Source organism: Bacillus sp. AK031 (genome assembly GCF_053903065.1).
On sequence record NZ_CP096424.1, the window covers coordinates 1,662,886 to 1,719,958 of the forward strand.

Consider the following 57,073-nt stretch of genomic DNA (forward strand, 5'->3'; position numbering starts at 1 on the left):
TTTTTATCAAAAAACAGGCCGGCTCTATTTAAAGCGGGCTATTGCTTCTTTATTGTCAGCTGTACTTTTAAGCCTGCTGATACCAGGCGTTCATATCCTTTTTTACTTATTTCTCGTGATTTTTGGTATAGCATATATTTGCCTATCTATTATGTATGCTGGCGAAGTTGCCCGGTCAAGGGAAGCTTTACAAAGTAATGCCGTTCCCAGTGAGCACTATCTTATCGCCGCTAAATCGGATTCTACGGCATGCTTTTTTGGTTTTGACGGAGTGATGAAACTGAGAGCATGTAAAAAAAGAGGAATATGGAGAATAGAAGGCTTAAGCGATAGTGAAAAAATAGTTTGTACAAGATGGAAAAATAAAATGGAGTTAGTCACAGGAGAAAATAGTAGGTCTTTCCTTTTCAGTAAAGCCAAAGGAATTTGCTCCTGGAAAGGCACGGATGGAATGGAGGCAGTGATAAAGAGAGAAGGAGAGGGATGGCACTTATTCCTGGATGATAGAAGAATTTGCACTATATCCCGTGGATGGCTGCCGCAGGGAAAACAGCATTTATTTGATCCATCCAGCATCCTCATTCACTTCAAGACAGACTGTTGGGCTGACAATGACTGGACCTTGATATTCGTTCTGATCTTTCTCGATAATTACTACTTGATTTGATGAATGGAATTGTGGAAAGTTTTTCTTCATTTAGGGAAAGTTATAGGAAGACCTGAATAGGAGGGAAATCAATGGATGCTGGATATAAGAACTGCATAAAATCCTGCCTCGAGTGCATGGAGGCTTGCAATGTATGCTATCATGCCTGTTTGAAAGAAGAGGAAAAAATGGCAAAGTGTATTGAGCTTGTCAGGGAATGTGCAGAAATATGCGCGTATTCTGTTGCTGTAATGCAGAGGAGCAGCAAGTTTGCCAAGCAAATTTGTGCAGTTTGTGCAGAAATTTGTGAAGCATGTGGAGTGGAGTGCAGATCATTTGATTACAGACACTGCCAGGTCTGTGCGGAGATTTGTTTTACCTGTGCAGAAGAGTGCAGAAAAATGGCTGGGTGAAGACTCTTACTCCAAGCTTTTGGCAAGGATTCCTTTTATAGCAGGTTCCTATTTGTATACCAAATAGGAACCAGTGATAGGAATAGTTGTAAAGCATTCTGTAATGCAACTCCTTTCCTATTATGGTATAGTAAAAATAATCGAATAGAATTTCCTTCGGGGCGGGGTGAAATTCCCTACCGGCGGTGATGAACAAATGTTCTTAGTCCGTGACCCGGCATTTTTTGAATGACGGTGGATTTGGTGAAACTCCAAAGCCGACAGTGACAGTCTGGATGGGAGAAGGAAAAGTCGCGTAAAAAACATACAGTTTTATACGCTTATTTAATTATGACTATCTCCCTGAGTGCTCCAACCACTCAGGGTTTTTATTTGTCTGCAATATATTTGGGAGATATGTTGTGTAAGGAAGGAGGAAAAAATCCTTGCAGGAAACAGAATATATGAAAATAGCATTGTCTTTGGCCAAAGCGGGTATGGGACAGACATCCCCGAATCCGGCAGTCGGAGCGGTAGTTGTGAAAGATGGAGTGATTCTTGGGATGGGTGCACACCTGAAAGCGGGTGAACCCCATGCAGAAGTCCATGCGATCCGCCAGGCAGGTGCAGATGCAGAAGGTGCAGATATATATGTCACCTTGGAACCATGTGCTCACACCGGCAAAACCCCTCCATGTGCCGATTTAATCGCCAACAGTAAATTGAAAAGGGTATTTATTGCAAGTACGGACCCCAATCCGTTAGTGGCAGGGAAAGGCATTGCCATTCTTAAAAATGCAGGCCTGGAAGTTATAACAGGTATTTGTGAAAAAGAGGCTCTGGCACTGAATGCTCATTTCTTTCATTTTATCCAGAACAAGATTCCATATGTGACACTTAAATCAGCTGTGACACTTGATGGGAAAACAGCCTCATTTACAGGAGACAGCAGGTGGATTACATCAGAACAATCCAGGCTGGATGTACATAAATACAGGCATAACCATGATGCCATTTTAGTTGGAGTAAATACAGTCATTAAAGACAACCCCCTTCTTACCACACGTTTGCCCCGCGGTGGAAAAAATCCCATTCGAGTAGTATTGGATTCTAATTTAAGGATTCCGATAGAAAGCAAAATTTTAGATGTGAAACAAGCAGAAACAGTCATTTTCTGTGGAAGTAAATCTCCAGTTGATAAGAAAAACCTACTGATGGAAAAAGGAGTGAAGGTGGAACAGTTAACTTCGCCTGACCTCCCTGTCAAAAGTGTTTTAGAAAGACTTGGTGAGATGAATATCACCTCCCTTTTTGTAGAGGGAGGGTCAGCCGTCCATTTTTCATTCCTTAAAGAAAAAGCTTATCAGGAGGTTGTCATCTATATGGCTCCCAAATTGGTTGGGGGTGAGAAAGCCTTCTCCAGCTTTGGCGGGGAAGGATTTTCATCCATTTCAGAAGGTGATGAACTGGAGTTTTCTTCTCTTGAAAGAATCGGCAAAGATATCAAGATTATTGCTAAGCCCATAAGGAAGGAGTGAGAGGGTGTTTACGGGAATTATTGAAGAAATAGGCACGATTGAGAGAATAAGAAAATCATCCTCTTCCATGGTTCTGTCGATTTCAGCTGGAAAAGTGCTGGAAGATGTGAAGCTCGGAGACAGTATATCTGTCAATGGTACATGTTTGACTGTAACTGCCTTTAGCACACGCTCTTTTACTGTCGATGTGATGCCGGAAACATTTGAAAATACATCGTTAAAACTTCTCGGAGCAGGAGCGTTTGTCAATCTGGAAAGAGCCATGGCAGCCAATGGCCGGTTTGGCGGGCATTTTGTTACAGGACATGTTGACGGGACTGGAATCATTAGTTCCACACAGTTCGTGGAAAATGCCCTTTACATTACTATTGATATACCGGAAGAACTCTCACGTTTTTTTATTAACAGGGGTTCAGTCTGTCTTGACGGTACTTCTTTGACCGTTTTTGAAATCGGTAAGAATACGATAACAGTTTCACTGATACCGCAAACCAGGCATGATACGATTCTCGGCAGTAAAAAGGTCGGTGATATCGTCAACCTGGAATGCGATATGATGGCAAAATATATCTATAAATTTATGAATGGCGGAAAAACAGAAGGCCAGGCAAAAGGCGAAATAGGTACGGATTTTCTCACCAAGCATGGCTTTATGGGCTAAAGAAGGATTGAAGAGGAGGGAATGAAAATGTTCAATACAATTGAAGAAGCTATAGGAGATTTAAAAGAAGGCAAAGTCATCATCGTAGTAGATGATGAAGACAGAGAAAATGAAGGCGACTTCGTTTCGCTTGCAGAGAAAGCGACGCCTGAAGTCATTAACTTCATGGCAACGGAGGGAAGAGGCTTAATCTGTACGCCGATAACGGTTGAAAAAGCTTCACAGCTTCAGCTGAACCCGATGACGGACCAAAACACTGATCCGTACGGTACTGCTTTCACAATCAGTGTCGACCATGTGAATACGACAACTGGCATCAGTGCCTTTGAGCGGTCCACCACGATCTTAGAGATGATCAAAGATGATACAAGTCCAAGTGACTTAAAACGCCCCGGGCATGTTTTCCCGCTTATCGCAAAAACAGGTGGGGTTCTTAAACGTGCAGGACACACGGAGGCTGCAGTTGACCTGGCTGCATTAAGCGGTTCAACAAAGGCGGGTGTCATTTGTGAAATCATGAATCCTGACGGCACCATGGCAAGAGTGCCTCAGCTGAAAGAAATGGCAGAGAAATTCAACCTGAAAATGATCACGATTCAGGATTTGATCGCCTATAGAAGGAAAGAAGAAAAGCTTGTTGAAAAAGAAGTGGAAATCGAGCTTCCGACCGAATTCGGTGAGTTTAAAGCAGTGGCCTATACCGAGAAGCTTACCGGACAGGAACATGTAGCATTGGTAAAAGGGGAAATCAAGCCCAATGAACCTGTGCTTGTCAGGGTGCATTCTGAATGTCTGACAGGAGATGTGTTCGGCTCTAACCGCTGTGATTGCGGTCCCCAGCTTCATGCAGCACTTTCGCAGATTGAAAAAGAAGGCAGCGGCATCCTTTTATATATGAGACAGGAAGGGCGCGGAATCGGTCTTGTCAACAAGATGAAGGCCTACAAGCTGCAGGAAGAAGGGCTGGATACAGTCGAAGCCAATCATAAACTTGGTTTTGCGGCGGATTTGCGTGACTACGGAATTGGTGCCCAGATCCTAAAGGACCTTGGAGTATCAAAAATGAGGTTATTAACCAATAACCCTCGAAAAATCACTGGAGTTAAAGGATACGGGCTGGAGGTTGAAGAAAGGGTAGCCATTCAGATGCCGTCCAAAACAGAAAATGAAAAATACCTGAAAACAAAACACAGTAAGTTAGGACACTTACTTCAATTCTAAGGAGGAATTTATAATGAAAACAATATACGAAGGTAATTTAGTAGGCTCAGGCTTAAAGGTCGCAATTGTGGTTGCACGTTTTAACGAATTCATCACCAGCAAGCTATTGGGCGGTGCAGAAGATGCACTGAAACGCCATGGAGTTGATGAAGCGGATATTACGGTTACATGGGTGCCGGGTGCATTTGAAATCCCTGTGATTGCAAAAAAATTAGCTGCTTCAAAAAAATATGATGCTGTTATCACGCTGGGAACAGTGATCAGGGGAGCGACCGCTCACTTTGAGTATGTAAGCGGAGAGGTTGCAAAAGGAGTTGCGAATGTCGGCCTGCAAGAAGAAGTGCCGGTTATCTTCGGTGTCCTGACAACTGACACAATTGAGCAGGCAATCGAACGTGCCGGAACAAAAGCAGGTAACAAAGGCTGGGAAGCGGCTGTTGGTGCAATTGAGATGGCAAACCTGATGCGCCAGATTGGTTAATATTTTTTTTAAGCGAGCGGGCATTTTGTCCGCTCGTTTTTTGAAGGTCCTGAAAACCCCTGGCTATGCCCGGGGTTCCAGATAGCGTAGAATAAAAAATTCCCCCTTAATGAAAGGATAAGCAGGTTTCCTTATCAATTCATTTCATGGTTGCATGTGCAATGCCCTGTGAAGGACACGAGTAATCCTAACTAAAATAAGCGGAAATTTTACCGCTAAGCTGTAGGATAGAATTCGATTTAGGGTAAATAAGAGGAACTTCTCCCCTTATGCACAGCAAAATTAACCATTTATGGACTTCTGTCAAGAAAATGGGCAATCTAAAAAGGTATTTTGTAACCCTTAATGGCTACCGCACTTCGTTTGGTGGGCCTGAGTAATGAGTGATTCAATTTTGAATCACTCATTACTCAGGCAAATGGTACATTTATGAGATTTTTTCTAAGGAATCCTGTTGGTATTTTCTTTCAAAGTTGTTAGGGGAACAATAGCCCAAAGTGGAATGTTTCCGCTTCTCATTATACCGGGCAGAGATATAGAAATTAATGGCCTTGGCAGCCTGTTCCCTTGTGTCAAAACGGAATCGGTAGATTAGCTCCTTCTTAATGGTGGCGTGGAAGGATTCAATACAAGCATTGTCGTATGGATCTCCTTTCCGGCTCATACTTATTTGAATGTCTCTTTCCTTTAAACAATCGATGTAGTCATTCGAACAATACTGGGATCCACGGTCGGAATGGTGAATGAGTCCTTCTTCAGGATTCCTTGAATCTAAAGCCATTTTTAAAGCATCCAGGGTTAGTTCCTTTTTCATTGTCTTTCCATGGCTCCAACCCACAATTTTTCTTGAGAATAAGTCCATGATTGATGACAGATAAAGCCAGCCTTCAAGTGTCCAGACATACGTTATATCGGCGACCCACACCTTGTTTGGTGTATCGACAGCAAATTCTCGATTCACCACGTTTGGATATAGAGGCAGAGAGTGATTGGAATCCGTCGTAACCACAAACTTCGTTTCTGGAATGGCTCTCAGTCCAAGTTCCTGCATGTAACGCGCAACTGTCTTCAAGGAAACCGTATAGTTCCACTCAACTAAATCATCATGTACTCTGGGGCTTCCATAAGTCCCCAGGCTTTCATGATAGGACTTACTAATTTTCTGAAGCAATTCCTTCTTGCGTTTTTCTCTTTCCGTCTCGCCAATGGCCTGTCTTTCCAGCCATTTATAGAAGCCGCTAGATGATACCTTCAACACTTCACACATCTTCACTACCGTATGTTCATCTCTATGGGCTTCAATAAACTCGAACTTTACTCGGTTTTTTTCGTGAAGATGTGCATGGCCTTTTTTAGGATCTCATTCTCCTCCTGTAGGGCTTTCATCTCTTTTTCATGTTGCTTTTTTAGCTTCTCAAACTCAGAAGGCGTAACATAGTCATGCTTACTGTTCTTAGCTTGTTTATACTTTTGTACCCATTTAGTCATCGTGGTGTAGGGGATCTCCAGCTCATAAGCTACCTCTGACGCTTTTCTTCCTTCCTCCACGACCATTTTACATACATACTCTTTATATTCGGATGAATAATGTTTTCCCATGTGAACACGTCCTTATAAATGATAGTTATATTCTAACTCACTACCTTTTTCTTGTGTCCACTTTTTAGACTAACTTAATTTTCGCATCTTTTTAGAAGAATAAAGGAAATTTATCCGCTTATTTTAGCTTTTTTTCGTGCTTTTTCTTAAATAAGCGGAATTTCTCCCCTAATTTCTCAAAAATTTTCAAAGGGTATTAATTCCTAGAGTAAATCATTCAGCAGGCCTTTTAGGCAGAGCCCGGCAAGAGGGGCATCCAGCCGCAGAGCAAACCACCAGTTTATATGGGTGGTTTTAATTATTTTTGTGATTATGGACTGGGCTTCGTTCCTCAACACAACACCAGCACATAAAGATCTAAGCTTTAACATATGCCGGCTTATCTATAGTCAGGCAAAAACGATAATACATATTGGCAAAGGTACGTACATCTGCTAAAATTATTTCTTGTGGCTTCCCTTTTGGGGGTTAAGCGGGTAGGGAGAGGGCTATGTCGTGAGGACATGATATTTATGAAAACAACAGGAGGTATTTTTCGTTTAGAGCAGCATGGAACAACAGTTAAGAAAGAGGTGACAGCAGGGGCAATCGGTTATTTTACGATTGTATATATCATTGCTGTCAATGCTATGATTCTTTCAGAGGCAGGTATGCCGTTTGAAGGGGCGGTAATGGCCACAATCCTTGCATCCTTTGCGGGTTGTCTGGTAATGGCATTTTGGGCGAATGCACCAATTTTACTAGTGCCCGGTATGGGGTTGAATGCGATGTTCACCTTTACTCTCGTTGAGTCTATGGGCTTGACTTGGCAGGAAGCGCTTGCCGTTGTTTTTGTCTCTGGGCTGTTATTCATGCTGGTTGCATTTACGAAGTTATCAGGTATTCTGTCAAAAGCAATTCCTAAATCTCTTAAAGAAGCAATCACGGTCGGATTAGGAATGTTCCTTATGCTAATCGGACTTGAAAAGGGCGGTATTGTAGAAAGAGGATCCAGTGCGCTTATCGGTTTAGGTGATATCAGTGACATTCGGGTCATCGCAGCGATTCTAACTTTTCTTTTGACGATCTTTTTATTCATCAGGAATGTCAAAGGCGGGTTCCTATGGAGTATCGCTTTTGGGACGCTGCTCGGTTTCATCTTTGGCATTGAACCGAATGCCGGCCAATCAGGAGGGACGGGATTATCGCAATACAGCTCGGTATTTGCTCAACTCTCGTTTTCCAATCTGATTCAGCTTCCATTTTGGATTGCTGCTTTTTCCCTTACCATGGTTTTGGTATTTGAGAATATCGGCTTGGTCCACGGTCATATGGACATGGCTGGCAATCCGGAGAAATACCCGAAGGCTTTCCAGGCTAATGCTTTTTCAGCAGCGACTTGTGGAATCTTCGGTACAAGCCCGACAGTTTCCACAGTTGAAAGTGCGGCTGCGATTGCGGCTGGCGGAAGAACCGGTTTGACAGCATTGACGACAGGTATTTTATTTCTTGCTTCTTCTTTGTTTATTCCATACCTTAAATGGATACCTGACCATGCAATAGCTCCGATTTTAATTATCATCGGCGGGCTGATGATACAGAATATCCGCCATATGGACTTGAAAGATTTGACAGAGGCTTTTCCGGCTATCTTTATTATTGCGATGATTCCATTTACCTACAGTATTGCAGATGGGATTGCGATTGGATTTATTTTGTATCCAATCTTAAAAGTGGCAAACGGCAAAGCAAGAGATGTCTCACTTCCTTTATATATTATTGCTGGACTGTTTTTGATTAACTTTTTTGTTCATTCAGTTCACTGATACAAACAGCACCTGAATGGCATTCTGCTTCAGGTGCTGTTTTCTATTCTTCCGCTATATCCCTTAAAGAGGCGGGGGACTGCTCCTCATTGCTTTAAGGCGATAAGTGCCGGTTAGAAATTAGATGGACTTCTTTATTATTTATTGGTATTCTAGTAGAGTAAATCTTCAAAAAATATCCTTTTTTCTAATAAATTTGATCTATATAGAGTTGAAGATGTATATTTTTTGCACAGGAGTGAACAAGTATGGAAGTATTTGTGGCAAGGCAGCCCATATTCAATGACAATGAGGAAGCTGTTGCATATGAATTACTGTATAGAAATAACCAGGAAAACATCTTTCCTAATATAGATGGTGATAGAGCGACAGCAGATGTTATTATTAACAGTTTTTTGAATATCGGCATCGATCGCCTATCGGGAGGCAAGCCTTGTTTCATTAACTTCACAGAGACACTGCTGAAACTCAAAGTGCCTACATACTTTCGGCCTCGTGAAATCGTCGTAGAAATCCTGGAAACGGTTGAACCTTCGCCGGAGATAATATCTATCTGCAGGGAATTAAGGAAACTCGGCTACAAAATTGCATTGGATGATTTCGTGTTCGATAAAGAAAATCCCCATTGCAGAGAGCTGATGAAGCAGGCAGATTACATCAAGGTGGATATGCTCACTACCACTCTCGAGAAAAGAGAAGAAATAGAACTGATTGCCAAGCTCCTTGATATTAAGCTGCTTGCTGAAAAAGTAGAGACACGCAAAGATTTTGAAGAGGCAAAGCAAAGGGGATATTCATTCTTTCAGGGCTTCTTTTTCAGTAAACCTATTATCCTGAGCACTTACGATGTCCCGGTTTATTTTCATTCTTATTATGACATCATCCAAAGCCTGGAGATGAATGAACCAAGTATTGAACAGATTTCACAGCTTATTGAACAGGATATCTCCCTGTCTTATAAACTTCTTAAATTGATCAATTCACCTTCCTACAGGCCAAAGCAGAAAATCAGCTCGATACGGCAGGCGATAGTACTGCTTGGTTTAATTGAAATACAAAGATGGATTTATGTTCTCGCAATAAGAGACATGACCGGCACTGCGAATCAGATGTCGGATGAAGTCATTAAACTTTGCCTTACCCGTGCAAAAATGTGTGAATTGATCTCAAATGAAGTGTTTGACGATGAAGTATCCTCCAGTTATTTTCTGACCGGAATGTTTTCGCTGATGGAAGTCATCATCGGGCTGCCGATTGAAAATGTGCTTAAAGATATGCCATTGCAAGATGAGATTTGCGATGCGCTTAAAGGAAAAGCAAACAATATGAAGATTGTCCTCGACCTGGTGATCGCCATTGAAAAGGCTGACTGGGAAAAAGCCAGTCTGGCAGGGGAAAATATTAAGTTGAATCAAAGTGAAATCAACCATTTATATGGTCAGTCATGCCAGTGGGCAGAAGGTCTCCTTCAAGCAGAATACCTTAAAGAGGAAATGCCAGAGGAATAAGGGTTTTATAAATTTTTACAAGAAAGTTCCTGGAAACGGATTTGTCTATCAATCTATTCATAGTCACCAGGCACCAAAAATCTTTTCTGAGGCTTTAGGTATCTTTTTAATTCAAAGGGTAAGAGCCGGCGTAATTCAGGGCTTTCAACTTTTTCGGCAATCATTCTCGGGACGGGAAAAATTCCTACCTCTGTTACCCTTACAAGGAAAGTATCTTCAAGGCAGATTTCTTTTCTGCCTTTTTTTACTTTTACATGGACAATGACTTCTTTTGAATCTATTTCGTCTTCCATTGGAATGACACTTTTTACCTTAAATTGAAATCGAAAATCTTCTGCCATCATCAATTCTCCTTTCTGTGACAGTATTGAAGTTTAATGATAACGTGTTATGGAATGAATTTGTACTGATAATTCTTCGCAGATAGGCTGGAGCATTTCTTTTGCTGAATAAGGTTGATTCAAGCATCTGCCTATTGCGAATTAGGCTTGGTTGTGGCAAGCTAGATGTACCAAGAATATAGATGATTAGGCAGGGTATTTATGATTGCTGTCATATGTTGTAAGCCGTCTGCCTGACTAGATACTCCGTGGAGGGTTTTTTTATGGAATTAAATCTAATCAAATGTCATGGATCAGGAAATGATTTTCTTCTGATCGATGAGATAAGTGAAACATATAATTTCTCTGAAAAGGATCGCCAAAATCTTGCCTTAGTCCTTTGCGACCGAAAAAAAGGCATAGGAGCAGACGGGATCCTGTTCGTTCTAATGAGCGATAGGTGTGACGGGAAGATGAGAGTCTTTAATGCAGATGGATCGGAGGCTTCAATGTGCGGAAACGGCTTAAGATGCGTAGGGCGTTATGTCACTGAATTGACCGGCAAGAGCAACATAACCATAGAGACGATGAAAGCTGATTTAAAGGTATCAAGAGAGCCATCCATCTTTAAAGATATTCCAACATATAAGGTTGAAATTTCTCCAGTCCTGTTCGACCTTAAACACCTGCCTATGAATATAGACAGGAAGACACTGATCGATGAAAAGGTACCGGAAATATCAGATTCATTGCGGTTTTCAGCTGTGGCAGTACCAAATCCTCACTTGATCAGTATTGTAGACAGTGAACATATTATTTCCAATGAGCAGAAGTGTATTTCAGAATCGGTGAACGGACCTAATAATCTGTTTCCAGACGGGGTGAATGTGAGCTTTGTTCAGGCATTGGGTACTGACGGGATTTATGTCAGGACTTTTGAAAGAGGCGTAGGCTTTACTAACGCTTGTGGAACTGCAATGTCTGCTTCAAGCCTTGTTACTTGTCTTTCCGGATTGAATGAGTTCGGGAAAGAAATCGATGTCTACAATAATGGAGGGCAAGTCCGTTGTATCGTTCATAAAAGCGGAGAGGCTTATTCAATGGACCTTATCGGCAATGCTACCTACGTCAGCCGCAGTAAACTTGAACTTGAGGTGAAGGAGCCAGAAAACTACCGGACCTTGGACAGTATGGAATACAAAGAAAAGGCAGCCTATTCAGAGCTTCAAGATCATGCAAAAGAAGTAGTGGAAAAACATGTTTTCTTAAATGCTTGACAAAACAGGATGCCGGTAAGGGAGGACAGACGATCGTTTCATTCGTCTGTTCTTCCTATTTATTTTGGTTGTTTTTGAGAAAGGTAAGAATCTCCTCAAAATTCTGCTGCTTCCTCGCCTCTTCATACCGCGCAAAGGGACAGCCTATGCGTTTCAATCTTTCAAGCACCGCATCAATTGTAAAAGCTTCAGGTCGTAACTCTTCAGTTACTTCATCCCAGTAAAGCGGGGCAGATACCAGTGCGTCTTCATTTGCCCTCATGGAATAAGGGCAAATAATCGTTTTTCCTTCGCCATGTTGGATATAATCGACGTATAATCGATCCCGCCTGTTTTTCTTTAGGCGCTCTGTCGTGAATTCCTCCGGATACTGGTTTGTCAGATAATTTGCTATGAACTCAGTGAATAGATGTGTGTCAGACCAGCTATAGCCTTCACGGATTGGAATGAAGATTTGCAAGCCTTTATTCCCTGAGGTTTTCACAAAGCTCACCAGATTCAGTTGATCGAACAATTTCTTCATTTCAATGGCAGCTTTTACAGCAAGTGAAAAATGGTCTCTTGATGGAGGGTCAAGATCAAAAACGATCTCATTGACAAAGGGAGACCCGGCCAGTTGAAATGGAATATGAAATTCGATTGCGAGTTGGTTGCCCAGCCAAATCAAGGTTTCTAAATTGTCACATACTATGTAGTCAATTCCCTCTTTGTTGACTGTTTTTATAAAAGAGGGAGCATATTCAGGACAGTTTTTTTGATAAAACGATTCACCGAACATACCATGTGGAAGCCTGATAACCGTTAAATATCGTTGTTTCAAAAAGAATAGCAGCCGGGACGAAGCTTTTCTTAAATATCGGATATATTGAAGTTTATTTATTGATGGTGACTTCCATAACGGTTTATCGGGATGAGTGATATCTGCCATTTCCGGCAAAGCAGCTTCATCAAGCATGAATTGTTCCCACGTGCATTCTTCCGGCTTAGTAGAGAATAGAAACTGGTGAAAATGAGGTTCTCTCATTTGCTCTTCGTACCACTCCAAGTAATTGAGCTCAACACACAGGCCAGGATTTACATAGTATTTTCCGTTATCTGTCCTGACCGCATTTTCCATGATGATTTTATTGAGTGCCTGCTTTTCTTCCGGGCTGATTCCAAAAAAGAATGAACCGACTGGCCAGACATCCTTTTCTTTATAAACCCCTACCTCATAATATCCGTTAGAACTGTCGTGAGAGAGGATGAAACAAGAAGCCCTTTTCCAGTTCTTCATTTTACGCCAGACGGGTGTCCTTTTACCTTCTTCCCAGGTGCTGTCTGACGTTTTGGCAATCAACCCTTCGCCGTCATTATCTTTTACATAGGACCATGCTTCATCACTAATCTTAAATCCAGGTATCATTTGAACCCTGGCATCAGCTCCATAGAGGGGATTAATAGGCAGACCGCTTTTTTGGAACAGTGATGTTAATTCCTTTTTTCTTTCCTTATAACGCTTGCCGGTCAAACTGTGACCTGCTGATTGCAAGAGGTCAAATGCGAAAAAACAGCAGGGATTTCGTTCTGCTGCATGCATTATGTTACTTTCATTCTTCATCCTTCCCCTGATTTGAACCCCGCCAAAATTACTTTTGTATTCGTTTTCAAGTAGAACAATTTCACCATCAAGGGTGACAGGAAGCGGCCAAGCCAATTCTGAAGCTATCCGCTCACACTCTTTTTTAATTTCGGGGAATTGAGGGAGCAGATCTTTTCCGTTCCTGCTGATAAGCCTGATTTCATTCTTAGATGCTATTGTTAAAATTCCTCTGAAGCCGTCATACTTAACTTCATATCTCCAGTTCCCATTTTTGGGCATTTCATCGAATAATACAGGGAGCATTGGCTTCAATTCAATCACCACTCAACTTTAGGTTACATATTATCATGTCCAAGTACTTTCAGATGTATTTCCAGAACTTTAATAGGATAGCAGGACTGCCTCTTAAACCAAATTAAGAGTAAAGCCAAATTTAATGGAGGAACCTAATGCACACTATTTGGAAAGGCAGTATCAGCTTCGGGCTTGTAAATATACCGATAAAGCTTCATGCAGCCACCGAAGACAAGGATATCAAATTGCGTTCTCTGCATAAAGAGTGTCATACACCGATTAAATATGAGAAAATCTGTCCTGTTTGCGAAAAGGATTTAGAGTACGAGGATATTGTGAAAGGCTATGAAATTGCAAAAGGGAAGTTTGTAGTCATTGAAGATGAGGAAATAAAAGGGTTAAGGGACAATGACGAAGAAAAAGCTGTCGAGATTGTAGACTTTATTAACATTGAGGAAATTGATCCAATCTACTACAACCGCAGCTACTTTATCTCACCCAATGAAGGCGGAAAAAAAGCCTACAGTTTGTTGAGGAAAGCACTCGTGGAATCAAACAAGGTTGGTATAGCGAAAATTGTGATGCGATCAAAAGAGCAGCTTGCTGTTGTAAGAGTGTATCAAAACACGATGGTGATGGAGACGATTCATTTTCCAGATGAGGTAAGGCTAACCGGCGACGTGCCGAATGTCCCTGCAGAAGATGAAGTCAACCAAAAGGAACTTGACACAGCAGTTATGCTGATCGATCAGTTGTCCACCGGATTCGAACCGGAGAAATATGAAGATGAATACCGAAAAAGGCTGATGGAATTAATTCAATCCAAACAAACGGGGGAAAAGTTTGTTACGCCGAAAGAGAAAGCTCCTGCAGCCAATGTAACCGATTTAATGTCTGCTCTTCAGGCATCGATTGACAAGACTAAGCCGCAAACAGAAAAGAATCAGGCTGCTAAACCACCTGCAGGTAAAATCACAAAGAAAAAACGGACGGCAAAAAAAGTACAAGCACAGTAGTGCCGTCTACAGGAGGGAGAGCGGAGAGAGTATGCACAAAAGAAAAATTGAATGGAAACAATCATTGTTTTTTTTATTAGGACTGGGATTGGTTGTATTTTTAACAGCTGGATTTATCAAAATAGTCGAAGAATGGAAGGAACAGGAGATACACGCCTTTGATTCAGCTGTTTATTCAGCAGTAAACTACTTTACAACCCCTGGTCTAACGGAGTTCATGAGAGGCATCACGTTTTTGGGAGGGGGGGAATGGATATCCATTCTTACCGCAGTAGCGGTGATTCTGTTTATGGCATTTAAGAAATATTCACTGGGACTCTATGTCTTGTGCACAGTTGCATTAGGCGGAGGAGCTAATTGGATGCTGAAAGAATATTTTAAAAGGCAGAGGCCTGATATTGAGGCACTTGTGGAACAGGAGGGGTATAGCTTTCCAAGCGGCCATTCAATGGGTTCCTTTATTTTGTATGGATCATTGGCCTTCGCTGTCTTTAGGGTTTATGATCATACCTGGTCAAAAATTCTTGGTGCCGCAGGGTTAATTCTACTTGTTTTCTTAATTGGTGTCAGCAGAGTTTACCTTGGTGTACATTATCCCAGCGATATTCTGGGAGGATTTTCAGCTGGGGGCGTATGGCTGGCATTTTCAATACTCGTCTATACATTTATCAAGGGAGCGCGGCCATGGAGGAAGATCAGCAGCAACACATAAAAACGGACCGGTTCATCCGGTCCGTTTTTCATTTACTTAAAATAGGTTAAATACATAAGTACCGATACTGGTGATATATAACATGATGTACACACCAATAAAGTAAAAAGCTCCGCCGAATGTACCCCATTCCGGGTTTCGTCCGAACTTCCAAATGGCTGCTGTGACTGCTGTCAGGCCCAATAGCAGAATCCAGCCGCTTCCAGAGAAAGTCAGGTAGGAAGGAGCACTTTGGTAGAAGTAATCATTCATTGCTTTATCCATAAATGTAAATGGCATTACAGCAAATAAGACAATTGACACGTATTCTACCCAGTTGATCTCTTCTTTTTCAAACATGTTCGGTTTTGCCATATACAATACAATCAGTAGTAAAAGAGATGGCAATACCCAATAAAACGAAACCAGGCATGTAACCAGGCTGCTTGCAAGCATAAGTACTGTATTGATGCCGCTTTCTTTCCATGAGCGAGAATTTAATTCTGTACTTGCAGCGATCACTTCCGGTGACTGTGATGCACCGTATAATTCATAAGATCCCCCATCGTAGTTCAGCCACATCAATGAACCTTTGTTTACTTCAACCGGGAAATGCGTGATACCGTCAGTTGTCGTAATGGCTTCAGAAGTAATCTCATTAGTACCGCGTAATTCACCTGTATAGAGGCTTACGGTATTAGCGTCGCCAATCTCTTGTCCTTCTGCAGTGAAGAGAAGAGTAGGAGTTTCTTCTGTATTAATGATTTGAACGTATCGGGATGTTTCAAGCTTTGCACCTGTAGCCTCATTAATAATGGTAACATTTTCAGGCTTTAGTATAGCAGTGCCCAACTGGTCTATTGTTGTTTTAGCCATATGTGTGTGATACGTGAGAACACCTTGAGATCTCATTTGGGTGTCTAGAATGAACGTTATTTCACCATCTTGAACAGTATAAGCTATATTGCCGATTTTATTGTTTTTATTATTGGTGATTTTCATGAATGAATCACCCATTAATTTGCCGTCAGCATTGACATAATATAGGTTAGCATTCATGTCATCTGATTGCTGTGAAATCACATAGCTCCCATCATTTCCGAAGTAAACATTCGAAATTTCAGTTGGAAAGCTGTGAATGTTCGTTGCTTCAAGCGAGGAGGGATTCAGTTGGAAGACTTCTCCTTGCTGCCAGTATACGATTTTTTCTGGACTCGTAGATACTCCAGTCACCTCTTCAGCAATAATTTGTTCGGAATCACCGCCGCTTAATCTCAGCACTCCCTGGCTCAGGGTGATGAATTGTGATCCATCAGTCCAGAAGGGGTAGCCGCGTGGAACAGTAAAAGAAATATCCCCTTCGTTCTTTACATGCAGTCCGTCATTCACAGAAAAGTGATGGACCTTATCTTCTTCGCTGTAATATACATCATTTCCAGTCTGGAAGACGATTGGTTTTTCATCTGTTTCCATTTCAAAAGGAATGGAGCGGCTCCAGTTTTCATTAGGAAGCTCTGTCATTCTCTGCAGTTGCTGAAAAAACAGTATGCCAATAAGCACTAAAATTATTGTGACCGGCAGTCCAAAAGCTTTTAATTTCTCCTTCATAAGTTACCCCCAATATTTTTTCTATTTATCTAATTTTGAATTTTACCACAATTTCCCGTTTTGGAGAATATTTATTTTTCTTCATCAATTTAAGAGCTGGCAGCGATGGGTATTTCAATAGTTTTTCAAAATAAAGGCATAACCTTTCAATAATCAAAAAAAGAAAGTTGTTTATTTTATTGACAGAAGGAGATAAATCACATACAATGAAATTGAAAATCATTCTCATTAATGTGACGAAGAGCCCCCCTCTTTAGAGAATGAGATGTAAGATATAAAAGAAAGAAAGCGAGAGACTCCCGCTTTCTTTTTTTGTATAAGGAATTATAATAGCTTGCTCATCCACATTTCATCTATGAACTGTCCTTGGTGTTTCATCGCCTTTTTTTCAACAGCGAACGGCATATAGCCTGCTTTTTCATAAAGATTGACTGCAGAACTGTTCGTTGTAACGACAGTAAGTTGAAGAATTTCAACTTTTGATTCCTTAGCAGATTGCTCCGCTTTATTTAATAGCATGTGACCAATTCCCTTTTTTCTAAAGGAGGGCGTAACATACATCGCTACAATGGAAGCTTTATGTTTCATTTTTTCATGACGGTTAAATAAAATGGTAACATTCCCGGCAAGCCTCACATCTGAAAATACTCCATAGGTAATACTGCCGCTTGATTCAAGGTTTGACCTTACCCCTTGAAGCGGATCCTGTCTTGCAATAGATTCTTCATATGTAGTGGCAAATGCTTCCCCATCATTTTTTAGGGCTTCCAGCCGAAGCTCCCAATAAGCCTCCGCATCTTCCGCAATCAGCGAACGAATTTCCATACAAACCCACCTCCTGTAATTTGTAGAGTATTATAACGGAAACTGAACAGGGCCGCTATAGTTTTTAATCATTATCTTTATGAAAAGGTTTTTTTCTAATAGGGATTGGAATAATGAACGGACAAGAGCGAAAACTATGATAGAAAGGAGGAGATCATATTGACCAAAAGAAACAGAAAGACAAAGTCGGGGTTGCAATCAGCGAAATCATTGACTTCTGAAGAATTTTCTAAAGAACTCTCAGCTGGCGGAGGAAATCCAAAAGCTGAAAAGACGAAGCCAAACACTTAAAACCGGGACATGAACCCGGTTTTTTTTTTGGGTAAAAAAACATGAAAGTTTGTGAGTTAGAAAATAGATGATGGTTCTGAATCAACCTCCTGCGCCCGGCGAACGTACCCGCTGGAATGGACCCAGCCCTCTCGTTACTCTCAGTAGAGCACAGCAGGGATAATAAAGTTAATGTCGAATTATCCTTGAGAGGTGAAGAAAATGAAGATAGTACAATATGATAAAGTTCAAAAATTTAACGATGCAGTTCGTCCTTTATTATTGCAGGAAGAAGCAGAAAATAACTTGCCGCTTGGATTGCTTGATCAAATAATGGAAGGGCGTTATAAAGATCCATTCTTGGCTGTAATGGAAGAAGATGGAGTTGTCCATGCAGTCTTTGTCCGTACCCCCCCTCATTACCTGATTGCCACCGTTCTTTCAGAAGACAAGACGGAAGAAGTCGCCGAGGTGCTATGGAACTACAGTAACGAAAAGGGACTTGAGCTGCCAGGTTTTATTGGCAACAAAATAACGACAGTAAAACTTGCGGAGGTTTGGAGTGAGAAGACAGAGAAGCCTTATCAGGTTCATATGAGACAAAGGATTTACCAACTTGAAGAGGTGAAGGATATTGAAATCAGCGAGGGGGAGATGTCTTTAGCAGGTGAAGATGACATAGATCTTGTTAAGGACTGGCTCCTTGGTTTCATAGAGGATACTCCTGAAAAGCCAATACCGGGGGAAGATGCCCGGAAACGAGCGGAGGAAATGATTGCAGACCAATCAGTCTTTCTCTGGAAAGTGAACAATGTACCCGTCTCCATGGCGCGGAGAGCAAGAAGGACAGATAATGGAATTACCGTGAATTTTGTGTATACACCGAAGGAAGAGCGCAGAAAAGGGTATGGCAGATCCGTGGTTGCCACGCTGAGCAAAATGCTTTTGAAAACGAATCAATTTTGTACATTGTATACGGATCTTGATAATCCGACATCTAATAAAATATATATGGAAATCGGCTACGTGCCTGTATGCGATTCCATGATGATTAATATAACCTAACCAGGACGCTCCTTATAATCATGAATGGAGGACTTTTAAGTTGTTTTGCAGAAATGCTTGCAAAAAGATTCTGACTTATCATATGATAGAAAATAATAAACATATGCGTTGACGAGAAGAGTAAATCAATGTGGAACCTTAACAGAGAGCTTCGGTTGCTGAAAAGAAGCAAGGGGAAAGTTGGTTGAATATGGTCTCCGAGCATTTCCATTCGAACCGATTGGTGTAGGGTGGAACGGGCTTTGGCATCCGTTACCCATGTCACAGTATAAGAATGATGTTATTTTTCATTCCGTACTTGATGAGGCTGGAGGCGCGAGCCCTCAGTAAACTAAGGTGGTACCGCGAGCTGAACCCCTCGTCCTTAGATGTCTATGCATCTATGGACGGGGGGTTTTTGTGTGTTTATACCATTTTAGGAGGAGATTTTTATGAGTGTTTTTATTGGAGGAGCTTGGCCATATGCCAATGGTTCATTGCATATAGGGCATCTGGCAGCACTTTTGCCGGGTGACATATTGGCGAGATACTACCGGTTGAAAGGCGAGGATGTCCTTTATATGTCAGGGAGCGATTGTAACGGCACACCGATTGAAATCAGGGCAAATAGAGATGGTATAAAAATCAAAGATATCGCTGATCGCTACCATCAGGAATTTCATGAGAGCTTTCAAAAGCTGGGTTTCACTTTTGACCATTTTGGAAGAACAGATTCGGAAATTCATCATAGGGAGGTTCAGAAAATTTTCAATAAGTTACTGGACAATGGGTACCTTTATGAAAAGAGAACCGAAGAGACATTTTGTTTAGAGTGTGACCGGTTTCTGCCAGACAGGTTTGTCGAAGGAAATTGTCCTGAATGTGGTGAAGGGGCAAGGGGAGATCAATGTGATGAATGCGGCAGTATCCTGAATCCGGCAGACTTAAGGGAAAGGAGCTGTAAACTTTGCGGAACCGCTCCAGTACTGAAGCAGACATTACATTTATATTTGAAGTTATCGGACCTGCAGGCTGAACTAGCAGAATATCTCGATGCCCATCGGGATAAATGGAGTGAAAATGCGATTCAATTAACAGAGAGATATTTAAGAGAAGGGCTGAGGGACAGGGCGGCTACAAGAGATATTGGATCAGGGGTGGATGTCCCGCTTGAAGGTTTCAGTCATAAAAAGATTTATGTATGGATCGAAGCGGTATGCGGATATTTGACAGGCAGTATGGCTAGGACTGGAATCAATGAATTACATGGGGGAAAATTCTGGGCTGGGAATGCCACTTCTTATTATGTTCATGGGAAGGACAATATCCCTTTCCATACAATAATATGGCCAGCCATCTTAAAGGGAATTGGAATAGAAAAACTTCCGGAAAGAGTTATTTCGAGCGAATATCTAACGCTGGAAAAAAGGAAAATCTCAACCAGCAGAAATTGGGCTGTCTGGCTCCCGGATATCCTGAAAAACTATCACCCAGACACCTTGCGATATTATTGCAGTGTAAACAACCCTGATAAAAAGGATACAGATTTTTCATGGAGAGAGTTTATATACAAACATAATACCGAGTTATTGGGCGGACTAGGGAACTATATCAGAAGAACAGCAGAGTTTTACCGGAAAGAATTTGGAGAAGGAGCGATAGTGAAAAAAATTGATCCCGTGGTAAAGGCAAAATTGGAAGACGCGTTTCTCGAGACTGGAGAACTTTTAGAAAAAGGGGAATGCAGAAAAGCAGCGAGGACAGCATTTGAGGTTGTACGTTGGAGCAATAAATATTTTGACAGTCAAGAGCCATGGCGGGTAATCAAACAGAGTCGAACCGAGGGAAGGATTATTCTTGAAACTTGCTTGTACATTGGAGCCAACTTGGCAACGCTGCTATCACCCTTTATCCCTTTTACAGCAGGAAAAATCAGAGAAGTTTTTCACCTGAAAGGAGAGCCATCCTGGAGCATTTGCGAGCTCCCCGTCAAAATGAATATCAGTCAGGCTGAGCCATTATTTACTCGTATACCGACGGAAAATATTGAAATAGAAAGAGCGAAACTTGGGTAAAAATGAGATATCCACTAAAAAGGGGTGAGGTTATTGAAGATTGTCGTGATAAGTGACACCCATATGCCCAAAAGAGGTCAGGAGCTTCCTCCAAGGCTGATAAAGGAATTGAAAAAAGCTGATTTGATCATTCATGGAGGAGACTGGGACACAATGGACGTTTATCATATGCTGAAGCAATATGGAAAGGTCGAAGGGGTACATGGGAATACAGACAGCGAAGAGATTTGCAGCCTGTTTCCGGAGAGGCTGATCCTCCATTTAAATGGGTATAAATTAGGGGTGGTCCATGGCCATGGAATAGGGAAAACGACTGAAAAGAGAGTTATGGATGCTTTTGAGGAAAAGCCGGATATCATCATCTTCGGACATTCACATATCCCGTTTTTGAGGTATACAAAAGGAGTGCTTTTATTCAATCCGGGATCAGCCACTGATAAACGAAAAATGCCTAGTTATTCTTTCGGCATCATCGAGATTGAAAACGAATTAAAGGCTCAACACGTTTTTTATAATGATAAGAAAAACGAATGAATTACTTACTGGAAGGGCGAAGGGCATCATTCAGGCAAGAAATGAGAAATGAAGTCCCTGGCAGTGTGAACGAAGGACATCATTTGGTAAGGAAGGAAGAATTGATGTCCTCGGCAGTGCAATTGGATGACATCAGCATAACCAAGAAAAAAAACGCCTGAACATCTAAAATGAGGTTCAGGCGTTGCTATTATAATTCTTTGAAATTAAAATAATCCTGGATCTGATAAGAAACAAAACCGGTACCTTCATATAACCTGAGAGCATTAGCGTTTTTGGCGGCAACCTCCAGAAAGATTTCCTTTCCTGCTTTGCTTTCTTGTATGACAATGTTCTCTAACACTTTTCGGCCAATACCTTTCCCTTGTTGAGAAGGGTGTACGGCAAATCCGTAAATATAACTTCTTCCGGCTTCGCTCTGGACATGTATTTTACCGACTTTCTTCCCTTCATGTACAATGATAAAGCTTGAGCTGTCCTTATCCTCGTTGACCATTTCTATAAAGTCCAGTGAATCATTGCGCTCAACGTTAAAACATAAATAATCCAGGTCCATTATCAATTCTCTGTCTTCAGGCCCGGAAATTATAAGTTGAACATCCGCATTCTTTTCACCTATATCCTTTGTCTGCCATTTCATTTGGTATTCAGAGAAGGAGTATTCAGCGGAAAGGGTGGCTATCAATTCCTTTCCTGCCTTGGATGCTTCGGGTGTATTGATGAGCAACTTTTTTACTCCGCGTTCTTTCAAGGAAAGGACAGCATCATTAAAGAGTCCTTTGAAAATTCCTTTTTGCCGGAACTCTGGGTGCACCATTCCGCAAAGCTCATAACTGGATCCGAATCCATAAAGCCCTAAAAAACCTATTAATTCTCCATCTTTATAGTCTAGAAAATCATCCAGGTCCGTTTGCCTGGAGCGGAGCATATCCCCATTCAACTTCAATTGGCATTTATCATACTTTTCGCATGTTGCTTGCAGTCTCTCAATATCTTTTAATTGCTGGTCATTAAGCATATTAAGGTTCCTCCAGGATTAATAGAATCTAAGGACTATTATATGATGAAATTTCATAAAAAGGAGAATATTTGAAAATGTTTTTCTCATAGAAAAATTTTAAAAGTAATATCTATCCTTTTCGCTGGATGCGTTCAATAACATCCTGCAAGTCATCAGGCCTTAGGAACTCGATGGGAGATGCCCCTTTTTCAAACTGAACAGAATCTCCTTCTATCAACAGCATATACCGCCCGTTCACTTTTGCCATATGAATCGATTCGCCGAAGTCGGAAAGCATGGCTTTTACATCAATATGGTCGAGCTTCATTTTAAGTTCCACTTCAGGGGACTGCTCAACTATTTGTGAAGTCGCTTCCACCACCTGCTCTGTCGTAAAGCGTTCCTGCAATTCCCGTTTTGGGCTGACTGACCAGGTTTCCATGGCCGTCTCAAATTCTGTACGTTCTTCACTTTCGGGTTCGTAGGATTCTTCAATATGCTCCTGAACCATGCCCATCACCTGGCTGCGGACAATTTCAGGCATGGATTTTTCATACTCTACGAATTTTAAAAAGTCCTCAAAGTATCTTGCGTGTGAGGCCTGGTGAATCTTCAGCTCCGCTTCATCCATCATCCCTTCTTCCGGCATGAAAGGGTACTGGATTGATTTCATGTTTTTCGTCGTGATAGCCATCTCTACATTATGGATCAGGGTGGCTTCGTCGGTTATACGGGCAACTTTCGGTTCGAAATCGCATTTCATCAGAAACAAAAACGGATCATCAAAATATTTTCGAAGTTTTGCTAATGCCACAATGAAAACGCCGCCTCTGACTGCACTTGTTTCAACATACGCATTAACGAACTGTAGAGAAGCTTCTTTGAAAGCATCAATCGATTCAGGGTGGCGAGCCCTGTGAAAAAGGTTATAGTTTGGGTTTGAATCAAGTTCATGTCCAGGTTCGACAATGAACCTTCCGATTTTCGTTGGTGCTCCTTCAGACTTGCTGTGCCTGTCCACTTTCCGTTTGGCAATCTTCGTTAGCTCGCCGTCCAAGAAGTCTTTTAGGGGATTGTTTTCATAGCCTTGTTCATCAAGTGTTTGAAAGTGCTTGTATCTTTTATCCACACTCTCGCCTTTACCTTCAACTTCTACGACATAGAAGGATAAATAGTTAATTTCAAAGTCCATTGTTTTCATCCTGTTCTTGTAGATTTGCTTTAATCAGTATAGAGAAGTGATATGGTTTCGTCAACGAGGCTGTTTAAATGCCTGCTGAATGGGAGCTCTACCATTTAATCACTATTTTTATTGGTGTTTTGGTAGCTGATTGACCATTTCCAAATAATAGTTTCCGATAATCAGGGTTTGGGTAAAAGTAATATTGACACCGAAAGATAAAAGAAAAGAGGATGTGTGAATCATTGAACCAATCATGAATTTCTTGGTCGGAATGGGTATCTGGGGACTGATAATCGGCGTTTTCATAGAAGCGGTTTCGCTGCCGTTTCCTGCAGCCTTGTTCATATTGATCTATGGCTATATAATGAGGCCGGATTTCTTTGAGATAATCTTTTACGGAGTCGCAGTTAGTTTGCTGTACGTGCTGGTCAGTTACATACCTTACTGGCTCAGCTTAAAATATGAGAGCAGTATGAGGAAAAAGTTATCAAAACGGAAACAGGATAAATTCGACCGCTGGAATGATCGATTCGGCGATTGGACGATTACTTTAGGAAGAATGCTCGGCATGGGCTATATCGCATATCTTGGAGGCTTTTGCAATATACGGCCAGCGAGATATGGGTTTCTTACCTTCATAGGGATACTGCCGGTATCTATCTTGATGTTCTATTTGGGCAGTATAGGCAACCTCAAGGTCTTAACAGAAAGTTTCAAAAATGCCCAATGGGTTATTAATGGAGTGCTGCTCACCACCATCAGCAGCTATCTTATCTATAAAGTTCTCCGACGAAGAGCACTATTCACTAAACAAAAAGACAATGCCTAAAAGGACCATGTGCCGAAAAGGAAATGGTCTTTTATTACGTTAAAGCGCTAAGAGGGACTGTCCCTCTTAGTGCTTTAACGTGTAAAAGGGTGAATACCAGTGTTGTTAACGATTTAAGAGAAAGATATAATAGAACTATGTTATTTATTGGAATATGCCAATGTTAGGGACGATGTTATGGATAAATATGAGTTATTGAAGGATAAAACTGACAAATTAGAGAGGGAAGTAGAGTTATATCGAAATCTCATCAAGAAGCTTCCCTTCAGCTTCTCCTACAGTGACCCTGCCACTGGAGAGCAGATTGTCAAGGATGGTGAAGTAACTTCCTATATAGAGCAGAGTAATGTGAAAGAAAGAGAACTTATGATTACTTCCGATATTGAGATTTCTTTTGAACAAATGGAGCGTTTCTTAATGCCGATTTTCGACTTTGTTCATCACCATATCGTTATAATCAATAATGAAGGAATTATCACACTATGCAATATTCAAGCAGCAAAAGATCTTGGAGTTAATAGAGATGAAGTAATCGGAAGTCATATCAGGGATTTGCTTGGCTTACCGGATGCAAAGATTAACCTGCTTGAAACACTTAAAACAGAGAAGCCGATCGTTAACCGGGAAGTACTGGATAAAAACTATGGAATCAATAATACTCAGATTATCAGGGATAAGAAAGGTGAATTGTTAAGGGTAATAGGAACTTTCCAATTTTTAAACGGTGTTAAAGAAGCGGAAAAGAGAGGGCTTGCCGGGAGAATTGCAGCAGGCATCGCACATGAGATAAGAAATCCGCTGACGACGGTCAGGGGCTACCTGCAACTGCTTCATACCAGGACAGACACGGAGACCAGTTCATTGATTAAAGGCTTATTAATTCCCGAAATAGACAGAGCGAACAAAATCATTACGGACTTCCTGAGGATTGCGAAGCCATCTGAAACAAAATCAGAAAAACTTGAAATTGACGCATTCATGAAGGAATATATAGGGAAATTTCTCAACAGTGAAGCCTTGCTCCATAATGTTGCTTTCTCTTATAGTGTAGCGGATAGCGCTAAAGGGATATCTATTAATGGAAATAAAGAAGAGTTTCTACAAGTATTTATTAATCTCTTCAGCAATTCTTTTCAAGCAAAACCTGATTCTCTGGAAATCTCTATTAATATTGAAAAAATTGGACCAGTTATCAAGATAAGTTTTCAGGATAACGGACCGGGCATCAAACCATCGATGCTTCCTCATGTATTCGATCCTTTCTTTACGACAAAAGACGAAGGAACAGGTTTGGGACTTTCAGTGAGCAAGAAAATCATGGAGAATCATGGTGGAGATCTTACCGTCGAAAGTAATGAAAATGGAACAGTTTTCACCATGACACTTCCGGTAATTTAAAAAACAGCATTTGAAAAAAGCTTGTCAAAAGGTGTTGCACGTGCTATATTAATTAAGCGATGAGCTAAATTGTGTAAGCCGACAGACAAGCTTTCTAAGCTAAACGTGCGATGTGGCGCACGGTCTCTCGCCTCAATACGCATCAAAGGCGCCTGTTTTCGGACAGGCGCCTTTTTGTTTTGCATATATAACTAAGAATTGCCCAATACATATAAAGATGTTAGAATTTATTTATCAACATATGAACATTTGCTCATATACTAAAACAAACGACAGAAAGAGTTGAGAACTTGTGCAAAAAGGCAGGCATGAATTTTTGACAGATGAAACAGTCTACGAAGTATCGAGGACCTTTAAGGCGCTTTCCGACCCAACAAGGGTAAGGATATTGTATTTACTAACCCAGGAAGAATGTTCAGTCGGCCATATCGCTGAGGTGCTAAATCTTTCCCAGTCAGCGGTTTCTCACCAATTGTCCTTTTTAAAAAATCAAAGACTGGTTAAGGCAAGAAGGGAAGGTCAGTCCTTTTTCTACAGTTATGATGACAATCATGTCATTGAAATCCTCAAGCAGGTCATTAATCACTCACTTCATGATTAGGAGGGATTGTTATGCATCATCACCATGTTCATGGACATGATCATCATGGCCATGAACATTCCAGGGAAGGCAATAAAAAAGGTCTGTTGGTTGCACTAATTATCACCACGGGCATTATGCTTCTTGAGTTCTTTGGCGGTCTTATTACAAACAGCCTGGCATTGCTATCAGACTCCGGCCATATGCTAAGTGATGCTGCTTCATTGGCACTAAGCCTGGTGGCCATGTGGTTTGCGGGCAGGGCAGCCACTTCATCCAAAACCTATGGCTTCTACAGGTTTGAAATTCTTGCAGCATTGTTAAATGGGATCACGCTCTTTTTAATCGCAGGTTTTATTGTATACGAAGCTTTCGAGCGTTTGTTTGACCCGCCAGCGGTAGCAAGCGGAACCATGATGCTCATTGCTTTTATCGGATTGCTGGCTAATCTTCTGAGTGCCTGGGCATTGATCAAAAAAGGGGATATAAAGGATAACGTCAACCTGCGCAGTGCCTACTTGCATATACTCGGCGATGCTTTAGGGTCGGTTGGTGCCATTCTTGCAGGAGCTATTATGCTTTTTTTTGACTGGTACTGGGCGGATCCGATTATCAGTGTAGTTGTTGCCCTATTGATTTTGAAGAGTGCCTGGGGGATAATTTCTCATACTGTACACATTTTAATGGAAGGTACTCCTGCCGGGATTGACGGTGATAGCGTAAGAAAATCATTGGAAGAGCTCAACGGGGTAATAAATGTTCATGATCTTCACATCTGGACGATCACATCCGGAATGAATTCGCTGAGCTGTCATATAGTAATTAGAGATGAAGAAGATGACCAGGCTGTTCTGCAGCAGGCCATTAACATGATAGGTGAAAAGTTTCATATCACCCATACAACAATACAAGTTGAACGGTCGGAACTGATACATGAAGAAGCACATGATTAAGAAAAAATCCCCGTCCCGCCATTCGGGAGGGGATTTCCCTATATTGTTTCATTGAGGGATTTGAGCCTTTCTGTAATTCTTCTTTTTCGGTAGAGCATCGTCCCTGCTTCAGCAATATCACTGATCATTGCCCTGTTTGTAAAAGCACCGAATAGCATTCCTGCTACAGGAACCAGCTGAAATAATTTTTTCCATCCGAATTGGTCCCTGTAGGTGTACACTACTTCACGCCAGCCCTGAATCTGAGCCATGACTTCATTGGATGAAACTTCTCCTTCATAATAGGCGGAAAGGTTATCCAGAATGGCTTTTTTGCCCACGATATCCGCAGAAGCAAATTGCAGGCATTTGATGATAAAAACTCTTTCCTCTTTTTTATCCGGGTTATAGCCATGGATTAAGGCGATTTCCTGAAGTGTTTTCAAAGAGATTCCCAGCAATGCAGGTATGTCAATAGTCAATGTGAAGAGCCCGCCGATTCCTGTCGTTGCTCCTTGAACGGCAGCCGCTTTTCTTCTGCTGCTTGCCAGATTCCTGCTTAACTCATTCATCTGTTCCAAGCTGATGTCACCTATATCTTCAATACCATGTATCGGGAGGCCTGTCTTTTTTTCAATCAAATTAAACATTTGTTTATTGGAGGTTAGATATTTCCCTCCATTTTGGATATAACTTCCCATTTCATCCAGTAAGGCACCCAACTTTTTATGAACAAATTCAGGTGTGATTTTATCCAGTATTTTGAAAGGAAGCCTTGTCCATTTTTCCCAAAACCAAACCTTTTTCTGATCTTCAATCCATATGTTTGTTTCCTTGAGGGCGGTCTGTAATTCATCTCTATTTTCCAATGTTGTTCATCCTTCCTTTGGAAGTTAGTATCTTATCAAAAAATATCTCTTTCTATAATATGATAACCGCTGCAATTAACCAAGAAACAGCTTTGCTGAATAAAGAAGGTGAGCATCTCTGTTTAATGTTATAATAGTAGAAAATTATAGAAAGAATCTTACGGAGAGTGAAGATATTATAATGCGATTAAAGAAAAGCATTCCTAACATGTTTACCCTGGGTAATTTATATTGCGGATTTCTGTCGATCGGGTTTGCTGCCAATGGAGAGTTTAAGAACGCCGCTATCTTAATTTTAATAGGTATGATGCTTGACAGTATGGATGGAAGACTTGCGCGCATGCTGAAGGCTGACAGTGTATTGGGGAAGGAGCTGGATTCCCTTGCGGACATAGTTACATTTGGAGTGGCACCGTCTTTTTTAATTTACTATACATATTTCTACCAATTTGGATTGATCGGTTTTGCAGTTGCAGGACTGTTTCCGTTGTTCGGAGCATTCAGGCTTGCCAGGTTCAATGTAAGTTCTGATAAAACAGGACTGAGCTATTTTATAGGAGTTCCCATTACAGCTGCCGGGGGAATCCTTGCACTGCTTACACTCTTCGGAAACTTTATTCCGAGCATCGTGACAACTGTGGTTTTCACTGCACTTTGCTTTTTGATGATCAGCAGGATCAGGATACCAAGCTTAAAGGATATCCCTCTTCCTAAATACGGAACAATTGTAACAGTATTCTTAGGATGTTTGTTATTTGTAATCTACAGAGGGACATATGAACAATTTCCTTATCTGATTTATGTGGCTGCACCCTTGTACATTGCCTATCTTTCCTATAGGTTTGTGAAAGGAAAGAACAAAAAAGACCAATCATGAAAACTGCTCTGATGATGAGCAGTTTTTTTGTTTTTACTAAATAACTTTTCGTAAGCAGAGTTAATACAGTGATACTACACCCTCTCATAAGCCCGGTGGGTAAAAGAAGTAAGGCAAAAAAGAAGAATCATAATAAAAGCTTAACTGAAAATTTACATACAAGGGGTTTTCATAATCATATAAGTATATTATTATATAAGCGGGAGTTAATATAAGGTAAGGGATTAATGATTATGCAAATTGCAAATCCTATTAATGACTTATAAAAATCTTTTACATATAAGATCATTCTTGTGTTTAAGGAAAGTGAACAATTCCATTTTGTTCTGCCTTTTGCTTATGCATCTTTCATGAAAAGGTTTTAAAATTTATGAGTTAGGACAGTAAGAATTATGCAACTCGTGTAGTAATGGGAGGTAGGTTGGATTGATTTCAGCATTTTTAGCAACAGGAATATTTCTTATAACACTCACCTTGGTTATTTGGCAGCCAAAAGGGTTGTCGATAGGCTGGTCAGCCTGTGGGGGGGCAGTCCTTGCTTTAATAGTCGGTGTGGTCGATTTTAAAGATGTTATTGATGTAACGGGGATTGTTTGGAATGCCACATTAGCGTTCATTGCCATCATCATCATCTCACTGATACTGGATGAAATTGGCTTTTTTGAGTGGTCGGCTCTTCATATGGCCAGAGCAGCAAAAGGCAACGGAGTGCTGATGTTTATATACGTAACGATTTTGGGAGCCGTTGTTGCCGCCTTTTTTGCAAACGATGGAGCCGCATTGATTCTAACGCCGATTGTTTTGGCGATGGTCCGCAACCTGAATTTTAATGAAAAAATGGTATTTCCATTCATTATCGCAAGCGGGTTTATTGCCGACACAACATCGCTGCCGCTGGTTGTCAGCAACCTTGTCAACATTGTTTCAGCTGATTTCTTTGGAATCGGATTTGTAGAATACGCTTCAAGAATGATTGTGCCGAACTTTTTCTCTTTATTTGCAAGTATCATTGTTCTCTATCTTTTCTTTAGGAAGAGCATTCCGAAGAATTATGTTCTCTCTGATTTGAAGAAGCCTTCAGAAGCGATCAAAGATAAAAAAATGTTTAAATTGTCTTGGGTGGTATTAGGAGTGTTGCTTGTCGGTTACTTTGCCAGTGAGTTTATCACGCTCAATGAGGAAATGACCCTTCCTGTTTCATTCATTGCAGGGGTTGTAGCAATTTTCTTTTTGTTGATGGCGAAAAGAAGTCCTGCTGTCAATACAAAAACCGTCATTAAGGGTGCACCCTGGGCGATCGTTTTTTTCTCTATTGGTATGTATGTTGTTGTATACGGGTTGCGTAACGCAGGGCTGACGGATGTCCTGGCAGATGTCATTCAGGCGACTGCTGATCAAGGTCTATTCGCCGCAACGATAGGGATGGGCTTTATAGCAGCAATTCTTTCATCAATAATGAACAATATGCCGACTGTCATGATTGATGCCTTGGCCATTGCCGATACTAATACGACAGGGACGATGAGAGAGGCTTTGATATATGCAAATGTCATCGGTTCTGACTTGGGACCTAAAATCACACCGATTGGTTCACTCGCTACATTGCTATGGCTCCATGTTCTTTCATTGAAGGGAGTAAAAATATCGTGGGGTACGTACTTTAAAACTGGTATCATATTGACGATACCTACACTCTTTATTACACTAGTCGGTTTGTATTTATGGTTACTCATACTCTAATATTATTTACTCAAAGGAGAGGCTCACATGTCTAAAAAAACAATTTATTTTTTATGTACAGGAAATTCCTGCAGAAGCCAGATGGCAGAAGGATGGGCGAAAAAACACCTCGGTGATCAATGGGAAGTCAAGAGTGCCGGTCTGGAAGCTCACGGGTTGAATCCAAACGCAGTCAAAGCGATGGAAGAAGCCGGTGTGGATATCTCCGGCCAGACTTCGGATATTATCAATCCTGATATCTTGAACAATGCTGACTTAGTCGTCACTTTATGCGGACATGCGGCAGATAACTGTCCTGTAACTCCGCCTCATATCAAACGCGTTCACTGGGGTTTTGATGACCCGGCAAAAGCTGAAGGGACAGAAGAAGAGAAATGGGCCTTCTTCCAGCGAGTCCGCGACGAAATAGGGGAAAGAATCAAGCGTTTTGGAGAAACAGGGGAATAATGAAACAATACAGCAGCCCTCACAAGGCTGCTGTTTTTACTTTCTCTGAGGGTCCATTTTATTCTGCTGGATTCATCATATTATTGGCCAGAATATGATAAGAATCTTTTAAGTTTCTCTGCAAAGTCTGCAGGAGGTTCTGCTGAAGTGCAGGTTGATGTATGACCGTATTATTTATGAAAATGAGCGGTATCTTGATAACAGCTGTGTGTTCCACAGGGAAAATGGCAAGCTGCTGGCAATGCTTGCTTAGAAGAGCATCAAGACTTAATGTATCACCTTTTTTCAAAACGAAAACATCGATTACTTTCCCCTGTTCCTCTTCAAAAGAAAAGTGAAGTTCACCATTCAAAAGAATGATTAATTCCTCGTGAGATAAGAGTTCCCTGATATTATCTGTTGATTGTAATTCCAAAAACGTTGAGGCAGCAACCATTTTCTTCAGAAGTGAATTCTCTAAATCCTGAAAAAGCGGTAAGCTTTTCAGGTAGAGTAAATATTGAGATTTTACCACGATTCTTCCTCCAAAATGTTTCGTGAATTATATGTTATGCCAATTCTCAAGAACATGCAGTGACTTCTCTCACAGTTGTACCCTATCAGTTTCACACAGGCATATAAAAAAAGAACAGAGGCTGGGACATAAGTTGAAAACTAATTGATTTAAGTAGAAATAATCGAAAATAAAACCGCATGAGATCAAGGTTATATACTCTTGACTTCATGCGGTTCATTCATGTTATTAGGCTCTAATCTTAAAGAGGTTACTTTTAAGGTTATTTACCGCTGCTTCCTGAACGTAGGCGGATTGGAGCGGAAGGTGCGCGACCTCCTGCGGGACTAGCGGGACAGGTGAGACCCCGCAGGCAAAGCCGAGGAGGCTCACCGCCCGCCCCGCGGAGTCGTGCACCTGGAGCGGAAATCCATTCTTTTTACTCAGATAAATTCTTTGCGAAAAGAGCCTTTTTTTAAGGTTTTGTCCCAGCCTCTGTTTGAAAGTTATAGATAAGAATGGAGATTCCTTCAAATTAAAAGTTAGTCGATGTTGCAAATATCAATCGGACAATTCTCACACCCTATTTCATCTTTAAGATAAACAAGGTCTTTAATAAGGATTTTTCCTTCTTTTGTCATTTCGATTACATCTTTTTTCTTCAATTCGCTAAGCATACGGTTTACGCTCTCACGGGTAGCGGCACAAAACTTCGCGAATTCCTGGTTCGTCATATGAATGTCAATTAGAATACCTTTATCTGTTTCAACACCATAGCTGTTTGTAAAACGAATCAAAGTAGAATAAAGAGCACCTTTTTTTCCATTCATAACAAGGTCTCTGATTTTAGATTGATTTTTCCTCAAATGGGTGCTGATCCATTTCATGAATTCAAAAGTAAGGCTTGCATTTTTCATAAGCTCTGCTTCAAGTACATCTCTTTTTATGACCAATACTTCACTTTCAGCAAGTGCGAAAGCGCTTAGCATATACTTAGCATCCTCAGAGAAGAGCGTCAACTCGCCAATGATATCGTTGGCTTTGCAAATACGAAGGTTTAACTCACCGCCATCCATTGCCAGCTTGCTGACTTGGAAAAGTCCTTTTTTTATTAAGAATAACTCAGAAGCTTCTTCGCCTTCTTGAAATAAAAATGTCTCTTCATTCACTTTTCGAGGCGTACTTATTGAAGTCAATAAGTCACGCAACTCTTTAGAAACTAACTCTATATCAGGTTTTCTTAATGGATTAACTGCCAATTATACATCACTCCGATTATTACAATAGAATATGAATCGTTGCCCAAGAACCAAGGATGCATATTAATAAATAACTTCCTAATACTGCCACTTAAAGGTAACATGCCGACCACCATTATACAATATTTCTATGGGGGAAAAGAGTGGAATATTTATGAATTATACATTCATCTATGTTTTCAGAATATGCATCTCATCTATTCAACGCAGGATGTCATGAATCAAACAAAATAAAACACAAACCCGGAAACTGTAGACATCGTAATCACTGAAAGAACAAATGTGATGACTAATTCTTTTTTAAAAATAGATCTCAAGAGAACTACCTCCGGAAGACTGGCACCGGCTGAACTGATCATCATGGCCATGACGGGTCCCAGGGCCATCCCTTTCATAATCAGTACTTGCGATATCGGTATCATACTTGATAATCGGATGTATAAAGGGATGCCGACTACTGCCGCAATTGGGATCAGCCACCAGCTTTCTCCACCGAAAAGGTCAGAAACCAGGTTTGTTGGAACTATCCCATGAATGACAGCTCCGATTGCTGCGCCGATGAGCAGGTAAGGAAGAACCCCCCTCATTAAGCTTACGGTTTCTGCGATAGCCAGTTTTACATCGAACTTTTTTGTTGTTTCCTTGTATCCTGACATGACTACGTCCTTGACAGATTTTTCAAAACCTAATCGTTCTAGTGTAAAGCCGATTAGGATTGATAATATCGAGGTGATGACCGTATATATAATGGTGACTTTCCAGCCTAAAATGACCCCCATAATAGTTAAAATAGTCGGATCCAAAACAGGGGAAGAGAAAAGGAAAATCATTACGATTCCAAAAGGCATTTTCTTTTTCAGCATATTAACAACAATAGGGATGGTCGAACAGGAACAAAAAGGTGTAATAAAGGCGAATAGAACGGCAGCAAAGGCTGCCAGGAATTTATTTTTGCCAGAGAGTCTCTTTTCGATTTTCTCATAGGGAATCACCCCTTGGAGAAAACTGATGAAAAAGGAAATGATAAAGAATAGGATCGTCAATTCAAATGCGATGAACAAAAAACTTTTTATTGTTTCTAACCACATATAAATCCTCCTAAATTCTTAATATCAATTTTTTTTGATTTATTAATCAAAAAAAATTGATTAATATTTTAAAAAGAAGCCGCTTGTAGATCAACAGCAGCTTTTCCTAAATAAGCAGCAAAGCTCTTCAGATAAGAGGTGGTTAATTTCTTCGGGATTGAGATTGTAGTAACTCCAGGTTCCTCTTGTCTCCTTGGTGATAATGTTGGCATCGAGTAATATTTTCAAGTGATAGGAAAGCTTCGATTGAGTCATATCCATTAATGGGGCAAGGTCACAGACACACATTTCACCTTTTTCTGTAAGAATGTTCATGATATGCAATCGTTTCTTATCAGCGATCGCTTTGAATTTTGCCTCATACTTTCCGAAAATCTTGTCTTTGGAAATATCATGCAGTTGAAATTCCATATTAAAGTATTCACCTTCCTACATAAAATCAAATTTACTTGATGTATTCATCGTAATACCAAAATTTTCATATGTCAATGATAAATCAAAAAAAATTGATTTACGGTTGCGGAACCACTATTGAGGAAATATAATACAATTATATAAATCAATAAAAGTTGATTTATGGATTTATAATCAAAAATATCGATAAAAGGAGATGGGGAAAATGAATTTCATCAAAAAGTTAACTGGAAAAGGATCTGAAAATGCTTCTGCATGCTGCGGTGTGGAAATTAAGGAAGTGGAAACAGGGGAAAGGGATTCATGCTGCGGCACGGCAAATGAGGATTCTTGCTGTTAAGGGGGAAGAGAAACATGAGAGGGCATTCAAGTTATGAATGCCCTTTTTCATTCGTTCTCATTTATTTGTTAAACCAAGGCCCCATTTTAAGTAATCGAGCAATAGTTCAGTTTGCTCTTTCAATTGAAGTCTTCTGGATCCCATAATCGAATGCCCCAGGGCCAATCCGTCAATATGGGAAATAATCGACTTGGCTATTACCGTTTTATCAAAGCGGGGAGTAAACTCACCTGCTTTTTCTCCTTGTTCTAAAATTCTAATGGTCATTTCAATGGCGAAATGATACCTGTTTTGAGCATATTCACGTCTTGCTTCATCGGTTCTGCCAGTGATGAAGTATTCCAGCTTGGAAGGGGAGAGCGGGTCCATGTTATCATTTGGCTTTTTGTCTTCCCCTAGAAATGTCATCAGCAAAACATCCCAATAGGAATCCTGCATCTTTACCATCGTTTCTATCGACTCTTCAATGATTTCTTCCTGCTGGCCTTCTATAACTGCTCGAAAGAGGTCTTCTTTGTTTTCAAAATATTGATAAAGTCCGCCGCGGCTGACCCCGGCTTTCTCCATAACATGCTTCATGGTCGTACTCTCATATCCATGTTCAATAAACACTTCAGTTGCAGCTTCAAGCAGTTTAGCTCGACGCTGCTTCTTGTGTTCCTGGCTGACTCTCGGTGCCATGGTTATCCTCCTGTTCAACTTTGTTTCTATATATTATAGAGATAAAGAATAGGAGCACGAGTAAGGAACTTGTAACAATAAAGGAAGGGATGACCCCAATTATTGTTGCAAGCGATCCCCCGGCAAGCGGTCCTATGATTGTCGCCGTGGTGGTTGTACTGTTGATGACTCCGAATACTCTGCCTGTCATATGGACCGGTGTCTTTTCTTGTACGGCAGCTTGAAAAGGGATGAATACCATCCCAGCAGCAAGACCGGCAAGAAAAGCAAGGGCAGGTACCCAAAGGATGGAAATGGCAAGATCATAATACGTCAGAAGAGCCATAATTCCAAACCCTAACCCTATCCCGAGAACACCGATGCACATATAAAGAAATGCATTGTAGTCCGTCTTTTTTGAAAGATAAATTCCCGTAATCAGCATTCCGAAACCAGAACTGGTTACAGCATAACCAAACAAGTCAGGTGAGACGTTAGTAAGCTGGCGGAGCAGGATGATGATTTGCGAATCCGAGAGTTGCAGAATCAAGAGGCTTACCGCCAGTAAGAACAATCCGTACATAAGAAATCTGCTTTGCTTGATAAAACTGAAACCGGCTTGAAGTTCTTCTTTTAAAGGTGGTCCCTGCTTCTCAATGTTTTCTTCTGTTTTTATTTCTTTCACAGCTTTAGGCAATAAGAAAATCAAGAACGCTGAGACAAAAAAAGTCGCTGAATCGATATAAAACACATTATAGGTTTCGACTGTTGAAACCAATATTCCGCTGACAAGGGGTCCCAATACTTTTGTGCTTGAGTCAATCATGGAAGTAAGCGACATGGCCCCTTTCATATTCTCATCTTTTACCAGCTCTTTAAGTTTCCCGTTTTTTGCTGGTACAAATACTGAGGAAAAGATACCAATAGTAAATAGGCAAAGGTACACCATCCAGACATTTGCGGCTAATGTCAGCAGCAGTATGAGCATTCCTCTGACGACATCTGATACAATCATCAGGGTTTTTCGTTCCATTCTGTCAGCCACAGCTCCGGATACCGGGCCTAACAAAGCCATTGGCAACGCAAGGCTTAGGATGATCAGCGACATTTGTAATGGAGTCGCTTCCCATTTTAACCCAACCAGAGTAATGATCGCCACTATACTTAACCAATCACCCAAACTTGAAATGGCCTGGGCGGTCATCAAAGTGATGAAATTTTTGTTTCTCGATAATTTTTGATTCATTGAAATCCCTCCGTTTTTTAAAAGTGACACTAGTGTCGTTTATTTGGTTTAATTATATCGACACTACTGTCGTTTTGCAAGGGGGGATTTGACAAATGGGCTTGTACAAGTTTTATTTCTTCTTTTTTCTGTCTATTCATTAAAAGTTGGAGAGTTATGATCAAGTGGAGAGAATTGAATAAGATCTTGTGAGAGGGCTGGGAAAGAAAAATCCAAACCTGCAATATGAGGTTTGGTTTCGGTTATTATTTTCTGTTGGTAAATCAATGCGAAAACAGCATTTTATTTAACGCCGCGAATCCTCTTTCAAACGCTTCCAGGTGGTTTAACGATGCGTTTCTCAGGTTAATAAAGACGGCTTGGATATCTGCTGGAAGGTTATAACCAAGAAATGTATTGTACATGGCAATATTATCGATTTCACCTTGCACGCCTGAAGCATATGCATTTTTTATGGTGTCACGAACTGTGGCAAATAAATAGGATTCGTCCTCTGGAATTTGTATACCATATCGTTGAAAGAGAGTCTGTAACGCATAGATGTGCCTTAATTCAGCCTGTTGTATCCTTGAAAAGGTTCTTACATCTCCAAATTTATTAAGAATAAGGTCATATCTCCTCTGGGCCAGATATTCATCCTCCATGGCGAAAGTAAGCATTTGCGGAAGAGTGAGAGAAGGAGAATTAAGGGCCCCTTTTGCACCGTAGGCTTCAGAAGTCTGCCGATTGAATCTGTCCATTGCCGGTAGCGACAAATAATACAGGAACCAGACTGCATGCTGTTGCTCATCAGATGCTGCTCTGCGGAAAGTTTCCTTAATTGATTCATTATCAGCTTTGCCGGCAATATCCAAATAGAAATCAACCGTTACCTGTTCATCTTTAAATGCTGCGGCGAGGCCCTTCGTTAAGGACTTGGGACACTCTTCAATCAGCTTTGGGACCGGCTTTCTGTCTGTTAATTTTTTATATATTTTTGTGAATTCTTTAAAGTGTCTCTTCTCATCTTGCTGGATTTCAAGAATTTGTTCCCTTTGTTCCCGGGTTTTTGCGAGCTTGCTAAGTTCGTCATAACAAATTATAGCGCTGTATTCACCGTTTATTGCTTTCTGAATCTCATTGATCAGGTTTTGCCTGGATTGATCATTCTCATGAAATGAATGGTAATACAAGGCTTCACACCTCCTGTTTATTCCATTTATTTTATGACACCATACGAAACAAGTGCCTGGCTGAACAAGAGCAGTCAAGAGTGAGGCGGGATTGTCTGAATTTTACAAGAAAAATAACAATCAAAGTCTATGAGAGAACCATAGGTGTTATAATATATGTAACTAGATTGAAGACAGGATGTTAAACAATGAAGGAAAGAATCAAACACTATCTGGAAGAAAATGCTTCTATCATTGAAGCGATAGAAATAACACCCTTTCCGGTTCTTTTAGGAGATCAAGGAGTGTTTATATATGCGAATAAGCATGCACTTGAGTTGCTGGAAATGGAAAGTCTTGAACAATTAACCGGAAAACATGTGATGGAATTTACCCATAAAAATTCATTTAAGCAAACACAAAAGGAATTGGAACAGCTTCATGACGACCATTCCCAAAGCCAGAATCTGAAAAATATTATTACAATGAAAGGAAACGTTTTTGAGATAGAATCAGTGGTTAAAAGAGTTTCGATAAATGAATATAAGCTTGATTATATCCTCATAAAGGAATCAAGTGAAATCGATACCTACCAGCACCAGTATTTAATGCAAAAGAAGCATTATCAAACTTTGATAGATAACTCAATTGATACTGTAGCTCTCGTTACCGATAATGTTTTTCAATATATAAATAAAGCAGGATTAAAACTATTCGGGGCAAAGCATGAAGATGAAATTATCGGTAAATCAGTACTGGAATTCATTGATTCTGCCGACCATAACGATGTTTTACGCAGAACAATAAATGTCATTGGCAATCCGGACTCACCTCCAGTGATAAAGGAACGTCTATTCTATCGGCTTGATGGAACAAAAAGATTTGTAGAATCTGTAGTAATGCCTTTTGACATTGATAATAAACCATCTGTACAAGTGATCCTGAGGGATATTACTGAACAAAAACAACATCACGAACATAATGTCAAAACAGAAAAACTATTGACTGCCGGCCAGCTTTCTGCAGGAATCGCCCATGAGATACGGAATCCATTGACATCTATCAAAGGATTTATGCAGCTTCTAGAAGGGAAAATTCCTGAAGAGAATCAAAGGTATGTGGAAATTATGAGGGAAGAGATTGACAAAATTGAGAGAATAACAGGGGAAATGCTCTCTTTGTCAAAGCCGCAGGCGATTATCAAGAACAGCCATAATCTGGTGACCTTACTGGAAGAGGTAATAACGCTGTTGGAACCGCAGGCTACTCTGAAAAATGTAGAGATTAAGAGTAACGTTGCGTATAATGATTTGCGAATAAACAGCGACAAGCAGCAGTTGAAGCAAGTTTTTATTAACCTGATTAAAAATGCCATTGAGTCAATGGAAGACGGGGGAGTAGTTACTGTAGGGATGAAACAGCGAGGAAAGGATATCGAGGTTGCCATTAAAGATTCAGGATGTGGTATACCGCCGCATCTGATTACTCAAATAAATGAACCGTTCTTTACTACCAAAGGGACGGGGACAGGGCTGGGTTTAACGATTTGCCATACCATCCTAAAAGAATACAATGGAGAACTCTCTGTAGAAAGCAAGGAAAAGGAAGGAACCATTTTCACGGTTAGTCTACCGATCCCTTAAATACATTAAGCAGCTGATCCAACATGGATCAGCTGCTTTTTTATGATTTTAAAGTGTGGAATTATTCCCTTCTTATCCAACGACTGGATTGCTCCAATTCGCCAGCCAGCCGGAAGAGAAGGTCTTCTCTTCCACGGGCAGCCATCACCTGTACACCGCATGGGAGCATATCCTTCGTCAGGTGCATAGGGAGCGACACTGCCGAAATTTCACCAGTTTTAATTAGGTTAGCCAGTGCCAAGCCATCATACTTTTCATAGTCAAAAACCATACCCTTATCAGCCCTCCTTATTAATGGCAGCTCTTTACAATATTATTCTACAAAGTTATTTCATACCTTTTATTTTTTGTGAATTTTACCAGGTTGAAAATTAATCTGAAATTCAGGGGCAATATGGAGAGAGTTGAATATATATAAAGCAGGTATTGACAATATGATTGACATCTTATAAGATTATCTCGAATTCAAGATTAATTTTCAGCTGAATAAAATTCCACTATATGCCTGATGAGGCAGCGGCCTTCATAGTTCAGGATGTTCTTATAAATATTAATTCCAGTTAAAATTTTTTTGGGTGGTTATCTCGAATTCGAAATAAATTCATTTATGGAGGTTGTAAATATGTTGGATTTAGGTTTATTCATTATTAGAATTGTCATCGGTATCTCATTTGTAGGACATGGGGCGCAGAAGTTATTTGGATGGTTTGGAGGTTATGGATTGAAGGGAACAGGAGGCTGGATGGACTCATTGGGTTTAAAGCCTGGTGTCGTGATGGCTCTCATTGCCGGATTAGCTGAGTTTGTTGGGGGAATATTATTCGTTTTGGGCCTCCTAACCCCAATAGCAGGAGTTATAATTGCAGCCACAATGGTAGTAGCTATTGTGAAAGTTCATTTCTCAAATGGCTACTGGGCAACACAAAATGGTTTCGAATATAACCTCGCGCTATTGGCTGTAGCGATTGGCCTTGCTCTTATGGGACCTGGTAAATATGCTTTGGATGCTCTTATTTTCTAAATCATATACAAATGTACCAATACATCTGTCAAGATACAGTAAATCGTTTAGGAGTGGATGTTTATGAAAAAGAGAACAGAAGGAATTCATCATATCACTGCAATAGTAGGGAACCCACAGGAGAATGTTGACTTTTATACACAAGTCCTAGGATTGAGGATGGTCAAAAAAACAGTAAACTTCGATGATCCGGGAACGTATCACCTTTATTTTGGCGATGAAGAAGGAAATCCAGGCACCATTATTACCTTTTTCCCATGGGACGGTGCACACCAAGGAAGGATCGGAGGAGGCCAGGTAGGGATCACTTCATATGCCGTGCCACAAGGGGCTTTGAGCTTTTGGGAAAATCGGCTGAAACAGTATGACGTGTTTTTCGACAAGACACGTAGGTTTGGAGAAGATTATTTGGAATTGAAGGATCCCCATGGACTGCACCTGGAAATTGTCGAAAGAGATGGCGGGAAAAGCAATCAGTGGAAAAACGGGTCGATCACGTCGGAAGTCGCCATAAAGGGTTTTGCTGGAGCAACTCTCCTCTCTGTTAATCCTGAGCTGACCGAGCAATTATTGGAGAGCATCATGGGGTTGGAACTTCTTGATAAAGAAGGAGAGTTTTCGAGATTTAAAGCCACGGGGGAGATTGCGAATATCATCGATTTGAAAATGAATCCTGTACCTCGGGGCAGAATGGGAGTCGGAACCGTCCATCATATTGCCTGGCGTGCAGAGGATAATGCCGACCAACTTGCTTGGAAAAAACACCTGGAAGACAATAGTTACCCTGTTACCCCCGTTCAGGACAGAAATTACTTCGATGCGATTTACTTTAGGGAGCATGGAGACATCCTTTTTGAGATTGCAACCGATCCACCTGGATTTGCAGTTGACGAATCATCTGATACATTGGGGGGAAAGTTGAAGCTTCCACCGCAATATGAACAACATAGATCTCAAATTGAACAAATTTTGATGCCAATTGAAGTAAAAATCCAAAGATAAAAAACCACCTGTTGCTAAAACTTAGTAACAGGTGGTTTTTTATCTATATCTTTCTCTCGTTCTTAGGAAATAAAAAATAAGTTAATACTCCGGACAAAATAGCCCCGCCGAGTGATATGAGCATTCTTGTTCCTTGAGCAATCTCCCCATAGTTATTTGATAGAAACCATGCTGCCAAAATAAATACTAAAATCACAACCGGGAGTATAAGTGTCAATCGTTTCAAGCTATCACGTCCTTTATTAAATAACTAACAGACTTGTACAGTTTACCATAATTTTTTTAAAAAAGGAGATCGCGTGTTTGTCTAAATGAAAAAACTGAGCATTTATGGTTTCTCTCAATAGAAATTTCACTACAACATTCACCTATAGTAATATAAAATAATAGTGGCAATAAATAGATATAGGGGGCACACAGTTGAAAAAATATTACGCAGCAGCATTACTGATTGTATTCATTCTAATAGTGGCAGGATGCGGTAATAAAAAAATTGAAATGGTTGAGAGTGCAAGTGTATCGGTAGATGAAGAAGGACAGGAGCTCAATGTACACATCACCCTTGATGATGTGAATATGGAAGCAGAAACTTCATTTCAAGTCAGGCTATATGTAAGTAATGGAGAACTGGTTAAAGCTCTGGGGACGGACCTCTTCGTCTTTGAAGAGGAATATGTCAGCCATAAAGAAGGGGAAGATTCCAAGATTATTGAAATAAATGAATCTCTGCCTTTAAGCAAAACATTTACCGAAACAGAACTAAGAGATATAGTTGAAAATGATGAGGCGGAGGCTCTTGAAATTGATGTATTGAACAAGGATAAGGTCTTTGCCACAGAAGTGATCGAAACGGTTCAATAGAAAAAGGCTGTCCCACCCGATATCCATTCGACGTGAGACAGCCTCTTTTTTTGTTTAAGGTGATTCATTATTTTATCGGTCTCTTCAATGAGTACAAATCCTCTTCCAAGAGAAGCATCTTATCCATCAGGACATCTTTTGAATCCATAATCCCTCTGTTATAGAAATAGGGTCCGATTTCTTTGACAAAGAAATCAAATAAGTTTTCCGCACCGATCAAGCCCATTTCCTCTCCGTGCTGTTCATAATGGAAAGTCTGAATTCTTTCGATGATTTCTTCTCTTTCTTCTTTAGGCATCTTGATCACCAACACTTCTACACATCCTTTTTGATATCTTCCATTCAATAGTAACATAGAAGTGTAATGATAGAATGATTAGTATTTAGCCAAGTCGGTTTCCTGTATTAAGTCGAGTGAGTAGCGTCCTGATGTATACTCGATTATTTGATCTTGTATCTTAGGATACAGCGTTATGGAATGCAGTTCAGAAAGTGAAATCCATTCCACACCAGTTTGCTTAGGATCCGGATTGTCCGGCAGTGAAGGTTCATGGTTTCCAAGGATGGTGCAGGCAAAGAAAAGGCTCAGATTATGTACCGGACCATAAAGGTTTTCATTCTGGTGGGGTGCATATTCATAAATAAATGCCAGGCTATCAACACCCACATCAATACCTGCTTCTTCTTTTGCTTCCCTGACTGCAGCTTCTCCAACCGATTCTCCTGCTTCAACCCCGCCGCCTGGCAGATTATAATGTATTCCCTTGTGGTCTTCAAATTTCACCAAAAGCACGCTTTCATTTTGAATCATCAACGCACCAGCTCTTACTCTGATGGGATATCCCATTAAACCACACCTTTCCAATAATAAAAGATAATTTTAACAGATTTTTAAATAATTGGAAATATAATAAAATTACAGTATATTTAAACTAGTGAGGAGGTCGGGCAAGTGATTTCTCAAGGTATTATTATAAAAGATAATCATGTATTAATGGTGAAACAGTATGTAGATAGAGGTGACATTGTCTGGAACTTTCCCGGTGGTGGAATTGAAGAAGGGGAGACGCCGGAAGACGCGGTAATCAGGGAAGTCCAAGAAGAGACAGGATACAAAATCGAAATGATAGAATTGCTCAAAGTCTCTTCTGGAAAATTCTCTTTTCTGGGGAGAATTAGCAGCGGTGAACTTTACCTTGATCAAACACTTCCAGAAAATAAAGATATCCTGCAAGCTGCATGGATTCGCTTAGATGATCTTGAAAAATTTGATGATTATACTCTGCCGGTCAGGGAAATGATTTTAAAAAGGATGGCCGTTTCGCTTTGAACGGCAGTCAAGCTCCATTAACAGGAACAATCCCTCTTTAAGAGTCATTTTTTGAGTGAATCCGGCTTTCTCATAACATCGAATCGCTCTTTTATTTGTTATGGAAGGATCGAGTACAATATAATCTGGGTTTGCCTCTCGAATGATGTGATCAGTGAAGAGGTCAACCATCCTTGTGCCAAGACCTTTGTTGAAAAGGCTGGGCTCACCGATAAAACAATCCATCCCCCATACCGTTGTCCCTTCAGGGTATCCCCAGTCTTTCAATTCGTCTGAGGAACTAGGATACATTTGGAGATAGCCGGAAGGTTGTTCCCCGTATTGAAAAATATAGGGAACAACCGTACTGCTTCCCTTTATCCTGGGAAGATACTTGTTCGCTACTTCTTCAGAAGACAGTGGTTTCCCATTATTGCTGTAGAACTCATAAACCTTATCTGTACTCAGCCATCTTCCCATAAGGGAGAGGTCCTCCTCCATCATTTTCCGAATACCTATCTTGTTATTCATATGTCCGCCTGCCCTCATTGTAATAAATTTTCTAAATCTTATGATACTATAAGTATGAAAATCTTGGAAGAACAAAGGGGATGGCATAATGGAGTTAGATCAACTATTTCTCATTAAGGAAAAAGAGGGGTTCAAAAAGGATTTTTCAATATTGATCTCGATGATGAATTACGCCAGGTTTACAACCTTGGCAGACTTAAAAGAAATCACACAGGAAGAACTTGACTATCGATACAATGATGAATTTAATTCAATTGCGATGCTGCTGGCACATTTGGCTGCGATTGAGAAAATCTTTCAGAAAATGACATTTGATCATTTAGATGATGAAGAGATCAATCTCTATGCAGATACATTGGAACCGGCCGCCGGGTTGGGCAGTGAGGCGTCGGTCATCAAAGGTCAGCCTCTGGAATATTACATAGAAGAATTAGAAAGCGTTAGAGAAGTAACGAAGAAGAAATTTTCTTCACTTGAAGAAAGTTGGCTTTACGAAGAGTCGGACTTTTGGTACCACAAGAAAGGGAACAATTTCTTTAGATGGTTTCATGTCTTTGAAGATGAAATCAATCACCGAGGGCAGATCCGGTTGATCAGAAAGCTGTATGCAAAAGAAAAGGCTGTTTTTGCAAAGTAACGGGTTTAATTATCGAGTATGTAAGCGAAATTAACACACCAATTGTAGGACGAAAATGCTAAGGTTTTCTCCTCTTCTATTTTTGATAAGGAAGGGGAGGTTCATTTTGATGGTGAATTAATATTGGTTTTACCATTATTAATAACACGGAAATTAAATTCTGTTGTTAATATGGCATGAAAACGCCAGCTTGTTAATATGCTTTTTTCTTATTTATGGAGCTGGTTGCAAACTCTGTAGATTGGAGCGGAAGGCGTGCGACCTCCTGCGGGAATAGCGTGACAGGTGAGACCAAGGTTACGTACCCACTGGAACGTAACCCCGCAGGCAAAGCCGAGGAGGCTCACCGCACGCCCCGCGGAGTCGCACGCCTGGAGCGGAAATCACTATTAACTTCTTAAAATAAGTATGTTTGAAAATAATTCAGGTTCCTAATGAGTATAATGCTGTTATAGGATTCTAAAGGAGAGGAATTCATGCCTGAATTGATTTTTATCAGTTTGTTTGCCGTTGTCTTGATTCTTTATAAAGTGTACAGAATATCGAAAAAGAAAAGAAGATGGAAACAAAATAAATCAATTTAACAGAAATCTTTCCTAAACCTGTTGCATTTTCAAGGTATTTCCAATATACTGACAGTAATCAAACTGAAAGGACTGAATTTTTGAGCGATGAAGTAATTTACCTATCCCACAAAAAACGAGAAGTGCGAAAAGCATATGAACAAATTTAACTCGTTCCGGATAGGATAAGTATGTCCATTTTCAGATGGACCCTTGCTCAAAAAAAGATACCTTCAGTTTCTTCAAGAAATTTTTCTTGGGATTTTTTCTGTACGTGTAACTTTTTTGTCTAGCTGAGCATAGAATATATACTAACCTTTCCGGAGCATTTCGGGGAGGTTTTTTTATGTTATTGATGAAAGCGATAAATGTAGATTATACGATTGGTGAAAAGCAATTTTTTAATGAGAAAGAATTGAACATTTATCAGGGCGACAAGATCGGACTCATCGGCAAGAATGGTCAGGGAAAATCACTTCTTCTTAAATATTTGCAGGGACTGACAGATGTCAAGCCTGATGTTGAATGGTACGGGAGTATCGGATATTTCGAACAATTGGACAGCCTGGAGAGCAGCAGCCATTTAAGCGGCGGGGAAATTACGATCAAGAAGATAAATTCACTGTTCGCGGAGGGCAGTAAAATGTTGTTATTGGATGAACCATCCAATAATCTTGACTGGGCAAGAATTGATGAACTGCAGAAAAGGTTAAAACATTTTAACGGGAGCTTTGTTCTTGCTTCCCATGATCGAATGTTACTAGATGCTGTCTGTACGAAAATCTGGGAAATGGAAGAGGGAAGAATAACAGAATATCAAGGATCTTATGAGGATTACCTCCGCGAAAAAGAACGAGAAAAGAAAGAGCATGAAGCGAAGTATGAAAGCTATACAAAAGAAAAAAAACGATTGATGGAGAGATACGAAAAGAAGCAAAGGCAAGCGCAGGGGATGGATAAACCGCCTTCCCGAATGGGGAATTCGGAATGGCAGCTTTATAAGGGGAAAGCAGCTGGGAAAAGAGCAAAGGTGGAACGTGTATCGACCGTGATCAAGGAAAGAATTGAAAGGATGGACAAAGTAGAGCAGCCTTTTGAATGGGATTCAGTCAAGATGGAATATGTATTACAGACACCTGTTCACAGGCGGAACTTGCTCACAGCAAAAGAGCTTGAAAACTTTATTAGCGGCAAAAAACTGTACCGCACACCATACCTTAAATTAAAAACCGGGAGTAAGACCGCATGTATAGGAAGGAACGGAAGCGGAAAAACAACCCTGATCAGACAACTTCTAACGGAAACACCTGAAGAAGTTGAATTATCCAAGAATGTCAAGGTGGGTTACTTTGAACAAAGTCTGGATAACCTTCCTGAAATGGAAAGTATCCTCAAGTACGTGACAGAAGGAAGCACCCTTCCACAGCATGTAATTAGAATCATATTGGCGAGACTTCGATTTTATGAAGAGGACGTCCACAAACCGATATGCGTGTTAAGCGGTGGAGAACGTGTCAAAACAGCCATTGCCAAGCTGCTGGTTGGAGACTACAACCTGCTGGTTCTTGATGAACCGACAAATCATGTCGACCTTGACACGCTAAAGGCATTAGAGGGCTTGTTGAAGGATTACCCCGGTACGGTGCTGCTTGTTTCACATGACAGAAAATTTGTTGAAAATGTGGCTGACAACCTATGGGTAATTGAAGATGGTTTAATCAGTATGTTTGATGGATGTTTAATGAAATGGGTTGAATCAAAAGAATTACCTCCAGCAGCCGGGCTTAATGAGGAGGAAATCATGAAGCTGGAAACGAAACTGACGGAATTGGTCAGCAGGCTTAGCATTCCCTCCCCAGCGGATGACATTGCTCTGCTTGAAAAGCAATATCAAGATGTCCTAAGCAGGTTAAAGGAGCTAAAAAAATGAGAAGGATTGCAATCGTAACAGGTGCAAGCAGGATGCAGGGGATAGGTGCGGCAATTTGTTTAAAATTAGCTGAACAGGGCTGTGATATATTTTTCACGGGATATAGGGGGTACGATGAAGAGAGGCCATGGAAGGCAGATAGCGAAGCCTTTCAAATACTGAAAGATCATGTTGTTTCCAAGGGTGTAAGATGTGAATGGGCGGAAGTCGACTATATGAGTGACAATGCACATGAGAAAATCATCGATGAAACAATCGGAAAGTTGGGCACTCCCTCCATTTTGATTAATAATGCAGCTTATTCGACCCCAACGCCGGTGGGAGATTTTACTGGATCAGAACTGGACCGTCACTACCGGGTCAATGTCCGAACGCCAAGCCTGTTGACAGCGAAGTTCATTGAGGTCTGCAGGAATGATGGGCAAAGCCGGGTAATCTTTTTAACCAGCGGCCAGTCTCTGGGCCCTATGCCGGATGAACTTGCTTATGCCATGACTAAAAGTAGTGTTGAAGCTTTTGTAAAATCGGCATCCATCCCTGCAGCGAAGAAGGGTATCACCATCAATGCCGTCAATCCAGGCCCTACCCAGACAGGCTGGATAAACAAAGAGACAGAAGAAGAATTAATGAAGATGTTTCCAATGGGAAGAATGGGGAGGCCTGAAGATATAGCTAACCTGATAGCCTTTATCATAACCCCGGATGCACAATGGATCACCGGGCAAGTGATCCATTCAGAAGGCGGATTCATTAGATAAGAACAAGTAACCATGGGGAAAGCCGGAACATATCGGCTTTCCCCATGGTTATTTTGTTATAGATTTACTTAAAGGGTGTTAGACATCTTTGGAAAAAGGGTAAATAAGGAATATCAAATTGTCAAGTTTGAATGTTCCCTTTCTTTCAAGGAGGAATCCATGAGACCAAAAACGTTAAAGAGTTTAACCAATAAACAGCTGATGACAGTATACAGACATGCGAAAAAAGAGAATCTTTCAGCGGAATATATAGCAATGTTAAAAACTGAAATGCGAAGACGGATTACAGTTACTTATAAACAGTAATAATGAAAACATCCCTATTTAAATGCTTCAACTCTCTCAAGTTAGTTTGAAAAACGAGCCTTCCGGATATACATTAATAGATATTTTATGAGGAGGAATCAGTTTGGACATTAAAGCTTTATTTCTCAACTGTACATTAAAGAAAAGCCCGGAACCCTCAAATACACAAGGGTTAATGGATAAAGTCATCGAGTACTTTGATAAAGAAGGTGTAGAATCGGAGACGATCCGGATTGCTGATTACAATGTAGCTCCCGGCATGACACCGAACGAAGGGATAGGTGATGAATGGCCGGAAATTTTTGATAAAGTCAAAGAAGCGGATATTGTCGTAATCGGGACTCCGATATGGCTTGGGGAAAAGAGCAGCATTGCGAAGCGGGTTATAGAACGCATCAATGGCGGTGCCAGCCTGACGAATGATAAAGGACAATACCTCTATTACAATAAAGTAGCGGGGACGATTGTGACAGGCAATGAGGATGGGGCCAAAAGTGCTGCAAGAGACCTGATTTACGGTATGTCACACCTTGGATTCACCATTCCGCCAAATGTAGATTCCTACTGGGTAGGTGAGGCTGGACCAGGTCCATCCTTCTTGGAAGCTGATGGATATGAAAATGACTTTACTAAGCAAAATACCAGAATCATGGCCTATAACCTTATCCATTTTGCAAAAATGCTGAAAGAACACCCGATACCTGCAGAGGGAAATGTGGTAGAGTCATAGAAAGAGGCGGGGACATAAGTTGAAAACTAATTGATTTAAGTAGAAATAATCGAAAATAAGACCGCATGAGATCAAGGGGTTATATACTCTTGACTTCATGCGGTTCATTCATGTTATTAGGCTCTTATCTTAAAGATGCTACTTTTAAGGTTATTTACCGCTGCTTCCTGAACGTAGGCGGATTGGAGCGGAAGGTGCTCGACCTCCTGCGGGACTAGCGGGACAGGTGAGACCAAGGTTACGTACCCACTGGAACGTAACCCCGCAGGCCAATCCAGCTCCAGCGGCCAGCGACTAGCAGATTTCGGTCTCTCTCCTTGCGATAAGTCAACATCAACTCACTACGTTCGTTGTGTTTCCTTTATCTCATGCGAGAGCCCTCCAATCTGTACGTCGCTTAACGGCCGCTTCCGCTTTTTATTCAGCCGAGGAGGCTCACCGCTCGCCCCGCGGAGTCGTGCACCTGGAGCGGAAATCCATTCTTTTTACTCAGACATATTCTTTGCGAATAGAGTTTTTTTTAAGGTTTTGTCCCAGCCTCTTTTTTATTGGGAAAGCGAATGTGTTCGTTAAAAGGAGAAGCTGCTAAGAATTCATAAAACCATTATTTCATTAATTCATAGGATCTTATCAAACTCATACCATCCTTCAGGACATCAGTCAGGCATAATACTGACAATCTGTGCAATGCGGACAAAAAACGTTTCATCCCCAATATTCATCACTACATGGTCAGGTTTAACATCCATTAATCTTCCTCTAAGAGTATCCTGAACTGTCGACACAATCAGTATTTTTCCTATGACAGATTGAAGAGTTTCATAGACATACGGCTCAAAATGGAACATCGGCTGGGACTGCATCATCCCCTGGCTCATTGGTTTGGCCATCATCATATCTGTTTGCGGATAATTTCGAAAGTGATACATTATCATACCTCCTGTTGTTTTCCTCTCCCTAACAATATGCAGGACATAATCCCGTTGGATGGGCAGCAAAGCAAAATAGGCTGTGGACACTTTAATACGTTAACAAACCAGGGGACAGTCCCCCAGTGCGTTAAAGGGGTAAAGAAGGTATTTTTCTACGGGAGGAAGAATACTAGTTTGGTAGTTGGGATTTCCAAGGAGGAGCAATTGAAATGGATATTAGGGAAGCTGTTTCACAAAGTGAATGGGAAGAAGTATATGGGCTGTTGATCGAGCTGCGTACTGATTTAGGGAGGGCAGAGTTTTCTGATCTATTGGCAGAAATGAGAAAAGAGGGCTACAGGGTTTTCTGTCTTTATAATCCATTAGGGGAGCTCCTCTCGCTCGCGGGAGTCATAATAAGAACTAATTTCTATGCAAAACGCCATGTGTTTATATATGATCTGGTCACGAAATCTTCGGAGCGTTCGAAAGGCTACGGAAAACAGCTGCTGCAATATATTGAAGAGTGGGGAGCTCAGCAAAACTGTGATTCAGCAGGGCTTGACTCCGGTTTGCACAGAAAAGACGCACACCGGTTCTATGAGAATGCCATGCAGTACAATAAGTCAAGTTATGCTTTTCGTAAGAAGCTGTAATCGTAAACAGAGTTCCAAATAAGAAAAAAACTTTTCTGTTCATAATAATTCAGAATAAAGCTTAATTGTTTGTTTTAATTGAATAATAATACAATAAAGCAAAGGAGTATTCTTATCTTTATTCAGTCGTGCAGAAGGAGTATCGCTCCCTGCGGGTTTAAAAATAATGTTCCGATGGGAATAATTCCGTAAAAGCCAACTTTTATGGAGGGTTAAAAATGGCAACTACCATTAGAAAAGACCAAACGGAATATTGTGATAGTGAATATGACAGGTTGGAAAAAGTCATTGTTTGCCAGCCTCGCTTCATGAAAATCGAAAAAGTGATCAATGAAACCCAGAAGCATTTTCTGGATAAAAATATAGACATAGATACTGCTTTGAAACAGCATAACGACTTTGTGGATGCTTTGAAAGATAATGGCACGGAAGTCATTGAAATGGCTCCTGATAAAGAGCTGCCTGAACAGGTATTTACCAGGGATATCGGATTTACCATCGGTGATACAATTTATGTATCCCAGATGGGCAGTGATATAAGGTCTGGTGAGGATGAAGTTTTAAAGTCCTGGCTGGCCGGCAAGGGGCATAAATATGAAAAGCTGGATAACAGCAATATAGAAGGCGGGGACGTCATAGTCGATAAAGATAAAGTATTTGTCGGTGTAAGCCACCGGACAAGTAAAGGAGCCATTGACCAGCTGAGAAACCTGGCCGACGGCTTTACTGTCATCCCGGTTCCTTTCCAAAAAAAATATCTGCATCTTGATTGTGTCTTTAATATTTTGTCAGAAAAAGAAGCATTGGTATTTTCTCCTGCTTTTAAACCTAAAGAACTGGAGCTTCTTGAATCTCACTATAACTTGATTGAAGTTGATGCTAAAGAACAGTTCACGATGGGGACGAATGTCTTATCAATAGGCGATCGAAAGGTGCTGAGCCTTCCGCAGAATAAAGGGGTCAACAAGCAGATGAGGAAACATGGCTATCATGTTATAGAAGTCGATTTTTCCGAGATCATCAAGTCAGGTGGATCCTTCCGCTGCTGCTCCATGCCGATTTTGAGGACATAAATTTTAAATGAAGTCATAGAATGAAATGACAGCAAACAATCGATATGCTATAGTAAAATAACTATATAGAAGAATTCTGCAAATGTGCAGGAGAGGTTCTAGCTTAACCCTCTATAAAAAACTAAGGAAAACGGCTTCTCCTTAGATGCCGTTTTTTTCTGTTTTATTACTGTTGATACTTAAATAGAGACCGCAAAGAACTTCCTTCTTCTTCTAAATGGCAGCAAGCCGGAAGTGAGAGGAGATAAAAAATGATGAAAAATGAAAAAGCGCTGGTTGTTTTCAGCGGAGGACAAGACAGTACCACCTGCCTGATCTGGGCAAAAAAAGAATTTGCTGAAGTAGAGGCTGTTACCTTTAATTACGGACAGCGTCATATAGATGAATTGGAGTGTGCCAAAGAGATTGCGGAAGAATTGGATGTGCCGCATCATATCCTTGATATGAGCCTTCTCAATCAATTGGCTCCAAGTGCGTTGACCCGGACCAACGAAAGCATTACTGAAAAAGAAGGTGAACTTCCATCCACATTTGTTCCGGGAAGGAACCTGTTATTCCTTTCATTTGCAGGCGTACTGGCTAAGAATATTGGGGCAAAACATATCATTACTGGTGTATGCGAAACAGACTTCAGCGGCTATCCCGATTGCCGTGACATGTTCGTGAAATCTTTTAACGTCACATTGAATTTGGCAATGGATGAGGGCTATGTTGTTCATACTCCATTAATGTGGCTTGATAAGGAAAACACATGGAAGTGGGCAGATGATATGGGAATGCTTGCCTATGTCCGAGAAAAAACACTAACCTGTTATAACGGCATACGGGGGGACGGCTGTGGGGAGTGCCCTTCCTGCAAGCTTCGGAACAAAGGGCTCTCAGACTACTTATCTTCTAAAAATGGAGGCGAACAAGCATGATTGGCCAAATTTATCCAGTGCCTCAGCACTCTTACTCATATGAGTTAAATAAAGACTTCCAATTTGCGGCCGCCCACTATATTCCCTCAGAATCAGCAGGGAAATGCCAGAAAGTCCATGGGCACACCTACTTTGCAAATGTGACGATAGGGGGAAATAGCCTTGATGAGTCAGGGTTCCTCATTAACTTTGCGACGATCAAAAAGTTGATTCATGACAGGTTCGATCATACCATGTTGAATGAAGATCCGCTTTTTGCCGGGAATCCCGACAGGTTTCCTACAACTGAAGTAATGGCTGAGTTGATCTGTGACTTAATTCAGTCCCATTTAGACATGCAGGAAAATAACGCTGAGTGTCTTCAAGTCTTTCTGCGCGAAACACCGACGAGCTACTGTATTTTCCGTCCGAGAAAGGAAGGCCGGAAATGAGAAAGATACCTGTTTTGGAGATATTCGGTCCAACCATTCAAGGAGAAGGAATGGTCATCGGCAGGAAAACGATGTTTGTCAGGACGGCCGGCTGTGACTATTCCTGTTCATGGTGTGACTCTGCTTTTACTTGGGATGGATCTGCCAAAAGCGACATTCGAATGATGACAGCTTCTGAAATATGGGAAGAGCTCAATAGTATTGGCGGGAAAAGATTTAATCATGTCACAATATCAGGCGGCAATCCAGCATTAATTTCATCAATTGAAGAACTTCTGGCGATTTTTAAAGAAAAGGGAATCAAATCGGCACTAGAAACACAAGGAAGCAAGTGGCAGGACTGGTTTATGGATATTGATGAATTGACCCTGTCACCAAAACCTCCAAGTTCAGGGATGAAGACAGATTTTGCAATCTTGGATACAATCGTCCAAAAGCTGAAGAATCATAAGGACTACAGTTTAAAAGTGGTAATCTTTAATGATGAAGACATGAAATATGCCGTAGATTTGCATGAAAGATATCCAGAAGCATCATTCTTTTTACAAGTAGGGAATACCAACCTGGCCGCCGGAGAAGGTGAAGGCTTGCTCAGTCAGCTTATCACTGATTATGAGAAACTGATAGAAGCCGTTACAGAAAGCGAAAGGCTCAATAATGTCAGGGTGCTCCCTCAGCTTCATACTTATGTATGGGGAAATAAACGGGGAGTATGATTTTCCAATAGCTTTAAGGTTTGTTCATTGACATATCTTTGGCATCTGCTCCGTTTTGTTTAACAGACGGAGCTTTTTACTGTATATTAGCAAGGGAATAACAGAAAATAGAATTATCAATACATAGAGAATGCCTGAGGAGGCCAAACATGCAGCGTTTTTTATTATCACATAACGATTTAGATGGTGTCGGTTGCGGCATTATCGCTAAGATAGCTTGGGGAGAAGAAGCGGAAGTAAGGTATAACTCCATCGGCGGCCTGAACTTTCAAGTGGCAAGATTCTTGAAAAAGCCGCAGAAGAACACCAAGCTGATTATCACAGACTTATCCGTTAATAAAGAAAATGAAGCGGCTGTGGAAAAATTTTTTCAAAAAGAGGGAAAGGTAGAGCTGATTGATCATCACCGGAGTGCAGAACATTTGAACCAGTATAAATGGGCTTCCGTGACAGTGGAGTATGGCGACGGCCGGCTTGCATCCGCCACATCGCTCCTCTATGAGGACCTGAAAGAAAAAGGCGACATTCAATCGACTCCTATCCTTGAGGAATTTGTTGAGTTGATTAGGCAATATGACACTTGGGAATGGGATGTTAATAATAATGTAACAGCCAAGAGATTGAATGATTTATTCTTCCTGTTGACGATTGAAGAGTTCGAGGAGAAGATGCTCAACCGATTGCAGAATCATTCAGAATTCTTCTTTGATGAATTTGAACTGAAACTGCTTGAAATGGAAGAAGGGAAAATTGAACGGTACATCCGCCGCAAACGCCGTGAGCTCGTCAAATCTTTCGTTGATGAATATTGCGTGGGGATTGTCCATGCAGAATCCTATCATTCTGAATTAGGAAATGAACTGGGTAAAGATTATCCTTTCCTGGACTATATAGCTATTATCAGTGTGGGGGGGAAACGGATCAGTTTAAGGACCATTCATGACCATGTTGACGTTTCGGAAGTTGCCGGAAAATTTGAAGGCGGGGGGCACGCAAAAGCCTCAGGATGCAATCTGACAGCAGAAGCGTTCAAGCTGTTTGTGACCGATGTGTTTGAGATTGAGCCTCTGCCGATTGACGCTCCGAAAAACCGTTATAATTTAAAGGAATCTGCCAACGGCTCCCTCTATAAAAACCGCCAGGAAGATCAATTGTTCGTATACCCTGTGGACAAGGAAAGCTGGAGAGTTGAATATAACGGGCAAATTGAAGGGGAATTCCCAAACTACCTTGATGCAGAAAACTATCTTAAAAAGGAATATTCAGCAGCGCTTGCCAGGGATGATGATTACACTGAATTCCTAATGGTAAATGTGAAAAACAATAAAATCCTTCAGGCTGCAGCCGAACAGCTGCCGTTTAATGTAATGGCAGATAAAAAAGAAGAGGATAAATAAAGACAAGCTGGTCCCGGATGGGGCCAGCTTGTCTTTATTTATACAAAATCAGCTTTGAAGCTGCTTAATGATTTTATCTGCAAATGCCAGTGCTTTTTCATTATCGCCATGCAAACACACTGTGTCAGCAGTGATTGGTATCTGGAATCCATCAAGGGTGATCACTTTTTTTTCCTTAACCATCCTCACTACCTGTGAAAGCGCCTGCTCTTCATCATGGATGACAGCACCTTCTTGGCTGCGGGGAGTGAGGGTGCCGTCATTTTGATAAGTTCTGTCAGCAAAAACCTCGCTGGCTGTCCGCAATCCGATTTCATTGCCTGCTGTGATCATTTCCGAATTGGCTAATCCGAAAAGTGTCAGATAGGGATCGAAATCAAAGACAGCCTGAGCGATGGCCCTTGCTGCTGCTTTATCCTTTGCAGCCCGGTTATAAAGGGCACCATGAGCCTTGACATGTGAAAGGCGTCCGCCTTGTGCTTTCACTACTCCATATAAAGCACCGATCTGGTATAGGGTCAGAGAATAGATCTCATCAGGAGGAATATCCATGTTTCTTCTTCCGAATCCTTCTAAGTCAGGATAACCTGGGTGAGCACCGATCTTAACTCCATTTTTGAGGGCGAGGCTGACTGTTTTGCGCATGATTTGGGGATCTCCTGCATGAAATCCACATGCGATATTGGCAGAGGTGATTTTCTCTAAAATCTTTTGATCATTTCCTTTGGTATATGTGCCAAAACTTTCTCCTAGGTCACAATTTAAATCTATCTTCAATGGATTATCTCTCCCATCATTTAGGTTCTTCAGTATTTACTAAAAAACTCAGTTAGTAATCAGCCCTTAGTTTCAATGCTGCTTTAATCATTCTTATTTTGTATTCAGATTGCCTTAATGCAAGATGAGCTTCTTTAAGAGACACTTCCCTGAACGCGATGTTTTCATTGGGTTTCAGTTGGGCAATGACAGACAAGTCTGCGGTAATGACATTAGCGATTTTAGGATAACCGCCTGTCGGCTGGCTGTCGGCCATGAGGATGATTGGCTGTCCGTTGGAAGGAACCTGAATTGTCCCCATCGCTATACCTTCTGTTAAAAGCTCCTTTGACTCGCTCAATTCCAGTCTTGGTCCTTCCAGTCTGTATCCCATCCGGTCTGATTGAGGAAGGATTGTAAACATTCCGGATAAAAAATCTGCTTGTGCTCTGCTGTTAAACGAATCCCACTGGGTGCTTTTGAGAACCCTGACTTCCCTTTTTTCCATATAGGTGAATAGGGAAGGAGCAAGGCCCCAGTTTCTCTTGCTGCCGTGATATTGAGCCGGATACAAATCCAGTTTGTCACCGGCTTTCAAAGCACGTCCCTCTATACCTCCGACTCCGGCGCGGGTATTAGTGCTCGTGCTTCCCAACTGTTTCGGATTATTAATTCCATTTTTGAAGGCAATATAAGCTCTCATCCCGCTGGCAGCCATGCCAAACCTGAGAACATCCCCTTTTCTGACGTGTAAAGGTTTGTTGTTCATTACATTTTGATCATTGATAGATGGGGTTAAATCTGCACCGCAGATGGCAATTTCGGTATCAGCAGTAAAGTGGAGGACCGGTCCCTGTAAGGTAATTTCCAATCCTGGGCAGTTTTCATCATTCTGAAGCAAAAGATTCGCAAGGTGGAATGCAAATGGGTCCATCGGTCCGCTGACAGGCATGCCGATATTCCGGTAACCGATTCTTCCGCCATCCTGGATAGTTGTCATAAGGCCGCTTTTTTCTAAAGAGAAACCCA

Annotated in this window: 63 protein-coding genes, 2 riboswitches and 1 other annotated feature (2 of these 66 running past the window's edge); of the genes, 40 read left to right on the plus strand and 23 right to left on the minus strand. The window is 41.0% G+C overall.

The genetic code is table 11. The features are described from left to right. The 6 genes from M1E09_RS08370 to ribH form a co-directional block, all read left to right on the plus strand. Positions 1-667 carry the 3' portion of a hypothetical protein gene (locus M1E09_RS08370; protein WP_456274379.1) on the plus strand. It extends 14 nt beyond the left edge of the window, so the window shows 667 of its 681 coding nt (coding positions 15-681); its start codon lies beyond the left edge, outside the window; it ends in the stop codon at positions 665-667. A gap of 71 nt (positions 668-738) precedes the next feature. Beyond that, positions 739-1,059 carry a four-helix bundle copper-binding protein gene (locus M1E09_RS08375; RefSeq protein ID WP_456274380.1) on the plus strand — a complete coding sequence of 107 codons (321 nt, stop codon included), beginning with the start codon at positions 739-741 and terminating at the stop codon, positions 1,057-1,059. 148 nt (positions 1,060-1,207) lie between these two features. After that, a riboswitch (FMN riboswitch) is annotated at positions 1,208-1,350 on the plus strand. Between the two features lie 134 nt (positions 1,351-1,484). Then, a complete protein-coding gene (ribD, locus tag M1E09_RS08380) occupies positions 1,485-2,576 on the plus strand; it encodes a bifunctional diaminohydroxyphosphoribosylaminopyrimidine deaminase/5-amino-6-(5-phosphoribosylamino)uracil reductase RibD (protein WP_456274381.1) in 1,092 nt (363 codons plus the stop codon). Positions 2,577-2,580: 4 nt separating this feature from the next. Continuing rightward, positions 2,581-3,237 carry a riboflavin synthase gene (gene ribE / locus M1E09_RS08385; protein WP_456274382.1) on the plus strand — a complete coding sequence of 219 codons (657 nt, stop codon included), beginning with the start codon at positions 2,581-2,583 and terminating at the stop codon, positions 3,235-3,237. A 27-nt stretch (positions 3,238-3,264) separates the two neighbouring features. Then, complete coding sequence (locus M1E09_RS08390) at positions 3,265-4,458, plus strand: bifunctional 3,4-dihydroxy-2-butanone-4-phosphate synthase/GTP cyclohydrolase II (protein ID WP_456274383.1); 1,194 nt, start codon at positions 3,265-3,267, stop codon at positions 4,456-4,458. A gap of 13 nt (positions 4,459-4,471) precedes the next feature. Further along, the gene (gene ribH, locus M1E09_RS08395) at positions 4,472-4,939 is read left to right on the plus strand and encodes a 6,7-dimethyl-8-ribityllumazine synthase (protein WP_456274384.1); all 468 of its coding nucleotides are present in this window, start codon (positions 4,472-4,474) and stop codon (positions 4,937-4,939) included. 427 nt (positions 4,940-5,366) lie between these two features. Here ribH and M1E09_RS08400 read toward each other — a convergent pair whose 3' ends face one another. Together M1E09_RS08400 and M1E09_RS08405 are read right to left on the minus strand one after the other, a co-directional pair. After that, positions 5,367-6,242 (minus strand): IS3 family transposase, encoded by an 876-nt coding sequence (locus M1E09_RS08400; protein WP_456274944.1) that lies wholly within the window; start codon positions 6,240-6,242, stop codon positions 5,367-5,369. 11 nt (positions 6,243-6,253) lie between these two features. Then, positions 6,254-6,538, minus strand: coding sequence for a transposase (locus M1E09_RS08405; protein WP_456273821.1), 285 nt, complete (start codon positions 6,536-6,538; stop codon positions 6,254-6,256). A 512-nt stretch (positions 6,539-7,050) separates the two neighbouring features. On the opposite strand from M1E09_RS08405, the gene M1E09_RS08410 reads away from it, so the two are divergent. After that, on the plus strand, positions 7,051-8,343 hold the full coding sequence (locus M1E09_RS08410) for an NCS2 family permease (protein ID WP_456274385.1): 1,293 nt from the start codon (positions 7,051-7,053) through the stop codon (positions 8,341-8,343). Positions 8,344-8,591: 248 nt separating this feature from the next. Beyond that, positions 8,592-9,851 (plus strand): EAL and HDOD domain-containing protein, encoded by a 1,260-nt coding sequence (locus M1E09_RS08415; RefSeq protein ID WP_456274386.1) that lies wholly within the window; start codon positions 8,592-8,594, stop codon positions 9,849-9,851. Between the two features lie 53 nt (positions 9,852-9,904). Here M1E09_RS08415 and M1E09_RS08420 read toward each other — a convergent pair whose 3' ends face one another. Then, positions 9,905-10,195: a hypothetical protein gene (locus M1E09_RS08420; protein WP_456274387.1), complete on the minus strand. Its 291-nt coding sequence runs from the start codon at positions 10,193-10,195 to the stop codon at positions 9,905-9,907. Between the two features lie 260 nt (positions 10,196-10,455). Between M1E09_RS08420 and dapF the strand changes: the two genes are divergently transcribed. Continuing rightward, positions 10,456-11,448, plus strand: a complete 993-nt coding sequence (gene dapF / locus M1E09_RS08425) for a diaminopimelate epimerase (RefSeq protein WP_456274388.1) — start codon at positions 10,456-10,458, stop codon at positions 11,446-11,448. A 55-nt stretch (positions 11,449-11,503) separates the two neighbouring features. Here the strand turns inward: dapF and M1E09_RS08430 are convergent, their stop codons facing one another. After that, a complete protein-coding gene (locus M1E09_RS08430) occupies positions 11,504-13,333 on the minus strand; it encodes a DNA ligase D (RefSeq protein ID WP_456274945.1) in 1,830 nt (609 codons plus the stop codon). A 146-nt stretch (positions 13,334-13,479) separates the two neighbouring features. Here M1E09_RS08430 and ku point away from each other — a divergent pair, with 146 nt between their 5' ends. Beyond that, positions 13,480-14,340, plus strand: a complete 861-nt coding sequence (gene ku / locus M1E09_RS08435) for a non-homologous end joining protein Ku (RefSeq protein WP_456274389.1) — start codon at positions 13,480-13,482, stop codon at positions 14,338-14,340. A gap of 31 nt (positions 14,341-14,371) precedes the next feature. Then, positions 14,372-15,052 carry a phosphatase PAP2 family protein gene (locus M1E09_RS08440; protein WP_456274390.1) on the plus strand — a complete coding sequence of 227 codons (681 nt, stop codon included), beginning with the start codon at positions 14,372-14,374 and terminating at the stop codon, positions 15,050-15,052. A 36-nt stretch (positions 15,053-15,088) separates the two neighbouring features. On the opposite strand, the gene M1E09_RS08445 is transcribed toward M1E09_RS08440, so the two are convergent. Together M1E09_RS08445 and M1E09_RS08450 are read right to left on the minus strand one after the other, a co-directional pair. Next, complete coding sequence (locus tag M1E09_RS08445; RefSeq protein ID WP_456274391.1) at positions 15,089-16,639, minus strand: hypothetical protein; 1,551 nt, start codon at positions 16,637-16,639, stop codon at positions 15,089-15,091. A 324-nt stretch (positions 16,640-16,963) separates the two neighbouring features. Then, positions 16,964-17,464, minus strand: a complete 501-nt coding sequence (locus M1E09_RS08450; RefSeq protein ID WP_456274392.1) for an N-acetyltransferase family protein — start codon at positions 17,462-17,464, stop codon at positions 16,964-16,966. Positions 17,465-17,623: 159 nt separating this feature from the next. Between M1E09_RS08450 and M1E09_RS08455 the strand changes: the two genes are divergently transcribed. The 5 genes from M1E09_RS08455 (at position 17,624) to M1E09_RS08475 (ending at position 21,548) form a co-directional block, all read left to right on the plus strand. Next, complete coding sequence (locus tag M1E09_RS08455; RefSeq protein WP_456274393.1) at positions 17,624-17,755, plus strand: hypothetical protein; 132 nt, start codon at positions 17,624-17,626, stop codon at positions 17,753-17,755. Between the two features lie 201 nt (positions 17,756-17,956). Then, positions 17,957-18,799, plus strand: a complete 843-nt coding sequence (locus M1E09_RS08460; RefSeq protein WP_456274394.1) for a GNAT family N-acetyltransferase — start codon at positions 17,957-17,959, stop codon at positions 18,797-18,799. Between the two features lie 99 nt (positions 18,800-18,898). Beyond that, positions 18,899-19,168, plus strand: a binding site (T-box leader). Between the two features lie 62 nt (positions 19,169-19,230). Beyond that, complete coding sequence (gene metG / locus M1E09_RS08465; RefSeq protein WP_456274395.1) at positions 19,231-20,853, plus strand: methionine--tRNA ligase; 1,623 nt, start codon at positions 19,231-19,233, stop codon at positions 20,851-20,853. A 24-nt stretch (positions 20,854-20,877) separates the two neighbouring features. Continuing rightward, complete coding sequence (locus tag M1E09_RS08470; protein WP_456274396.1) at positions 20,878-21,387, plus strand: metallophosphoesterase family protein; 510 nt, start codon at positions 20,878-20,880, stop codon at positions 21,385-21,387. Then, a complete protein-coding gene (locus tag M1E09_RS08475) occupies positions 21,384-21,548 on the plus strand; it encodes a hypothetical protein (RefSeq protein WP_456274397.1) in 165 nt (54 codons plus the stop codon). The genes M1E09_RS08470 and M1E09_RS08475 overlap by 4 nt, the downstream gene beginning before the upstream one ends. A gap of 29 nt (positions 21,549-21,577) precedes the next feature. On the opposite strand, the gene M1E09_RS08480 is transcribed toward M1E09_RS08475, so the two are convergent. Both M1E09_RS08480 and M1E09_RS08485 read right to left on the minus strand, forming a co-directional pair. Next, a complete protein-coding gene (locus M1E09_RS08480) occupies positions 21,578-22,405 on the minus strand; it encodes a GNAT family N-acetyltransferase (RefSeq protein WP_456274398.1) in 828 nt (275 codons plus the stop codon). A gap of 112 nt (positions 22,406-22,517) precedes the next feature. Then, complete coding sequence (locus tag M1E09_RS08485) at positions 22,518-23,579, minus strand: DUF3900 domain-containing protein (protein WP_456274399.1); 1,062 nt, start codon at positions 23,577-23,579, stop codon at positions 22,518-22,520. Between the two features lie 244 nt (positions 23,580-23,823). On the opposite strand from M1E09_RS08485, the gene M1E09_RS08490 reads away from it, so the two are divergent. From M1E09_RS08490 to M1E09_RS08505, 4 genes are all read left to right on the plus strand, one after another. Next, positions 23,824-24,399 (plus strand): DedA family protein, encoded by a 576-nt coding sequence (locus tag M1E09_RS08490; protein ID WP_456274400.1) that lies wholly within the window; start codon positions 23,824-23,826, stop codon positions 24,397-24,399. A gap of 177 nt (positions 24,400-24,576) precedes the next feature. After that, positions 24,577-25,797, plus strand: a complete 1,221-nt coding sequence (locus tag M1E09_RS08495; protein WP_456274401.1) for a two-component system sensor histidine kinase NtrB — start codon at positions 24,577-24,579, stop codon at positions 25,795-25,797. Positions 25,798-26,089: 292 nt separating this feature from the next. Beyond that, positions 26,090-26,398, plus strand: coding sequence for an ArsR/SmtB family transcription factor (locus M1E09_RS08500; protein ID WP_456274402.1), 309 nt, complete (start codon positions 26,090-26,092; stop codon positions 26,396-26,398). An 11-nt stretch (positions 26,399-26,409) separates the two neighbouring features. Then, the gene (locus tag M1E09_RS08505; protein WP_456274403.1) at positions 26,410-27,330 is read left to right on the plus strand and encodes a cation diffusion facilitator family transporter; all 921 of its coding nucleotides are present in this window, start codon (positions 26,410-26,412) and stop codon (positions 27,328-27,330) included. A gap of 38 nt (positions 27,331-27,368) precedes the next feature. Here M1E09_RS08505 and M1E09_RS08510 read toward each other — a convergent pair whose 3' ends face one another. Then, positions 27,369-28,178: an EcsC family protein gene (locus M1E09_RS08510; protein ID WP_456274404.1), complete on the minus strand. Its 810-nt coding sequence runs from the start codon at positions 28,176-28,178 to the stop codon at positions 27,369-27,371. Between the two features lie 181 nt (positions 28,179-28,359). Between M1E09_RS08510 and pssA the strand changes: the two genes are divergently transcribed. The 3 genes from pssA (at position 28,360) to arsC (ending at position 31,242) form a co-directional block, all read left to right on the plus strand. Further along, entirely contained in the window at positions 28,360-29,055 is a 696-nt protein-coding gene (gene pssA / locus M1E09_RS08515; protein WP_456274405.1) for a CDP-diacylglycerol--serine O-phosphatidyltransferase, read from the plus strand. A 426-nt stretch (positions 29,056-29,481) separates the two neighbouring features. Further along, positions 29,482-30,795: an arsenic transporter gene (locus tag M1E09_RS08520; RefSeq protein ID WP_456274406.1), complete on the plus strand. Its 1,314-nt coding sequence runs from the start codon at positions 29,482-29,484 to the stop codon at positions 30,793-30,795. A 27-nt stretch (positions 30,796-30,822) separates the two neighbouring features. After that, complete coding sequence (gene arsC / locus M1E09_RS08525) at positions 30,823-31,242, plus strand: arsenate reductase (thioredoxin) (protein ID WP_456274407.1); 420 nt, start codon at positions 30,823-30,825, stop codon at positions 31,240-31,242. 58 nt (positions 31,243-31,300) lie between these two features. Here the strand turns inward: arsC and M1E09_RS08530 are convergent, their stop codons facing one another. From M1E09_RS08530 to M1E09_RS08545, 4 genes are all read right to left on the minus strand, one after another. Continuing rightward, on the minus strand, positions 31,301-31,756 hold the full coding sequence (locus M1E09_RS08530; RefSeq protein ID WP_456274408.1) for a hypothetical protein: 456 nt from the start codon (positions 31,754-31,756) through the stop codon (positions 31,301-31,303). 521 nt (positions 31,757-32,277) lie between these two features. After that, positions 32,278-32,994: a Crp/Fnr family transcriptional regulator gene (locus M1E09_RS08535; protein ID WP_456274409.1), complete on the minus strand. Its 717-nt coding sequence runs from the start codon at positions 32,992-32,994 to the stop codon at positions 32,278-32,280. Between the two features lie 221 nt (positions 32,995-33,215). Then, entirely contained in the window at positions 33,216-34,082 is an 867-nt protein-coding gene (locus tag M1E09_RS08540) for a permease (protein WP_456274410.1), read from the minus strand. A 90-nt stretch (positions 34,083-34,172) separates the two neighbouring features. Then, the gene (locus M1E09_RS08545) at positions 34,173-34,493 is read right to left on the minus strand and encodes an ArsR/SmtB family transcription factor (protein ID WP_456274411.1); all 321 of its coding nucleotides are present in this window, start codon (positions 34,491-34,493) and stop codon (positions 34,173-34,175) included. 208 nt (positions 34,494-34,701) lie between these two features. Here M1E09_RS08545 and M1E09_RS08550 point away from each other — a divergent pair, with 208 nt between their 5' ends. Continuing rightward, a complete protein-coding gene (locus tag M1E09_RS08550; protein ID WP_456274412.1) occupies positions 34,702-34,836 on the plus strand; it encodes a hypothetical protein in 135 nt (44 codons plus the stop codon). 57 nt (positions 34,837-34,893) lie between these two features. Here M1E09_RS08550 and M1E09_RS08555 read toward each other — a convergent pair whose 3' ends face one another. The 3 genes from M1E09_RS08555 to M1E09_RS08565 form a co-directional block, all read right to left on the minus strand. After that, positions 34,894-35,517, minus strand: a complete 624-nt coding sequence (locus M1E09_RS08555; RefSeq protein WP_456274413.1) for a TetR family transcriptional regulator — start codon at positions 35,515-35,517, stop codon at positions 34,894-34,896. After that, positions 35,471-36,742 carry an MFS transporter gene (locus tag M1E09_RS08560; protein ID WP_456274414.1) on the minus strand — a complete coding sequence of 424 codons (1,272 nt, stop codon included), beginning with the start codon at positions 36,740-36,742 and terminating at the stop codon, positions 35,471-35,473. Before M1E09_RS08560 ends, M1E09_RS08555 begins: the two co-directional genes overlap by 47 nt. A gap of 263 nt (positions 36,743-37,005) precedes the next feature. After that, on the minus strand, positions 37,006-37,914 hold the full coding sequence (locus tag M1E09_RS08565) for a ferritin family protein (RefSeq protein ID WP_456274415.1): 909 nt from the start codon (positions 37,912-37,914) through the stop codon (positions 37,006-37,008). 188 nt (positions 37,915-38,102) lie between these two features. On the opposite strand from M1E09_RS08565, the gene M1E09_RS08570 reads away from it, so the two are divergent. Further along, complete coding sequence (locus M1E09_RS08570; RefSeq protein ID WP_456274416.1) at positions 38,103-39,536, plus strand: ATP-binding protein; 1,434 nt, start codon at positions 38,103-38,105, stop codon at positions 39,534-39,536. 61 nt (positions 39,537-39,597) lie between these two features. Here the strand turns inward: M1E09_RS08570 and M1E09_RS08575 are convergent, their stop codons facing one another. Continuing rightward, positions 39,598-39,807, minus strand: coding sequence for a hypothetical protein (locus tag M1E09_RS08575; RefSeq protein ID WP_456274417.1), 210 nt, complete (start codon positions 39,805-39,807; stop codon positions 39,598-39,600). A gap of 351 nt (positions 39,808-40,158) precedes the next feature. Between M1E09_RS08575 and M1E09_RS08580 the strand changes: the two genes are divergently transcribed. The 3 genes from M1E09_RS08580 to M1E09_RS08590 all read left to right on the plus strand — a co-directional run bounded on the left by M1E09_RS08580 (position 40,159) and on the right by M1E09_RS08590 (position 42,420). Beyond that, positions 40,159-40,557, plus strand: coding sequence for a DoxX family protein (locus M1E09_RS08580; RefSeq protein WP_456274418.1), 399 nt, complete (start codon positions 40,159-40,161; stop codon positions 40,555-40,557). Between the two features lie 63 nt (positions 40,558-40,620). Continuing rightward, on the plus strand, positions 40,621-41,559 hold the full coding sequence (locus tag M1E09_RS08585; protein WP_456274419.1) for a ring-cleaving dioxygenase: 939 nt from the start codon (positions 40,621-40,623) through the stop codon (positions 41,557-41,559). 420 nt (positions 41,560-41,979) lie between these two features. Further along, complete coding sequence (locus tag M1E09_RS08590; RefSeq protein ID WP_456274420.1) at positions 41,980-42,420, plus strand: hypothetical protein; 441 nt, start codon at positions 41,980-41,982, stop codon at positions 42,418-42,420. 67 nt (positions 42,421-42,487) lie between these two features. Here the strand turns inward: M1E09_RS08590 and M1E09_RS08595 are convergent, their stop codons facing one another. Further along, positions 42,488-42,733 carry a DUF2164 domain-containing protein gene (locus tag M1E09_RS08595; protein ID WP_456274421.1) on the minus strand — a complete coding sequence of 82 codons (246 nt, stop codon included), beginning with the start codon at positions 42,731-42,733 and terminating at the stop codon, positions 42,488-42,490. A gap of 63 nt (positions 42,734-42,796) precedes the next feature. Beyond that, complete coding sequence (locus M1E09_RS08600) at positions 42,797-43,267, minus strand: NUDIX domain-containing protein (RefSeq protein WP_456274422.1); 471 nt, start codon at positions 43,265-43,267, stop codon at positions 42,797-42,799. A gap of 105 nt (positions 43,268-43,372) precedes the next feature. Here M1E09_RS08600 and M1E09_RS08605 point away from each other — a divergent pair, with 105 nt between their 5' ends. Continuing rightward, positions 43,373-43,750, plus strand: coding sequence for an NUDIX hydrolase (locus M1E09_RS08605; RefSeq protein WP_456274423.1), 378 nt, complete (start codon positions 43,373-43,375; stop codon positions 43,748-43,750). Here M1E09_RS08605 and M1E09_RS08610 read toward each other — a convergent pair. Continuing rightward, entirely contained in the window at positions 43,724-44,260 is a 537-nt protein-coding gene (locus M1E09_RS08610) for a GNAT family N-acetyltransferase (protein ID WP_456274424.1), read from the minus strand. The genes M1E09_RS08605 and M1E09_RS08610 overlap by 27 nt on opposite strands. 88 nt (positions 44,261-44,348) lie before the next feature. On the opposite strand from M1E09_RS08610, the gene M1E09_RS08615 reads away from it, so the two are divergent. The 5 genes from M1E09_RS08615 (at position 44,349) to M1E09_RS08635 (ending at position 49,184) form a co-directional block, all read left to right on the plus strand. Next, positions 44,349-44,897: a DinB family protein gene (locus M1E09_RS08615; RefSeq protein WP_456274425.1), complete on the plus strand. Its 549-nt coding sequence runs from the start codon at positions 44,349-44,351 to the stop codon at positions 44,895-44,897. A gap of 909 nt (positions 44,898-45,806) precedes the next feature. Next, entirely contained in the window at positions 45,807-47,390 is a 1,584-nt protein-coding gene (gene abc-f / locus M1E09_RS08620; protein WP_456274426.1) for a ribosomal protection-like ABC-F family protein, read from the plus strand. Beyond that, positions 47,387-48,148, plus strand: a complete 762-nt coding sequence (locus tag M1E09_RS08625; protein WP_456274427.1) for an SDR family oxidoreductase — start codon at positions 47,387-47,389, stop codon at positions 48,146-48,148. The genes abc-f and M1E09_RS08625 overlap by 4 nt, the downstream gene beginning before the upstream one ends. A 159-nt stretch (positions 48,149-48,307) precedes the next feature. Next, positions 48,308-48,454, plus strand: a complete 147-nt coding sequence (sda, locus tag M1E09_RS08630; protein ID WP_456274428.1) for a sporulation histidine kinase inhibitor Sda — start codon at positions 48,308-48,310, stop codon at positions 48,452-48,454. Positions 48,455-48,557: 103 nt separating this feature from the next. After that, a complete protein-coding gene (locus tag M1E09_RS08635; RefSeq protein ID WP_456274429.1) occupies positions 48,558-49,184 on the plus strand; it encodes a flavodoxin family protein in 627 nt (208 codons plus the stop codon). A 656-nt stretch (positions 49,185-49,840) separates the two neighbouring features. On the opposite strand, the gene M1E09_RS08640 is transcribed toward M1E09_RS08635, so the two are convergent. Then, complete coding sequence (locus M1E09_RS08640; protein WP_456274430.1) at positions 49,841-50,113, minus strand: YuzF family protein; 273 nt, start codon at positions 50,111-50,113, stop codon at positions 49,841-49,843. A 212-nt stretch (positions 50,114-50,325) separates the two neighbouring features. Here M1E09_RS08640 and M1E09_RS08645 point away from each other — a divergent pair, with 212 nt between their 5' ends. The 6 genes from M1E09_RS08645 to M1E09_RS08670 all read left to right on the plus strand — a co-directional run bounded on the left by M1E09_RS08645 (position 50,326) and on the right by M1E09_RS08670 (position 55,288). Beyond that, on the plus strand, positions 50,326-50,751 hold the full coding sequence (locus M1E09_RS08645) for a GNAT family N-acetyltransferase (RefSeq protein WP_456274431.1): 426 nt from the start codon (positions 50,326-50,328) through the stop codon (positions 50,749-50,751). 218 nt (positions 50,752-50,969) lie between these two features. Then, complete coding sequence (locus M1E09_RS08650; RefSeq protein WP_456274432.1) at positions 50,970-51,824, plus strand: dimethylarginine dimethylaminohydrolase family protein; 855 nt, start codon at positions 50,970-50,972, stop codon at positions 51,822-51,824. 86 nt (positions 51,825-51,910) lie between these two features. After that, positions 51,911-51,955: riboswitch (PreQ1 riboswitch) on the plus strand. Between the two features lie 120 nt (positions 51,956-52,075). Beyond that, the gene (gene queC, locus M1E09_RS08655; RefSeq protein ID WP_456274433.1) at positions 52,076-52,744 is read left to right on the plus strand and encodes a 7-cyano-7-deazaguanine synthase QueC; all 669 of its coding nucleotides are present in this window, start codon (positions 52,076-52,078) and stop codon (positions 52,742-52,744) included. Next, positions 52,741-53,175 carry a 6-carboxytetrahydropterin synthase QueD gene (gene queD, locus M1E09_RS08660; RefSeq protein ID WP_456274434.1) on the plus strand — a complete coding sequence of 145 codons (435 nt, stop codon included), beginning with the start codon at positions 52,741-52,743 and terminating at the stop codon, positions 53,173-53,175. The genes queC and queD overlap by 4 nt, the downstream gene beginning before the upstream one ends. Then, the gene (gene queE / locus M1E09_RS08665; RefSeq protein WP_456274435.1) at positions 53,172-53,891 is read left to right on the plus strand and encodes a 7-carboxy-7-deazaguanine synthase QueE; all 720 of its coding nucleotides are present in this window, start codon (positions 53,172-53,174) and stop codon (positions 53,889-53,891) included. Before queD ends, queE begins: the two co-directional genes overlap by 4 nt. Positions 53,892-54,040: 149 nt before the next feature. Beyond that, positions 54,041-55,288: a DHH family phosphoesterase gene (locus tag M1E09_RS08670; protein ID WP_456274436.1), complete on the plus strand. Its 1,248-nt coding sequence runs from the start codon at positions 54,041-54,043 to the stop codon at positions 55,286-55,288. Positions 55,289-55,336: 48 nt separating this feature from the next. On the opposite strand, the gene M1E09_RS08675 is transcribed toward M1E09_RS08670, so the two are convergent. Both M1E09_RS08675 and M1E09_RS08680 read right to left on the minus strand, forming a co-directional pair. Next, complete coding sequence (locus tag M1E09_RS08675; RefSeq protein WP_456274437.1) at positions 55,337-56,065, minus strand: 5-oxoprolinase subunit PxpA; 729 nt, start codon at positions 56,063-56,065, stop codon at positions 55,337-55,339. A gap of 52 nt (positions 56,066-56,117) precedes the next feature. Continuing rightward, positions 56,118-57,073, minus strand: partial view of a 5-oxoprolinase subunit C family protein gene (locus M1E09_RS08680; protein WP_456274438.1) — the 3' portion only. It continues 1 nt past the right edge of the window; 956 of the gene's 957 nt are visible here — the last part of the coding sequence; its start codon straddles the right edge of the window (only 2 of its three bases are visible, at positions 57,072-57,073); it ends in the stop codon at positions 56,118-56,120.

Coding starts and splice junctions, on each gene's coding strand:
- M1E09_RS08375 (WP_456274380.1), top strand. CDS start 739: ATGGATGCTGGATATAAGAACTGCATAAAATCCTGCCTCGAGTGCATG.
- M1E09_RS08390 (WP_456274383.1), top strand. CDS start 3,265: ATGTTCAATACAATTGAAGAAGCTATAGGAGATTTAAAAGAAGGCAAA.
- ribH (WP_456274384.1), top strand. CDS start 4,472: ATGAAAACAATATACGAAGGTAATTTAGTAGGCTCAGGCTTAAAGGTC.
- M1E09_RS08405 (WP_456273821.1), bottom strand. CDS start 6,538: ATGGGAAAACATTATTCATCCGAATATAAAGAGTATGTATGTAAAATG.
- M1E09_RS08410 (WP_456274385.1), top strand. CDS start 7,051: ATGAAAACAACAGGAGGTATTTTTCGTTTAGAGCAGCATGGAACAACA.
- M1E09_RS08415 (WP_456274386.1), top strand. CDS start 8,592: ATGGAAGTATTTGTGGCAAGGCAGCCCATATTCAATGACAATGAGGAA.
- M1E09_RS08420 (WP_456274387.1), bottom strand. CDS start 10,195: ATGATGGCAGAAGATTTTCGATTTCAATTTAAGGTAAAAAGTGTCATT.
- dapF (WP_456274388.1), top strand. CDS start 10,456: ATGGAATTAAATCTAATCAAATGTCATGGATCAGGAAATGATTTTCTT.
- M1E09_RS08430 (WP_456274945.1), bottom strand. CDS start 13,333: ATGCTCCCTGTATTATTCGATGAAATGCCCAAAAATGGGAACTGGAGA.
- ku (WP_456274389.1), top strand. CDS start 13,480: ATGCACACTATTTGGAAAGGCAGTATCAGCTTCGGGCTTGTAAATATA.
- M1E09_RS08440 (WP_456274390.1), top strand. CDS start 14,372: ATGCACAAAAGAAAAATTGAATGGAAACAATCATTGTTTTTTTTATTA.
- M1E09_RS08445 (WP_456274391.1), bottom strand. CDS start 16,639: ATGAAGGAGAAATTAAAAGCTTTTGGACTGCCGGTCACAATAATTTTA.
- M1E09_RS08450 (WP_456274392.1), bottom strand. CDS start 17,464: ATGGAAATTCGTTCGCTGATTGCGGAAGATGCGGAGGCTTATTGGGAG.
- M1E09_RS08460 (WP_456274394.1), top strand. CDS start 17,957: ATGAAGATAGTACAATATGATAAAGTTCAAAAATTTAACGATGCAGTT.
- metG (WP_456274395.1), top strand. CDS start 19,231: ATGAGTGTTTTTATTGGAGGAGCTTGGCCATATGCCAATGGTTCATTG.
- M1E09_RS08475 (WP_456274397.1), top strand. CDS start 21,384: ATGAATTACTTACTGGAAGGGCGAAGGGCATCATTCAGGCAAGAAATG.
- M1E09_RS08480 (WP_456274398.1), bottom strand. CDS start 22,405: ATGCTTAATGACCAGCAATTAAAAGATATTGAGAGACTGCAAGCAACA.
- M1E09_RS08485 (WP_456274399.1), bottom strand. CDS start 23,579: ATGGACTTTGAAATTAACTATTTATCCTTCTATGTCGTAGAAGTTGAA.
- M1E09_RS08490 (WP_456274400.1), top strand. CDS start 23,824: ATGAATTTCTTGGTCGGAATGGGTATCTGGGGACTGATAATCGGCGTT.
- M1E09_RS08495 (WP_456274401.1), top strand. CDS start 24,577: ATGGATAAATATGAGTTATTGAAGGATAAAACTGACAAATTAGAGAGG.
- M1E09_RS08505 (WP_456274403.1), top strand. CDS start 26,410: ATGCATCATCACCATGTTCATGGACATGATCATCATGGCCATGAACAT.
- pssA (WP_456274405.1), top strand. CDS start 28,360: ATGCGATTAAAGAAAAGCATTCCTAACATGTTTACCCTGGGTAATTTA.
- arsC (WP_456274407.1), top strand. CDS start 30,823: ATGTCTAAAAAAACAATTTATTTTTTATGTACAGGAAATTCCTGCAGA.
- M1E09_RS08540 (WP_456274410.1), bottom strand. CDS start 34,082: ATGTGGTTAGAAACAATAAAAAGTTTTTTGTTCATCGCATTTGAATTG.
- M1E09_RS08545 (WP_456274411.1), bottom strand. CDS start 34,493: ATGGAATTTCAACTGCATGATATTTCCAAAGACAAGATTTTCGGAAAG.
- M1E09_RS08550 (WP_456274412.1), top strand. CDS start 34,702: ATGAATTTCATCAAAAAGTTAACTGGAAAAGGATCTGAAAATGCTTCT.
- M1E09_RS08555 (WP_456274413.1), bottom strand. CDS start 35,517: ATGGCACCGAGAGTCAGCCAGGAACACAAGAAGCAGCGTCGAGCTAAA.
- M1E09_RS08560 (WP_456274414.1), bottom strand. CDS start 36,742: ATGAATCAAAAATTATCGAGAAACAAAAATTTCATCACTTTGATGACC.
- M1E09_RS08570 (WP_456274416.1), top strand. CDS start 38,103: ATGAAGGAAAGAATCAAACACTATCTGGAAGAAAATGCTTCTATCATT.
- M1E09_RS08575 (WP_456274417.1), bottom strand. CDS start 39,807: ATGGTTTTTGACTATGAAAAGTATGATGGCTTGGCACTGGCTAACCTA.
- M1E09_RS08580 (WP_456274418.1), top strand. CDS start 40,159: ATGTTGGATTTAGGTTTATTCATTATTAGAATTGTCATCGGTATCTCA.
- M1E09_RS08585 (WP_456274419.1), top strand. CDS start 40,621: ATGAAAAAGAGAACAGAAGGAATTCATCATATCACTGCAATAGTAGGG.
- M1E09_RS08600 (WP_456274422.1), bottom strand. CDS start 43,267: ATGGGATATCCCATCAGAGTAAGAGCTGGTGCGTTGATGATTCAAAAT.
- M1E09_RS08610 (WP_456274424.1), bottom strand. CDS start 44,260: ATGAATAACAAGATAGGTATTCGGAAAATGATGGAGGAGGACCTCTCC.
- M1E09_RS08615 (WP_456274425.1), top strand. CDS start 44,349: ATGGAGTTAGATCAACTATTTCTCATTAAGGAAAAAGAGGGGTTCAAA.
- abc-f (WP_456274426.1), top strand. CDS start 45,807: ATGTTATTGATGAAAGCGATAAATGTAGATTATACGATTGGTGAAAAG.
- M1E09_RS08625 (WP_456274427.1), top strand. CDS start 47,387: ATGAGAAGGATTGCAATCGTAACAGGTGCAAGCAGGATGCAGGGGATA.
- sda (WP_456274428.1), top strand. CDS start 48,308: ATGAGACCAAAAACGTTAAAGAGTTTAACCAATAAACAGCTGATGACA.
- M1E09_RS08640 (WP_456274430.1), bottom strand. CDS start 50,113: ATGTATCACTTTCGAAATTATCCGCAAACAGATATGATGATGGCCAAA.
- M1E09_RS08645 (WP_456274431.1), top strand. CDS start 50,326: ATGGATATTAGGGAAGCTGTTTCACAAAGTGAATGGGAAGAAGTATAT.
- M1E09_RS08650 (WP_456274432.1), top strand. CDS start 50,970: ATGGCAACTACCATTAGAAAAGACCAAACGGAATATTGTGATAGTGAA.
- queC (WP_456274433.1), top strand. CDS start 52,076: ATGATGAAAAATGAAAAAGCGCTGGTTGTTTTCAGCGGAGGACAAGAC.
- queD (WP_456274434.1), top strand. CDS start 52,741: ATGATTGGCCAAATTTATCCAGTGCCTCAGCACTCTTACTCATATGAG.
- queE (WP_456274435.1), top strand. CDS start 53,172: ATGAGAAAGATACCTGTTTTGGAGATATTCGGTCCAACCATTCAAGGA.
- M1E09_RS08670 (WP_456274436.1), top strand. CDS start 54,041: ATGCAGCGTTTTTTATTATCACATAACGATTTAGATGGTGTCGGTTGC.